The sequence below is a fragment of the Streptomyces sp. NPDC036813 genome (assembly GCF_055609245.1).
In genome coordinates, this window is sequence record NZ_JBVJPV010000017.1 from 57,672 (window position 1) to 115,342 (window position 57,671).

Consider the following 57,671-nt stretch of genomic DNA (forward strand, 5'->3'; position numbering starts at 1 on the left):
GGCCGGGGACTGCTCGGCCAGGTCCTGCTGACGGCGTCGCCGCGGACGTACTACGTCGTCCAGTACTGGGAGTCCAGGGAGAAGCTCTACGCCTACGCGCACGACCCCGGCGCCCTGCACCACCCGGCGTGGGCCACGATCAACCGGCTGGAGAAGGCCGGCAGGGTCCGCGGGCACGTGGGGCTGTGGCACGAGGCGTACATCGTGCCGGAGGGGTCGTACGAGTCGATCTACGCCGACATGCCGGCGTTCGGGCTGGCCGCCGCGCACGGGCAGGTGCCGGTCGCTGCGCGCGGGCGGTACGCGAAGGACCGGTTCGCCCACCGTTCGCGGGAGGGCGGCTAGGACCTGTCCGGAGTCGGGGCGCGGGGCCGGCTCACCGCACTGGGGATGCCGTTCCTCGTGGTCGACCCGATCCGCCGGACAGGCCCCAGGCGCCGTCGGGGGGGGCGTCGCGGTGGCCGACCCGCCGTGGCCCGTTGCGCAGTTGTCCCGCGCCCCTGGGTGGGCTCCACGGCCGTCGAAGAGGGCCCGCCGCGGCGTTGAGGCGGGCCCTGCTCGGTGCCGTGCGGGTCAGCCGGTGCGGCGCAGGGCCTCCGAGAGGCGGGCCGCGGCGTCGATGACCGCCTGGGCGTGCATACGGCCCGGGTGGCGCGTGAGGCGCTCGATGGGGCCGGAGACCGACACGGCGGCCACCACACGGTTGGAGGGGCCGCGCACGGGCGCGGAGACCGACGCGACGCCCGGCTCGCGCTCACCGATCGACTGGGCCCAGCCGCGGCGCCGTACGCCGGAGAGGGCCGTCGCCGTGAAGCGCGCGCCCTGCAGGCCCCGGTGCAGCCGCTCGGGCTCCTCCCAGGCCATCAGGACCTGCGCGGACGAGCCCGCCTTCATCGTGAGCGTGGAGCCGACCGGGACCGTGTCCCGCAGTCCGGACAGGCGCTCCGCGGCGGCGACGCAGATACGCATGTCACCCTGGCGGCGATAGAGCTGCGCGCTCTCGCCCGTGACGTCCCGCAGATGCGTGAGCACCGGGCCCGCGGTGGCGAGGAGACGGTCCTCACCCGCGGCCGCGGCCAGTTCTGCCAGCCGAGGGCCGAGAATGAAACGTCCCTGCATGTCACGCGCCACCATGCGGTGGTGTTCCAAAGCCACGGCCAGGCGGTGAGCCGTGGGTCGAGCCAGTCCGGTGGCCGCGACCAGACCCGCGAGGGTGGCCGGACCGGACTCCAGAGCGCTCAGGACGAGGGCCGCCTTGTCCAGAACGCCGACGCCGCTACTGTTGTCCATGCAACGATACTCGCGTCTCACTCTGTGAAACGCAAGTTCAATTTTCCGTGGAACCCGCCACTCTGGATGTCACGAAGGCACAGCGGCCCGCGCTTCGACGGGCCTGGTGGCGGATGTCCGGTCGCAGGGGCGCGGGCAACGCCTCCTCAAGATCTCTAGTTGGGCCGGTGGACGTTTGCCGGCCGGAGGGAAAGCGATGGGTAGGACACTCGCGGAGAAGGTCTGGGACGACCACGTCGTCCGGCGCGCCGAGGGCGAGCCCGACCTCCTCTTCATCGATCTGCACCTGCTGCACGAGGTGACCAGCCCGCAGGCCTTCGACGGCCTCCGCAAGAGCGGCCGCCAGGTGCGCAGGCTCGACCTGACCATCGCCACCGAGGACCACAACACCCCGACCCTCGACATCGACAAGCCCATCGCGGACCCCGTCTCCCGGATCCAGCTGGAGACGCTGCGCAAGAACGCCGCCGACTTCGGTGTGCGGCTGCACCCGCTGGGCGACGTCGAGCAGGGCGTCGTGCACGTCGTCGGCCCCCAGCTGGGCCTGACCCAGCCCGGCACCACCGTGGTCTGCGGTGACTCCCACACCTCCACGCACGGTGCCTTCGGCGCGCTGGCGTTCGGCATCGGCACCTCGCAGGTCGAGCACGTGCTGGCCACCCAGACGCTGCCCCTGGCCCGTCCGAAGACCATGGCGATCACGGTCGACGGCGAGCTGCCCGAGGGCGTCACCGCCAAGGACCTGATCCTGGCGATCATCGCCAGGATCGGCACCGGCGGCGGCCAGGGCTACATCCTGGAGTACCGCGGCTCCGCCATCGAGAAGCTCTCGATGGAGGCCCGGATGACCATCTGCAACATGTCGATCGAGGCCGGCGCCCGCGCGGGCATGATCGCCCCCGACGAGACGACCTTCGCGTACCTCAAGGGCCGTCCGCACGCCCCCGAGGGCGCCGACTGGGACGCCGCGGTGGCGTACTGGAAGACGCTGAAGACGGACGACGACGCCGAGTTCGACGCCGAGGTCGTCATCGACGCCTCCGAACTGTCGCCGTTCGTCACCTGGGGCACCAACCCCGGCCAGGGCGCGCCGCTTTCCGCGTCCGTCCCCGACCCGGCTTCGTACGAAGACCCTTCGGAGCGCTTCGCCGCCGAAAAGGCCCTGGAGTACATGGGGTTGGAGGCCGGCCAGCCGCTGCGGTCCATCAAGGTGGACACCGTCTTCGTAGGCTCCTGCACCAACGGCCGCATCGAGGACCTGCGGGCCGCCGCGGACCTGCTGCGGGGCCGCAAAGTCGCCGACGGAGTACGGATGCTGGTCGTCCCGGGCTCCGCGCGGGTGGGTCTGCAGGCCGTCTCCGAGGGCCTCGACGTGGTCTTCAAGGAGGCCGGCGCCGAGTGGCGGCACGCGGGCTGCTCCATGTGCCTGGGCATGAACCCCGACCAGCTGGCCCCCGGTGAGCGCTCCGCGTCCACCTCCAACCGCAACTTCGAGGGCCGGCAGGGCAAGGGTGGCCGCACCCACCTGGTGTCGCCGCAGGTCGCCGCCGCGACCGCGGTCCTGGGCCACCTGGCCTCGCCCGCCGACCTGACCGACGCCGAGACCCGTACGCCCGCTGGAGTCTGAGGATCATGGAAGCATTCACCACGCACACCGGCCGGGCCGTCCCGCTGCGCCGCAGCAACGTGGACACCGACCAGATCATCCCCGCCCACTGGCTCAAGAAGGTCACCCGCGACGGATTCGAGGACGGGCTGTTCGAGGCCTGGCGCAAGGACTCCGAGTTCGTGCTGAACCGCCCCGAGCGGCAGGGCGCCACCGTCCTGGTCGCAGGCCCGGACTTCGGCACCGGCTCCTCCCGTGAGCACGCGGTGTGGGCGCTGCAGAACTACGGCTTCAAGGCCGTGATCTCCTCCCGCTTCGCCGACATCTTCCGCGGCAACTCGCTGAAGAACGGCCTGCTCACCGTGGTCCTGGACCAGAAGATCGTGGACGCGCTGTGGGACCTGGTCGAGAAGGACCCCACCGCTGAGGTCACCGTGGACCTTGAGGCGCGTGAGGTGCGCGCCGAGGGCATCACCGCCTCGTTCGAGCTGGACGAGAACTCCCGCTGGCGGCTGCTGAACGGTCTGGACGACATCTCCATCACCCTGCAGAACGAGGCGGACATCGCCGCGTACGAGGCGAAGCGGCCGTCCTTCAAGCCGCGCACGCTCCAGGTCTGAACCTTCGGCCCGGCCGGCCCCGCCGAGGGTCGGGTTTCGGCCACCGCATCACCCCTTCTGTACCCCCGATCGGTCCGATCGGGGGTACAGCCGTTTCCGGGGCCGTACGGCCCCAGCGGCCGGTTGATCACGGTTCAACTTCCCACGTTACGGCGGTGGTTGCTGGGGTACCCGAGGTCCAGGACCGCGTCCTCCCGGTGCGCCCGGATGGCCGTCGGAGGCGGCAGTTGCCCCCTGCGCGGGCGACAACTCGCCCCAGATGGCACAATCTGTGCATGGAACACGACGGCCAACTCGAGCTCTATGCGGCGGTCGCGGACCAACTGAAACAAGCGCACACCCGGGTGCGCGCACTGCAAGTCCCGGAGGGCGTACGGATGGCGCTGACCCGGAAGCTGCTGGTCATTACGGCCGCGGCCAAACACGATCTTGCCGGTGCGACAAGGCGGCTGGAGCGGTTCATGGCGGATCTCGACGCGGGGCGCGTCCCCGAAGAGGACCACTGAACACCTCCGCGATCGCCGAGTTCGTTGCGGCACAAGGGTGATAAGCCCGTTTCGTGTTTGATTTGCGGTATATATCTGCCTAACGTGCGAAAAAGCTTGAACACTTTCGTTCTGGCGATGTCTCCGAAGGGGAAGACGTGAACAAGGCGCAGCTCGTAGAAGCGATTGCCGACAAGATGGGTGGCCGCCAGCAGGCCGCCGATGCTGTCGACGCGGTCCTGGACGCCATCGTCCGCTCGGTCGTCGGGGGCGACCGCGTCTCGGTCACCGGGTTCGGTTCCTTCGAGAAGGTCGACCGGCCGGCCCGCTACGCCCGTAACCCGCAGACGGGCGAGCGGGTTCGGGTCAAGAAGACCTCCGTTCCCCGCTTCCGCGCGGGTCAGGGCTTCAAGGACCTGGTCAGCGGGTCGAAGAAGCTCCCGAAGAACGACATCGCGGTCAAGAAGGCCCCCAAGGGCAGCCTGTCCGGCCCGTCCGCCACCATCGCCAAGCCCGCGGGCAAGAAGGCCGCGGCCAAGAAGACGACGACGGCGGCCGCGAAGAAGACCACCACCGCCAAGAAGGCGACCCCGGCGAAGAAGACCACCACGGCCGCCGCGAAGAAGACCACGGCCAAGAAGGCGCCCGCCAAGAAGACCACGGCGACGGCCGCCAAGAAGACGACCGCGGCGAAGACCACGGCCGCCAAGAAGACCACGGCGAAGAAGGCCCCGGCGAAGAAGGCGACCGCCAAGAAGGCGCCCGCCAAGAAGTCGTCGGCGCGCAAGACCGCCGCGAAGAAGACCACCGCGCGCTAGGAGGCGACGCGCAAGGGTTGCTCACGCGCCGGGCCGGACTCCCTGACGGAGTCCGGCCCGCGGTGTGTTGTGGACCTGGTGTCCTGGTGGGGGCGGAGTTTTGGGACGGGGCGGCCCGACCGGGCCTCCCGCACACGCCCGGTGGGCAAGGGCCGGCGTCAGAACGTCTGCAGGGTCACCAGCGTGACGCGGCGGGAGTCGCCCTCGCCTTCCGTTTCGATACGCACCCGTTGGCCGGGGCGCAGCAGGCGCAGACCGCCCGCGTCGAAGGCCGGGGCGTCGAAGGGCACGGGCGTGCCGTCGTCGAGGAGCACCTGGCCGGAGCGGGTCTCGGGGTCGTACGTGTATGCGGTCGCCTGCATGACGGTCAGCCTACTGCCCGGGGATCAGCAGCCGCGCGGCCGCCGCGGCCGTCCGGGGGCCGACGCCCAGAAAGAGCGCGGCGCGCAGGTCCTCGCCGGTGTCCACGTCCTGGCGTACGGAATCGACCCGGTCCAGGGGCAGCTCGACCGCGCCGGACGCGCGATGGCGGGCGCGGGAGTCCGGGCCGAATGCCGGGTGCAATTCCTGGCCCGCGGTGGCCGACAGGAGCGTGGTGCCGATTTCCGCGGCGTCCGGGAGAAATGCGCGCGGGAATGGGGCGGCCGCATCGAGGACCCGGGCCAATTCCGGCGGGCGCAGCGCCGGCAGGTCGGCGTTCAGGGCCGCCACGGGAGTTCGGGGGTGCGTCGCGCGTACGACCGCCGTCGCGTGCGCCAGGGCCGCGTTCAGGCCCGCGGACGGGGCGTCGGGGACGATTCGGGCGCCCAGGGCGGCCAGCTCCCGGCCGGCCAGGGCGTCGTTCGTGACGACCGCCACATCGCCCACCGCGTCGCAGGCCAGGGCCGCCGCGACCGTGTCCTGGGCGAAGGCGAGCGCGAGGCCCGGGCGCACCCCGTCCCCGGCCGTGTCCGCGAGCCTGCTCTTGGCCCGCGCCAGAGGCTTCAGGGGGATGACCAAGGTCCACTGCACCGGCGTACCGTCCCTCTCGTGTCCTCGTCATTGTCGCCGGGCCGTCTCCCGCGCCGGACAGCGGGGAGGATGTGCGAAGCTCCGCACAGGGGCGGTGGCCGGTGACGGGCGGGCGTACGGTGTTCTCGACAGACCGGCGGCCCGGGGCGACACTTGTGCGGCCCCACGGGCCCCCGGTGGCAAGCCCTAGAGGAAGGTGTCCGCGTGCCCCGCCGCAGAATCGGCTTCTGGTACCGCTTCGCCGCGGTGATCTGCAAACCACCGCTGGTGTTTCTGCTCAAGCGGGACTGGCGCGGAATGGAGAACATTCCGGCCGACGGCGGATTCATCACGGTGGTGAACCACAATTCGCACGTCGACCCCTTCGCATACGCCCACTACCAGTACAACACGGGCCGGGTCCCACGTTTCCTGGCCAAGAGCGGGCTTTTCAAGAAGGGCTTCGTCGGCGCCGCCATGCGCGGCACCGGCCAGATCCCCGTCTACCGCGAGTCCACCGACGCGCTCAGCGCCTTCCGGGCCGCGATCGACGCCGTGGAGCGCGGCGAGTGCGTCGCCTTCTACCCCGAGGGCACCCTCACCCGCGACCCCAACGGCTGGCCCATGACCGGCAAGACGGGCGCCGCACGCGTCGCCCTGCAGACCCGGTGCCCGGTCATCCCGGTCGCCCAGTGGGGCTGCAACGAGCTGCTGCCGCCGTACGCCAAGAAGCCGGACCTCTTCCCGCGCAAGACCCACCATGTGCTGGCCGGGCCGCCCGTGGACCTCTCCCGCTTCTACGGCAAGGAGATGTCCGCCGAGGTGCTGAAGGAGGCCACCGAGGTCATCATGGCGGCCATCACCCGCCAGCTGGAGGAGATCCGCGGCGAGAAGGCACCCGCCACGCCGTACGACCCGCGCCGCGAGCGCATCGAGCAGCGCCGCCGCACCCAGGCCCAGGCCGAGGCGCGGACGCAGGGCAAGCAGGCGGAAGGGCAGGGCACGTGAGCAAGCCGGTCACGCCGGTCAAGGCAGCCGTCTTCAGCGCCGGTTCGTGGGGCACCGCCTTCGGCATGGTGCTCGCCGACGCCGGGTGCGAGGTCGTGCTGTGGGCGCGCCGCCCCGAGGTCGCCGAGGCGATCAACTCCACCCGGACCAACCCCGACTACTTCCCCGGCGTGGAGCTGCCCGGGAACCTCCGCGCCACCACCGATCCCGCCGAGGCCGCAGCCGGCGCCGACTTCACCGTGCTGTCGGTGCCCTCCCAGACGCTGCGCGCCAACCTCGCCGAGTGGACCCCGCTGCTCGCCCCGCGCACCGTCCTGGTGTCGCTGATGAAGGGCGTCGAGCTGGGTACCACCATGCGGATGAGCGAGGTCATCGAGGACGTCGCCAAGGTGGGCCCGGAACGCGTCGCCGTGGTCACCGGGCCCAATCTGGCCCGCGAGATCGCCGCCCGCATGCCGGCCGCGGCCGTCGTCGCCTGCACCGACGAGGCGGTCGCGCAGCGCCTGCAGACCGTCTGCCACACGCCGTACTTCCGGCCGTACACCAACACCGACGTCGTCGGCTGCGAACTGGGCGGTGCCGTCAAGAACGTCATCGGCCTCGCCGTCGGCATCGCGGACGGCATGGGCCTCGGCGACAACGCCAAGGGCTCGCTCATCACCCGCGGCCTCGCCGAGACCACCCGGCTGGGCCTGGCGATGGGCGCCGACCCGATGACGTTCTCCGGACTCGCGGGTCTCGGCGACCTGGTGGCCACCTGCTCCTCGCCGCTGTCGCGCAACCACACCTTCGGCACCAACCTCGGCAAGGGCATGACCCTGCAGGAGACCATCGCGGTCACCCGGCAGACCGCCGAGGGAGTCAAGTCCTGCGAGTCGGTGCTGGATCTGGCCCGCCGGCACGGCGTCGACATGCCGATCACCGAGACCGTCGTGTCCATCGTGCACGAGGGCAAGTCCCCGGTGGTCGCCCTCAAGGAGCTGATGTCGCGCAGCGCCAAGCCCGAACGGCGCTGAACGGCGCCGCCCGCGCGACGCTGCGCGACCGAGCGGGGGACACGGAGTCACGGCGGCCCGGCGGGCGCTGACTCGGCGCATACCAACGGGTACTCTCAACGCGATATGAGCACCGAGAACCTCCCCCAGAGCCCTGAGCAGCCGTCCCGCAAGCCGCGCGTGGCCGTCGTGTTCGGCGGACGCAGCTCCGAACACGGGATCTCCATGGTCACGGCCGGCGCCGTCCTGAGTGCCATCGACCGGACGCGTTACGACGTCCTGCCGATCGGCATCACCCGGGAGGGCCGTTGGGTGCTGACGGCCGACGAGCCGGAGCGGATGGCCATCGCCGACCGCCGCACCCCCGAGGTCGACGACATGGCCGAGCCCGGCGACGGCGGCGTGGTGCTCCCCGTCGACCCCGCCAGCCGAGAGGTCGTCTACAGCGAGCCCGGCTCGGTGCCCAAGGCGCTCGGCGAGGTCGACGTGGTCTTCCCGGTGCTGCACGGCCCGTACGGCGAGGACGGCACCCTCCAGGGCCTGCTGGAGCTGTCCGGGGTGCCCTACGTGGGCTCGGGTGTGCTCGCCTCGGCCGTCGGCCAGGACAAGGAGTACATGAAGCGGGTGTTCACCTCCTTCGGGCTCAAGGTGGGCCCGTACGTGGTGATCCGGCCCCGCGAGTGGGAGCGGGACACCGCCGCCGCTCGCAAGAAGATCGTCGACTTCGCCGGCGAGCACGGCTGGCCGCTGTTCGTGAAGCCGGCGCGGGCCGGCTCGTCCATCGGCATCACCAAGGTGGACGACCTCTCCGGCCTGGACGAGGCCATCGAGGAGGCGCAGCGGCACGACCCGAAGATCCTGGTCGAGGCGGCCGTGCGCGGCCGTGAGATCGAGTGCGGCGTGCTGGAGTTCGAGGACGGCCCGCGCGCGTCGGTACCGGCGGAGATCCCGCCGCCGGACGCCCACGCGTACTACGACTTCGAGGCCAAGTACATCGACTCCACGCCCGGCATCGTCCCGGCGCCGCTCACCGACGAGCAGACCGCCGAGGTGCGGCGGCTCGCGGTGGACGCCTTCGACGCGGCGTCCTGCGAGGGCCTGGTGCGCGCGGACTTCTTCCTCACCGAGGACGGCGAGTTCGTCATCAACGAGATCAACACGATGCCCGGCTTCACGCCGATCTCGATGTACCCGCAGATGTGGCAGGCCACCGGCGTCAGCTACCCCGAGCTGGTCGACCGCCTCATCCAGGCGGCCCTGCGCAGGTCCACGGGCCTGCGCTAGCCCCTGGGGTGGTCCCTCGGTCGCTCAGTCGGCGATCCCCTCGGGGATCGCCTTCTTGATGCCCGGGGCCAGGTCCACGAGCACCGACGAGGTGTCCCGGCCCTCGGGCACGGTCACCTCGACGTAGGCACGGCGGTTGGCTGTGGTGAAGCGGTACCCGGCGTCGTCCTGCTTCTCCATGAGCCAGTCGACGCCGTCCACGCCGCCGGCGATGGCGTCGGGGTCACCGCCCTCGGAGACCTTCTGGTCGGTCATCTTCGGCGGCCGCTCGACACCGCACCGCAGTATGATCGCCGGGTCCCCCCAGCCCGCGGTCAGCGGTGACGCGGGGGCGGGGTCCCGGCGGTCCTGGCCGTCGACCCGGGACGGCAGCGCCCGGTCCAGCTCTCGGCAGAGCTCCGCGGTCTTCGCCGCCGGCGACGGAACCGCGACCGACGCGCTGTCGTCTGCGAAGGAGCAGCCCGCGACGCCGAGGAGCAGGACGAGGGCGGGCAGGCCGAAGGGCCGGTGACGGAAGAAGCTCACCGGCCAAGGGTAGACGGGGGCTACAGATGGACGACCGGGCAGGTCAGTGTGCGGGTGATGCCGTCCACCTGCTGGACCTTGGCGACCACCATGCGGCCCAGGTCGTCGACGGTGTCGGCCTGCGCGCGCACGATGACGTCGTAGGGACCCGTGACGTCCTCGGCCTGGATCACTCCAGGGATCTTGCCGATCGTCTCGGCGACGGTCGACGCCTTGCCGACCTCAGTCTGGATCAGGATGTACGCCTGTACCACGGAACCTCCAGGGCGGCCACGAGGATCATGTGGGGAAAAGGAACGCCACGGTACCGCGTCGCCGCTCCCCGCGGGGAGACCTGCGGGAACCGGGCCTTGCGTGCCGGGGTGCGGACAGGGCGGACGAGGATGACCGAAGGGACCGTTCACCGGGGGCCGGTCTCATCGACCGGGCACCTGCGGCCGGTCACTTCGACGGTATCGAGGACACTGGTCCCGCGCGACCGGGCACGGACAACGTCAGCAGGGACGGAAGGGGAGCCAGGACAATGAAGGGCACTGTTGGTGAGCTCGGGGAGTTCGGGCTCATCAGGGAGCTCACCTCCCGTCTCACCACCACCCCGGCGGTCCGGGTCGGCCCCGGCGACGACGCCGCCGTGGTGGCCGCCCCCGACCGGCGGGTCGTGGCCAGCACCGACATCCTGCTGGAGGGCCGGCACTTCCGCCGCGACTGGTCCACGGCCTACGACGTCGGCCGCAAGGCAGCCGCGCAGAACCTCGCCGACATCGCAGCCATGGGCGCCGTCCCGACCGCGCTGCTGCTCGGCCTGGTCGTGCCCGCCGAGCTGCCGGTGACCTGGCCGACGGAGATGATGGACGGCCTGCGCGACGAGTGCCAGGTCGCGGGCGCCTCCGTGGTCGGCGGCGACGTGGTGCGCGGCGACACGATCATGGTGTCCATCACCGCGCTCGGTGACCTGCGCAACCAGGAGCCCGTCACCCGGGCCGGCGCGCAGCCCGGCGACCTCGTCGCCGTGACCGGCTGGCTCGGCTGGTCCGCCGCCGGATACGCGGTGCTCTCCCGCGGCTTCCGCTCGCCGCGCGCCTTCGTCGAGGCCCACCGCCGCCCGGAGCCGCCGTACCACGCCGGGCCCGCGGCCGCAGCGCTCGGCGCGACCGCGATGTGCGACGTCAGCGACGGACTGATCGCCGACCTCGGGCACATCGCCGAGGCCAGCAAGGTGCGCATCGACATCCGTTCCGGCGCCATCGACATCCCCACCCAGATGCACGACATCGGGCAGGCCGTGGGCGTGGACCCGCTCCAGTGGGTGCTGACCGGGGGAGAGGACCACGCGATCGTCGCGACCTTCCCGTCCGACGCCAAGCTGCCCGCCCGCTGGAAGGTGATCGGCGAGGTGCTCAACCCCTCCGCGCTGCCCCAGGTGACCGTCGACGGCGCCCCCTGGACCAGCAAGGGCGGCTGGGACCACTTCGGGGACATCGAGTCATGACCGCGCCGCCCCGGGTGCTCACGGTGGCCGGCTCCGACTCCGGGGGCGGCGCCGGGATCCAGGCCGACCTGAAGACCATGCTCGCGCTCGGCACGCACGGCATGAGCGTGCTCACCGCCGTCACCGCGCAGAACTCCCTCGGCGTGCAGGACGCTTGGGAGCTGCCGGCCGAGGCGGTGCGCGCGCAGTACCGCAGCGTCGTCGACGACATCGGCGTCCAGGCCGTGAAGACCGGCATGCTCGCTTCGGCCGAACTCGTCGAGACCGTCGCGGAGTTGCTGGCCGGCACCGACGCGCCCGCCGTCGTCGACCCGGTCGGTGTCTCCAAGCACGGTGACGCGCTGCTCGCGGCCTCCGCGCTGGAGTCCGTGCGCACCAAGCTGCTCCCGGCGGCCACCGTCGCCACCCCGAACGTCGACGAGGTCGCCCAACTCACCGGCGTGCACGTCGAGTCGGAGGACGACCTGCGGCGGGCCGCGGCGGCCGTCCTGGGGTACGGGCCGCGCTGGGTGGTGATCAAGGGCGGGCATCTGGCCGGGGACGCCGTGGACCTGCTCACGGACGGCTCCGAGGAGCACTGGCTGCGCGCCCCGCGCCACGACAACCGGCACACCCACGGAACCGGTTGCACCCTCGCCTCCGCCATCGCGTGCGGCCTCGCCAAGGGGCAGTCCGTGCCGGAGGCGGTCACAGCGGCCAAGGAGTACGTCACCGGGGCCATCGCCGCCGGCTTCGCACTCGGCGACGGCATCGGGCCCGTGGACCACGGGTGGGCGCGCGGGCGGGGCACGTCCTGAGCGGCCCCTCGGGCCCGCTCACGGGGGATCCCGGTGAGTGCCCCCCCGGGGCGGGGCACTCACCGGGATCCCCCGGGGGTGCTCGGGCGGGCTGCTCCCCGAGCCCCCCGTGGGGCGTTCACGCCGGGGTGCTCCCCGAGTCCGCCGTGGGCGTTCACGCGGGATACTCCCCGAGGCCGACCGCGCGGGCTGCTCTCCGAGTCCCCCGTAGGGCTTTCACTCAGGCTGCTCTCCGAGTCCCCCGTGGGGCGTTCAGGCGGGGTGTTCCCTGAGGCCGACCGTGCGGGCTGCTCCCCGAGCTCCGCGCCGGCCGCTCACGCGGGGTACTCCCTGAGGTCGATCGCGGTCGCCGCCTTCTCCGTCAGCCGCTTGAAGAAGCCCGCCAGCATCCGGGAGCTCAGCAGCCGGTACATGCGGTCCCGGCTGCGGATGCGGCGCTCGGTGGCCGGGGCGAAGAACGGGCCGGCGTTGCCGGAGATCTTCTGGCAGCCCCGGGCGAAGTCCCGGATGCGCGCCTCGTACTCGGCCAGCGCGATGCGTACGTCGCCGCCCGCCAGCGCCAGTTCCCCGGCGAGGACGTACGCGCCGACGACGGCCACGCCCGTGCCCATGCCGCCCATCGTCGCCCCGTACCCGGCGTCCCCGAGCAGCGCCACCCGGCCCTTCGTCAGCCGGTCGACGTGGATCTGCGCGATGGCGTCGAAGTACAGGTCGTCGGTCTCCTGGAGCGCCTTCAGCACCGCCGGCGTCTCCCAGCCCATCCCCGCGAACCGTTCGGTGAGGATCCGCTTCTGCGCCTCGGCGTCCCGGCGGTCGTACGCCAGTTCCTGGGACCGGAACACCAGCAGGGCACCCGCGCGTTCCGGGTCGCCGTCGTAGTTGCCGATGACGACGCAGCGGCCCGGTTCGCTGTACAGCCGGCCCGTGCGGTCCAGGCCCAGGTGGTTGGGCACGGGGAAACCGGCCACGTAGTGGTCGAAGAAGCGCAGGTGGTGGGATTCGTCGCCGAAGACCAGGCGGCGGGTGTGCGAGTGCAGGCCGTCGGCGCCGACGACGAGGTCGAAGCGGCGGGGCGCGCCGCGTTCGAAAGCGACCTCGACGCCGTCCGGGGTGTCGGTCAGCGCCGAGACCGAGTCGCCGAAGACGTACTCGACGCGGTCCTTGGTGCGCTCGTACATGATCCGGGACAGGTCGCCGCGGAAGATCTCCACGTCCCCGCTCATCATCTCCGCGGGCAGATCCACGCGCGGGGCGCCGTCGGCGTCGACGACCGTCTGCCGGCCCATGTGGGTCTGGTGGGCGTGCACGTCGTCCCAGATGCCCATGGCGGTGAGCACCCGGCGGTGCACGTGCCCGCGGAAGTCGACCGCGAAGCCGCCGCCGCGCAGCGCGGGCGCCTTCTCCACGACGGTGACCCGCGCGCCGTTCCGGGCGAGGCCGAGGGCGAGGGCCGGGCCGGCGACGCTCGCGCCGGAGATCAGGACGGTGAGGTGGCTCAGGTTCTCGGTCATGCGAGGAGCCTCGCGGGCCGCGCTGACCACCCGCCTACCGTTCGCTGACCACCGCTGACCGCAGCCGCCGACCCCGCTCGAAAGCCTTGTCGTACGCCTCGGGCGACAGACACGCACGCGTGCGCCGTGCCGTGCGTACGACGTCGGGGTCGCCGTCCAGGCGCAGGCCCCGCAGGCCCGCGGCGGCGCCCAGGAGTTCGGCGGCCTCCTTCGGCCGGACGGCGAGGCCGGCCAGGGCGTCGGCGACGTCCGCCAGCAGCAGCACGTCGGACGACGGCAGGGCCTGGGCGCGGGCCTGGGCGAGCCAGTCGCGTGCCGCGCCGGCGTCGCCCTCGGCGGCGGCCGCGCGGCCCAGGCCGATCAGGATGCGTACCGTCTCGCCGACGCTGAACCAGGTGGCCGCGCACGCCCGCAGAGCGTCCTCGTAGTGCACACGCGCGCGTGCCGTGTCACCGGCATGGCGGGCCACGTCACCCAGGCCGCGCAGCGCGCCCGCCACCTTGTCGGCGGCACCGGCGCTGCGGGCGAGGTCGCGGCAGCGCGCGAAGTGCGCGGCGGCCTCCTCGTGGGCTCCCCGGGCCAGCAGCACGTACGCGCGCCGGTGCAGCAGGTCCGCGGTCTCCTCAGGCGCGTCCAGCTCCCGCACATGCGTCAGGCCCTCGTCGAGCAGCGCGAGCGCACGCGCGTGTGCGCCGCGCGCGTGGGCGAAGCCGCCGAGCGGGTCCAGGCAGTTGGCCATGCCCCAGCGGTCACCGGTGGCGCGAAAGCCCTCCCACGCGCGCGTGAACACCTCCTCCGCCTCGTCCGCGCGCCCCGAGAACCACGCCTGGTACGCGAGACCGAGGTCCAGCAGGGCCCGGCCCCACGGCTCGTCGCCGACCTGCACGCGCACCTGCGCGTCGACCGTGAGCTGCGGGCCGCCGGTGAGGGACCACAGGACCACCGTGAACGGCAGCCGCAGCGGTGCCCTCAGCGTCGCCATGACGCAGGCCGCCCGCGCGACGAGATCCGGGTCGGCCGGGTCGTCACCCTGCCCGGAGACCGCGTTCATCAGACACAGCGCGTACTCCTCGGCCAGGCCGGCGGGTGGCTCGTCGCCGACCGCCGAGAGCAGCGCGCGCGCCTGCGGCACTCGTTCACCGTGCAGGCCGCGCAGCCGGCGGAACCAGGTCAGGGCGGCCATCAGGCGCAGCGCCTCGCGCGGGGCGGTGTCCGTCAGACGGCGCAGGGCCGCGTCCAGGTTCTCGTGCTCGGCGGCCAGCCGGGCCAGCCACGGCAGCTGCTCACCGCCGCGCAGATACGGCTGAGCCCGCTCGGCCAGCTGAAGGAAGTACGCGGCGTGCGCGTCCTGGAGCGCTGCCACGCAGGCCGGGTGCTCGGCGCCGCCCGCCAGTTCCTCCGCCGCGAACGCGCGGATCGTCTCCAGCATGCGGTAGCGGCCGCCCGCCACCTCCACGAACGACTTCTCCACGAGGGACGCCAGGACGTCCTCCGGGTCGGGCACCGCGCACACCGCCGCCACCGCGTCGAGGGTGGCACCGCCGCGGAACACCGTGAGCCGGCTCGCCAGTTCCCGCTCCCGCCGGTCCAGCAGCTCCCAGCTCCACTCCACGACCGCGCGCAGCGTGCGGTGCCGGGGCGCCTTGGCGCGGTCGCCGCGGGCCAGCAGCCGGAACCGGTCGTGCAGCCGCTCGGCCAGCTCCTGCGGCGACAGGGTGCGCAGCCGGGCCGCGGCCAGCTCGATCGCCAGCGGCAGCCCGTCCAGCGCCCGGCAGATCTCCGGCACGCGCGCGTCGTCGCCGTCGACGTCCGCGCGCACGGCACGCGCCCGGTCCAGCAGCAGCCGTACGGCCGGCTCCTCGGGCAGCGGTCCCACCGGGACCAGCACCTCGCCGGTGATCCCCAGCGACTCCCGGCTGGTCGCCAGGATGCGCACGCCGGGGCAGGCACCGAGCACCAGCGCCGCGGTCCGCACGGCGGCGTCGATCAGGTGCTCGCAGTTGTCGAGCACCAGCAGCACCGCGCGGTCCTCCAGCGCGGCCAGCAGCCGGTCCGTGGCGTCCGTGGCCGGAGCGCGGAACCCGTCCCGCACCCCGAGCGCGGCCAGCACGGCGTACGGGATCCGCTCGCCGTCCGCCAGCGGCGCCAGCTCCACCAGGCAGACGTCCGGTGCGGGGTCGTGCTGCGCGTCGGACGCCGGCCGCCAGGGCTGTTCCGCCCGGTCGCCGAGGTGGCCGCGGGCCGCCTCCAGGGCGAGCCGGGTCTTGCCGGCACCGCCGGGACCGGTGAGCGTCACCAGCCGGGACCCGGCGAGCGCCTCCGCGATCCGGGCCAGCTCGGCCTCCCGGCCGACGAACCGGGTGAGCTGCGCCGGCAGCCGGGGCCGGGACGGGGCGTCGGGGCGCGCCCGCAGCAGGTCCAGGTGGAGGGCGGACAGCTCCGGTGACGGGTCGGCGCCCAGCTCGCCGGCGAGCGCGCGGCGCGCCTGATCGAACACCGCGAGGGCCTCGGCGGGCCGTCCGCCCGCGTGCAGGGCCCGCATCAGCTGCCCGTACAGCCGCTCGCCCAGCGGATGCTCCGCGACCAGCGCCCGCAGCTCCGGCACCAGCTCCGCGCCGCCGCCACCCCCGAGGTCGGCCTCGATCCGGTCCTGTACGACGGCCAGCCGCAGTTCCTCCAGGCGCGTCCGCTCGGCGTGCGCGTCGGGCAGGTCGGGCAGCGCAGGGCCGCGCCACAGGGCGAGGGCGTCCCGCAGCAGGGCCGCCGCCCGCGGATGATCACCGGTGGCGAGGGCGGTGCGTCCCTCGGCGGCGAGACGGGCGAAGCGGTGGGCGTCGACGGTGCCGGGGTCCACGGCGAGCCGGTAGCCGGCCCCGGCACCCTCGACGGCCGGGTGCGGGCCCAAGCGGCGGCGCAGCCGGGAGATCTGGGACTGCAGCGCGTTCATGGCGTCGCCGGGCAGCTCCGCGCCGTACAGGCCGTCCAGGAGCCGTTCCGCGGGGACGGTGCGGCCGGCGTCGAGCAGCAGCAGCGTGAGCAGGGCGCGGGGGCGGGGGCCGCCGGGGGAGAGGGGAACGCCGTCGTCGGTGAGGATCTCCAACGGGCCCAGGATGCCGAAGCGCATTCTGCGGATTCTGGCAGGCCGGCGTGTGCCGTGGGTACGGCAAAAAGCCGGCCCACCGAGGTGGACCGGCTTTGTGCAGCGAACCGACAGTGGCCGCGCGCTTTAGCTGTGCGTCAGCGCGAGACCTTGCCGGCCTTGATGCACGAGGTGCAGGCGTTCACGCGCTTCGGCGTCCCGCCGACCACGGTACGCACACGCTGGATGTTCGGGTTCCAGCGACGGGGCGTACGGCGGTGCGAGTGCGAGATGTTGTTGCCGAAGCCCGGCCCCTTGCCGCAGACGTCGCAGTTGGCAGCCACGGGTCACTCCAAAGACTTCAGATGCACTTACGGTTAATCCCGGCATGCCGGGACGGATCCTGCGATCGGTGAGTGATCTGAGATCTGAGTGGCGCTGCCAGGGGAACAGCCCGATGGGATCGGGCAACCGGAGCAGCATACAACGACTGCGTCCGGACAACGAAACTACCATGACGGGCCAGGGGTCCGGCCACGGCCCTCTTCCGGCGGGCACCGGGCCGGGGTCTACTCTGCGTCCCACGTTCAGCAGCTCAGGGAGGCGCAGGTGGCGCAGGTGCCGCAGACATTCTTCGATGCTCTCGCGGTGCGCACGTGGTGCTCCCTCGCGCTGGACGCGCTCGGTCGCGCGCGCGAGGAGATCGACGCGATCAACGTCTACCCCGTGGCCGACGGGGACACCGGCACCAACCTGTATCTGACCCTGGAGTCGGCGGCCGGCGCGGTCGAGGCCGTATTCGCCGGGTACGAGACCGGCGGCGGGCGGCCGTCGCTGGCCGACGCCGTCCACGCGATGGCGCACGGCGCGCTCATCGGGGCGCGCGGGAACTCCGGGACCATCCTCGCCCAGCTGCTGCGCGGCATGGCGCAGGTTCTCGCCGCCCAGGGTGACGGCTCTCACACCGACGGGCCGGGACTGCGGCGCGCGCTGCGCTGCGCGGCCGACTCAGCCCGGCAGGCCGTCGCCCACCCCGTCGAGGGCACGGTGCTGACCGTCGCCTCGGCGGCCGCCGACGCCGCCGAGGGCGCGGACGGTGCGGGCGGCGACTGCGGGACGATCGCGCGGGCCGCCTACGACGGGGCGCGCACGGCGCTCGCCGCGACCCCCGGCCAGCTGGCCGCCCTGGAGCACGCGGGGGTCGTGGACGCCGGCGGACGGGGGCTGGTGGCCGTGCTGGGGGCGCTGGTGGAGACGTTCACGGGGGAGACGCCGGCGGATCCCGGCGGGCACCCGCGCGTGCGGGCCGCCTCGCAGGCGCGCGTGCCCGCCCAGACGCTCATCGCCTGCCCCGACGCGGGAGCCGCTCCCGACGAGGAAAGCCCGGCCTTCGAGGTGATCTACCTCCTGGAGGCCGACGACGACGCCGTCGCCCGGCTGCGCCGACGCCTGGACGCCCTCGGCGACTCGCTGGTCGTGGTCGGCGGCGACGGGCTGTGGAACGTCCATGTGCACGTCGACGACGCCGGCGCCGCCGTGGAGGCCGGAGTGGAGGCCGGGCGGCCGTACCGGATCCGGATCACCCACTTCGGTGCCGACGACGCGCACACCGCGCGCGGCGAGCGCCCGCCCCGCGAGCGGGCCCAGCGCGCTGTCGTCGCCGTCGTCCCGGGCGAGGGCCTCGCCGGGCTGTACGCCGAGGCGGGCGCGACGACGGTGCTCGCCCGTCCCGGGGAGCCGCCCGCCAGCGGGGAGCTGGTGGAGGCCGTACGGCGTGCCCACGCGCGCGAGGTCGTGCTGCTGCCCAACGACCCCGAGCTGCGTCACACCGCCGCGGCGGCCGCCGAGCAGGCCCGCACCGAGGGCATCCGGGTGGCGCTCATCCCGACGCGGTCAGCGGTCCAGGGGATCGCCGCGCTCGCCGTGCACGAAGCCGACCGCCGCTTCGACGAGGACGTCGTCTCCATGACCTCGGCCGCGGGCGCCACCCGCTACGCCGAGGTCACCGTCGCCGAACACGAGTCATGGACCACGGCCGGCATCTGCCAGGCCGGTGACGTCCTCGGCCTCATCGACGGCGACGTCGCCGTGATCGGCGCGGACGTCACCGCCACCGCCGAGACCGTCCTGGACCGCATGCTCGCGGCCGGCGGCGAACTCGTCACCCTGGTCCTCGGCGACGAGGCCCCCGACGGAGTCACCGACCGCCTGGAGACCCGGGTGCGGGAGACGTACCTGGCCGTCGACACGGTCGTCTACCGGGGCGGCCGGCAGGGCGCGCTCCTGCTGATCGGCGTGGAGTGACCCCGCCGCACGGCGGTTCGGCGTGCGGCGGGGGTGCCGGGCGCGGTGAGACGGTGCTCATGGCCGTGCGGCGGGGGTGCCGGGCGCGGTGAGACGGTGCTCATGGCCGTGCGGCGGGGGCGGCGGGCGCGGTGAGACGGTGCTCATGGCCGTGCCGGGCGGCGGAGGGCGGTCTGAACGTGCTCATCGCGGGCGGCGGGGGTGCGGGACGCGGTGCGAACGTGCGCGGCGCCCCGCCGTACGGCGGGGCGCCGGGGCGGTGCGAACGCACTCAGCCCGTCCCCTCCCGTGCCGCCTGCGTCAGCCGGCCCGCCTCCGCCCGGCGGGACGCGGCCGTCTCGTCGTCCTCGGGGGCGGTTTCGTACGCCGTGAGGACCGCACGCGCGCGTGCCTGTGCCGCGTCGGGCCGGCCCAGTTCGGCGGCCAGCCAGCCGGCGGCGAGTTCCGCGCCGGTGCGGGCGTGGATCGCGTGGGGGCCCAGGGAGGCGAAGACGGTGATCGCCTCCTCCAGCTCGGCCAGGGCGTCCTCGAACGTGTCCGGGCCGCAACGGGCCAGCAGATCGCCGAACTGACGGTGGGTGTGGCCCAGTTCCGCCGTGACCCGGTGCCGTGTCCCCTCGTCCCCGTCCGCCGCCGTCAGCGCCGCCGCGCACTCCTCGGCGGCCGCCGACATCAGCTTCCGGGCCGCCGCCGGGCCGTCCTCGGCACGCAGCGCCAGCCACGCGCGGGCGCGCAGCGAACGGACCAGGCCGTGCACGTCGTCCACCGCGCGCCACAGCTCACCGGCCCGCGCGTAGGCCTGCCCGGCCTCCTCGGCCAGCCCCGCCGCCTCCAGGCTCGTCGCGGCGAGGTGGGCGAGCGTGGCGTGGTCCTGCTGCTCCGGCCAGTGCCGGGCGATGTCGGCCGCCTGCAGACGCCGTTCGGCCGCCGCGCGGTGCTCGCCCAGCTCGCCCAGGCAGTCGCCGAGCCACCACAGCGTCTGCACCACCGCCCCGTCGCCGTGCGTCTCGGCGCTCACGTCGGGCAGTGCCGACTCCAGCACCTCCGCCGCCTCCGCCCACCGCCCCTGCCGGACCAGGAGCCCGCCGAGCTGGTGCCGCGCCCAGGCGCCCAGCGTCGGCCCCTCGCCGGCCTCGTCCGCCCAGTGAGCGGCCTCCAGAGTGTGCTCGGCGGCCTCGGCGACCTCACCGCGTCCGCCGACGACCTCGGCGAGCTGGAGGTGCAGCTGGGCCCGCCCGACCGGCGCCAGCTGCGCCCCGCCGTGTTCCAGGGCCGCGCGCAGCGCCCGTTCGGCCTCGACCGGGTCCCCGAGATGATGGGCGAGCTGCGCCAGCCGCGCCTCGTACTCCACCGCGAACCACGGCACCCCGGCGTCGGTGAACTCCCGGGCCGCCCGCGCGAACAGCTCCGCGGCCGCCCGCGGATCCCCGCCGTGCACGGCCAGTTCGCCGAGCATCGCGAGCCCCTCGGCGTGCCGTGCCGCGAGCCGCACGTCGTCACCGGTGCGGCCCTCGACGAGCGCCAGCACCTCCCGTACGGCCCCCTCGGCCCGCTCGGCGACCCCGGCGTCCACCGCCCCCTCGGCCTCGTGCACGCGCCGCATCAGGATCCGCGCCCGGCTCATCAGCACCGACGCGGTCTGCCGCAGCCCGGTGCCGTCCCCGGCGTACAGCGCGAGCACCCGGTCGTACGGCTCCGCGACCGCCGCGAGCCCCGCGTCCACGTCACCGGCGAGTGCCCGCACGTACGCACCACGCCCGCGTGCCGCGAGCGCCTCGCCCTCGTCGCCCGCCCGCGCGTACAGCTCTGCCGCGCGCTCGAACAGCTCGGCGCCCTCCTCGCCCCGGCTCATCGCCTCGTGGTCGAGGAGTTCCGCCCGGTCGTACGGCGCCAGCTCGGCGTCCTGTGCGGCCCGCGCCACCGCCGCCCACGCCTCGAGGGCGTCCGGGCGCAGCGTGTCCGACAGCCGCCGTGCCTCGGCGAGCAGCGTGGGCAGGTCGCGTTCGACGGCGGGCTCGGCCACGGGCGGGGCCACCGGTGCCTGCGGAGCCGTCCGCACCGACCGCACGCCCAGCGGCAGCCGCTCCACCAGCGGCCGCTGCGCCATCCGCGCCCGTGCCCACTCGCTCACGTACGCCGTGCCGTTGCGCCGGTCGAAGCGCTCGGCCAGCGTCAGCGCCTCGGCACGCGCGTGGACCGCGAGCTCCCCCGCCGTCCACTCCCGGCCCGCCGGCCCCGGCACCCGCTGCCCGGCCAGACCCAGCTCCACCAGGCGGTCCATGAGCAGCGCGACCACCGCAAGGAAGTCCATGCGGCTGCGCGGATGCCCGTCGTCGGTGAAGTACGCCGGCCGCTCTGCCAGCAGCTCCAGCGCGCGTGCCTCGTTGCCGCTGAGCGCGCAGAACTCCACGTGGTCCGCGAACGCGCCCCGCATGCTCTCCATGGCCCGCACCAGCCGCAAGCCCCGCAGATGGTGAGCGCGAGCCTCGTCCAGGCGGCCCAGCCGCAGCAGCGGCACCAGCGACGAGGCGAGCGCCGTGTGCGGCTCGTGCGCGCAGCTGAACTCGCCCTCCAGGACCGGCCGCCACGCCTCGACCGCCTCCGCGTCCCGTCCCCGCTCGGTGTGCCACCAGCCCTGCTGGTGCAGTTCGCAGGCGTGACAGTCGGCCATCTCGTCCCGGTCCGCCGCCAGCCACCCGGCATAGGCACGCTCGGCCCGCGCGATGTCTCCCACATGGGCGGCGACGGACAGCTCCGCGCTGCGCACCGCCCGTTCGGAGTACCCGGCGAGCCGATAGCGGTGCTCCATCTCGCCGAGCCACTTCTCTATCGACTCCAGCGGGATGTGCGGCTGGTCGAGCATGCCGGACGACATCCACTTGAACACCCAGTGCAGCGAGTGCGCCTCGTACGCGTCGAAGTCCTCCGGCCGTTCGTCCCACATGCGCAGCAGCCGCGCGAACGGGACGAACATCTTCGCCTTCTCGGAGCTGTAGTTGTAGACCTTCAGCTGGTGCCCGAGCGCCTCGATCACGGCGAGCGGGATGTCCAGCTTCTCCGCCTCGGCGAGCAGCTGCTCCGCACGCGCGTTGCGCGCCGGGCCCTCCGGCTGCTCGGAGTTCTCCGCCATCGCCCGGCGCAACGCGTCGAAGTCCGTGATCTCGTTCACCGCTGCTCGCCCTCCCCGTGCGTCGCCCATTCCAGCAGCCCGATGAAAGCGCGGTTCAGCAGCGCCGAGTCGGCGGGCCTGAGCGGGCGCTGCGCCATCAGCAGCGCCTGTCCGTACAGCGACTCCGTCGCGGTGCCGATCAGCTCCGGATCGCCGAGCGCGCTGATCCGGCGGACCAGCGGATTGAGGTGGTTCAGCACGAGACGCGCGCGTGGAGCACTGCCGCGCAGCGAGCCGAGGATGCCGGCCCACAGGTCGTCCGCCTGCTCCTGCGCCTCGGCCCGCGCCTGCTCGTGCCGGGCCGCCCGGTCGTCCAGGTGCAGCGCGGGCACCGACAGCGGGTGGAAGGCCCGCAGCACGACATCACATCCCAGCGGGTCCAGCTTGGCCCGCGCGGCCGCCAGGAAGCCCGCCAGCGCCAGCTCCACGTCCGCGTCGACCCCGTCCAGATGCGCGGTGACGGTGTCGGCGTCCAGTTCGGCGACCACCGTGCCGGGCCGCACCGAGGGCAGCGCCTCGACCAGCTCGCTGTCGTAGGTGTAGCCGCCGTTGACGACACCGACGCCCTGCGCGGAGGCGATCGGCGCGACCTGCCGGTACTCCTCCACCGTCCGCGTGAAGTGCACCACCGGGTGCCGCTGCGCGAACTCCTCCAGCGACAGCCGCCCGTCCGTCGTCTCGAACGGCAGCCACGGCAGCATCGTGCGCAGCATCTCCGCGTCGTGCCGCGCGAGCGACTTCACCCCCAGGTAATGCACCGACAGGAAGGCCGCGAGCCGCTCCGGGTCACCGGCCGCGAGCGACGTCAGCCAGGACCGGATCCGCTCCCCGAGCGCCTCCCGCACGGCCGCCAGCGTCTCGTCCTCATACAGCGACTCGCGCGAAGCGGTGGGCCGCAGGCTGTCGGTGTCCAGCACGCAGCGCACGAAGAACGCCCAGTCGGGCAGCAGCTGTTCGGCCCGCTCGGTCAGCAGCATGCCCTTCAGGTGCACGCGATGCCCCGCCCGCTGCGCCGGGCTCACCGCCTGGGGCAGCACGTACGCCACCCCGCGGATGCCGGCCACCGGCACGTCCAGGTCGATGGAGTCCAGCGGGGTGAACCCGAACAGCCCGTGGCAGTGCCGGGCCAGAGCCACCCGGCGCGTCGCGGGACTCGGATAGGAACGGTCCCAGGGCGCGGGCAGGTCGGTGACCGCCTCCTCGCCGACCCGCACGTCGTACGGCAGCAGCGAGCCGAAGTCCCGGGCCAGCGTCAGCACCCGCTCGGGCGTGAGCCACTCGGTCGCCCCGGGGCGCGCGGTGAGGTACACGGTCGTACCCGGCTCGGGCCGGTCCGTCACCGGCAACGTCCGCACGGTGTACGAGCCGTCGTCGCGTGCCGTCCACTCCACCGGCGGCGCGTCGGGCGTACGGGCGCTGCGGCTGACCACCCGGATCCGCTCGGCCACCACGAAACAGGCCAGCAGTCCGATGCCGAACTGCCCGAGGAAGTCCGAGCGCGCCTCGCGCAACCCGTCCGACCGCTTGGAGCTGCGCCCGATGGTGGCCAGCAGGGTGTGCACGTCCGCCTCGCTGAGGCCGATCCCGGAGTCCTCCAAGCGCAGGGCGCCGCCCTCGGCGTACAGCCGCACGCGGGCGGGGGCGCCGGGTTCCTCGGCGCGGCGCGCGGTGATCGCGTCGACGGCGTTCTGCAGCAGCTCGCGCAGATAGACCTTCGGGCTGGAGTAGAGGTGATGGGAGAGCAGGTCGACCAGACCACGCAGGTCGACCTGGAACGAATGAGGTGTCTGAGGTGACTGGGATGCCTGGGATGACTGTGAGGTCTGCGAGTCCATCGTCACAGCGCCGCTGGTGGGGGAGGGCCGAGGGCGCGGGGTCGGGCGGTCCCGGTGGGGCGGGGATCCGCGGGGGATGGCCGGAGCGCGTCATCCTACGGCTCGAACGAACGTCCTGACCAGGGATTTCCGAAGACGTCCCCAAGCTGTGAACGGTCCCCGCCGCCGCACGTCGTGGCGGGGAGTCACAGCACGTCTTCGGCATTGTCAGTGCCGTGGTGTGCAATGGATCTCGTGCCCGCACTGCAAGAACCTCTGAAGAAGGTGCTCGGCCCCGCCACCGCGAAGGTGATGGCCGAGCATCTCGGCCTGCACACCGTCGGCGACCTCCTCCACCACTACCCGCGCAGATACGAGGAGCGGGGCCAGCTCACCCACCTCGCCGACCTCCCCATGGACGAGCACGTCACGGTGGTCGCCCAGGTCGCCGACGCCCGCCTGCACACGTTCGCCTCCTCCCGGGCCCCGCGCGGCAAGGGGCAGCGGCTGGAGGTGACCATCACCGACGGCAGCGGCAGGCTCCAGCTGGTCTTCTTCGGCGCCGGCGTGCACAAGCCGCACAAGGAACTGTTGCCGGGCACCCGCGCGATGTTCGCCGGCAAGGTCTCCGTATTCAACCGCCGCCTCCAACTCGCCCACCCCGCCTACGAGTTGCTGCGCGGCGACGGCGAGGAGAGCGTCGAGGCGTGGGCCGGTGCGCTCATCCCCCTCTACCCGGCCACCGCGAAACTGGAGTCCTGGAAGATCGGCAAGGCGGTCCAGACGGTCCTGCCCAGCGCCCAGGAGGCCGTCGACCCGCTCCCCGACAGCCTGCGCGAGGGCCGCGGCCTGGTCTCCCTGCCCGAGGCCCTGCTCAAGATCCACCGCCCGCACACCAAGGCCGACATCGCCGACGCCCGCGCCCGCCTGAAGTGGGACGAGGCCTTCGTCCTCCAGGTCGCCCTCGCCCGCCGCCGCCACGCCGACGCCCAGCTCCCGGCGGTGGCCCGCCGCCCCAGGCCCGACGGCATCCTCGCCGCCTTCGACGCCCGCCTGCCCTTCACTCTCACCGAGGGCCAGCAGAAGGTCTCCCAGGAGATCTTCGACGACCTGGCCACGGAACACCCGATGCACCGGCTCCTCCAGGGCGAGGTCGGATCGGGAAAGACGATGGTCGCCCTGCGCGCCATGCTCGCCGTCGTCGACGCCGGCGGGCAGGCCGCCATGCTCGCGCCCACCGAGGTGCTCGCCCAGCAGCACCACCGGTCCGTCACCGAGATGATGGGCGAGCTGGCCGAGGGCGGCATGCTGGGCGGCGCCGAGCACGCCACCAAGGTCGTCCTGCTCACCGGCTCCATGGGCGCCGCCGCCCGCCGCCAGGCGCTCCTCGACCTCGCCACCGGTGAGGCCGGCCTCGTCATCGGCACGCACGCGCTGATCGAGGACAAGGTGCAGTTCCACGACCTCGGCCTGGTCGTGGTGGACGAACAGCACCGCTTCGGCGTCGAGCAGCGCGACGCCCTGCGCGGCAAGGGCAAACAGCCCCCGCATCTCCTCGTCATGACCGCCACGCCCATCCCGCGCACGGTGGCCATGACCGTCTTCGGCGACCTGGAGACCTCCGTCCTGGACCAGCTCCCGGCCGGCCGCTCACCCATCGCCAGCCATGTCGTCCCCGCCGCCGACAAACCGCACTTCCTGGCCCGCGCCTGGGAGCGGGTGCGCGAGGAGGTCTCGGGCGGCCACCAGGCCTACGTCGTCTGCCCCCGGATCGGCGACTCCGCCGACGAGGCGGCCGAGGCGCCGGACCCCAAGAAGGCCAAGAAGTCCCCCGAGGACGACGCGGACAAGCGCCCGCCGCTCGCCGTCCTCGACGTCGCCGAACAGCTCGCCCGCGGCCCGCTGAACGGCCTGCGGGTCGAGGTGCTGCACGGCAGGATGCACCCCGACGACAAGGACGCCGTCATGCGCCGCTTCGCCGCCGGCGAGACGGACGTCCTGGTCGCCACGACCGTCATCGAGGTCGGCGTCAACGTCCCCAACGCCACCGCGATGGTGATCATGGACGCCGACCGCTTCGGCGTCTCCCAGCTGCACCAGCTGCGCGGCCGGGTCGGCCGTGGCGCGGCCCCCGGGCTGTGCCTGCTGGTCACCGAGATGCCCGAGGCGAGCCCGGCCCGCCAGCGGCTGAACGCGGTCGCCGCCACGCTCGACGGCTTCGAACTGTCCCGGATCGACCTCGAACAGCGCCGCGAGGGCGACGTCCTCGGCCAGGCCCAGTCCGGCGCCCGCTCCTCCCTGCGCGTCCTCGCGGTCATCGAGGACGAGGAGATCATCGCGGAGGCGAGAGAGGAAGCGGCGAGGATCGTCGCGGCGGACCCGGAGCTCGAGGGGCTTCCGGGCCTGCGCACGGCACTGGACGCCTTGCTGGACGACGAGAGGGAGCAGTACCTCGAGAAGGGCTGACAGACTGGGAGCAGTCACCTTCTGCGTACATCAGCGACAAGGACCCGAGATGACCCGCGTGATCGCCGGCGCAGCCGGTGGCCGTCGCCTGGCCGTCCCCCCAGGCACCGGAACCCGCCCCACCTCCGACCGCGCACGCGAGGGCCTCTTCTCCACCTGGCAGTCCCTCCTCGGCGGTCCCCTCGACGGCGAACGGGTCCTCGACCTCTACGCGGGCTCCGGCGCCGTGGGTCTGGAGGCTCTGTCCCGGGGTGCGGCCCACACCCTCCTCGTGGAAGCCGACGCCCGCGCAGCGAGGACCGTCCGCGAGAACGTGAGAAACCTCGGCCTTCCCGGCGCCGAGGTCAGACACGGCAAAGCGGAACAGATCATCCGCACCGCTCCCCCGCAGGAGCCGTACGACCTGGTCTTTCTCGATCCTCCCTACGCCGTCACCGACGACGATCTTCGGGAGATCCTGCTCACACTCCGCTCGGAAAGCTGGCTCGCTGAGCAAGCGCTCGTCACCGTGGAGCGCAGCACCAGGGGCGGGGAGTTCCGGTGGCCGGACGGTTTCGAAGCGCTCCGGGCCCGGCGCTACGGCGAGGGAACGTTTTGGTACGGTCGCGCCGCCTCTACGTGCGAAGACGCACGATGACCGGACCGGAGAGCGAGGGATCACAAGTGCGCCGCGCCGTCTGTCCCGGGTCGTTCGACCCGATCACCAACGGACATCTCGACATCATCGCCCGCGCCTCCCGTCTGTACGACGAGGTGTACGTCGCGGTGATGATCAACCAGTCCAAGAAGGGCCTGTTCGAGATCGACGAGCGGATCGAGCTGATCCGCACCGTCACCGCCGAGTACGGCAACGTCCGGGTCGAGGCCTTCCACGGCCTCCTCGTCGATTTCTGCAAGCAGCGTGACATCCCCGCCATCGTCAAGGGCCTGCGCGCGGTCAGCGACTTCGACTACGAGCTGCAGATGGCCCAGATGAACAACGGCCTGTCCGGTGTCGAGACCCTCTTCGTGCCCACCAACCCCACCTACAGCTTCCTGTCGTCCTCCTTGGTCAAGGAGGTCGCGCAGTGGGGCGGCGACGTCTCCCACCTCGTCCCGGCCCCCGTCCTCCAGGCGCTCAACACGCGGCTGCGTCAAGGCTGAACGGGCTACAGTCGTCCCGTCCGTCTCCATCACATCCGTAGAGAGTGGCGAGCACACGGTGGACGTGCAGAAAAAGCTCGACGAGATCGTCTCGGCGGTCTCCGGTGCCCGGTCGATGCCCATGTCGGCCTCGTGCGTGGTCAACCGCGCCGACCTGCTGTCGATGCTGGAGGAACTGCGCGCGGCCCTGCCCGACTCCCTCGCCCAGGCCCAGGAGCTGATCGGCGACCGGGAGCAGATGGTCGAGCAGGCCCGTCAGGAGGCCGAGCGGATCATCGCCGGTGCCCACGCCGAGCGCGGCTCGCTGATCTCCGACACCGAGGTCGCCCGCCGCTCGCAGGCCGAGGCCGACCGGATCCTCGCCGAGGCCCGCCGGGAGGCCGAGGAGATCCGCGCCGAGGCCGACGACTACGTCGACTCCAAGCTGGCCAACTTCGAGGTCGTCCTCACCAAGACCCTCGGCTCGGTCGGGCGCGGCCGCGAGAAGCTGCTCGGCACCGGCCCCGGCCTGGACGCGGACGGTTACGAGGACGAGGACGCCCCGCAGCGCAGCCACGACCCCGAGACCCTGCGCCGCGACGCCGACGCCTACGTCGACGCCAAGCTCGGCGCCTTCGAGGCGGTCCTGGCCAAGACCCTGGAGGCGGTCGGCCGCGGCCGGCAGAAGCTGCACGGCCGGATCGCCACCGACGACCTCGGGGCCCTCGCGGGGGACACCGGCACCGTGATGCACTCCAGCGACGCCGACTACCTCGCCGACCTCGCGGCCCTCGCCGAGCAGGACACCTCGGCCCGGCACAGCGCCGCCGCGCCGGCGCACCAGCCTCCCCAGCCGCAGCAGCAGCCCCAGTACGCGGCGTACGCACAGCAACCGGACCCCTACGCCGGCTACCCGCAGCAGTACGCCGAGCAGGACCAGCAGTACGCCCAGCAGGACGCCTACGGCTACCAGCAGGCCGACCCCTACGGCTACGGCGGCTACGACACCGGTCAGCAGCCCGTCTACGACCCGCAGCAGGCCCAGCAGCAGGCCGCGCACCCGCAGCAGCCCCAGCAGCTCCGGGACGGCGGCCCGCAGCAGTCGTACGCCCTCGACGAGACCAGCCTCTTCGACACCGGCATGATCAGCGCCGAGCAGCTCAGGGCCTACGAGCAGGGCCGCGGCCTCTAGGGATCCGGCCCGGATTGGGCCGAGAGCGAAAGGTCCAGTATCCTGGCTCTTCGGTCGCGAGTACGTCCGCGATCTGCGCTGCCCGGAGCTTTCCGCGGCGGCGTCCCCCCTGAGCTGGAAGACCGAAAGCAAGGAATGGCTCACAACGCCCGCCTCGACCACCGCAACCCCCTCGTGTTCGACACGCACGAGCTGGGTCGGCGGCCAGGTGCGCTGCAGCGCCTGACTCGCACGGTCCCCACTCCCCGGGACTTCGGTCTGGTGGGAGTCATCGGAGTGCCGGAAGGCGCCCCGCTGGAGCTCGAACTCCGCCTGGAGTCGGTCATGGAAGGGGTGCTTGTCACAGGCACCGCCCGTGCCACGGCGAAGGGGGAGTGCGTAAGGTGTCTGGAGCCGCTTCAGCTCGACGTCGAAGCGGAATTCCAGGAGATGTTCTCGTACCCTGACGCCGACGACCGGGGCCGCGTCCAGCACGCGGAACCGGGCGACGACGCCGAGGACGACGAGGACAGGCTCTTCCTCGAGGACGGACTCTTCGACCTCGAATCTGTGCTGCGTGATGCGGTGGTGCTCGCACTTCCGATGCAGCCGGTGTGCCAGGAAGACTGCCCGGGTCTGTGCCCCGAGTGCGGGGTGCGGCTCGCGGACGACCCGGACCACCACCACGACGCCGTCGACATCCGTTGGGCGGCTTTGCAGGGATTCGCCGGCTCACTTCGGGACGGCGACAAGGACGACACGAGCGGCGCCGAAGCGGGCGTCGACGAGAAGCAGGAGAAGTAGCCGTGGCTGTTCCGAAGCGGAAGATGTCGCGCAGCAACACGCGCCACCGCCGGTCGCAGTGGAAGGCTGCGGTCCCCACCCTGGTCGCGTGCGAGCGCTGCCACGAGCCCAAGCAGCAGCACATCGCGTGCCCGTCGTGCGGCACCTACAACAAGCGCCAGGTCCTCGAGGTCTGAGCGGCTGGTGAGAGGCACTGTGTCCACGCCCAAGAAGCAGTCGGCGGACAACCAGGCCTCGTCCCACACGCTTCTGGAAGGGCGGCTCGGCTACCAGCTCGAGTCCGCCCTTCTGGTGCGAGCGCTGACGCACCGCTCCTACGCGTACGAGAACGGCGGTCTGCCGACGAACGAGCGTCTGGAGTTCCTCGGGGACTCCGTGCTCGGTCTCGTCGTCACCGACACGCTGTACCGCACCCACCCCGACCTGCCCGAAGGCCAGTTGGCCAAGTTGCGGGCCGCGGTGGTCAACTCGCGTGCGCTGGCGGAGGTCGGACGCGGCCTCGACCTTGGCTCCTTCATCCGGCTCGGCCGTGGTGAAGAGGGCACGGGCGGCCGGGACAAGGCATCCATCCTCGCCGACACCCTGGAAGCGGTGATCGGCGCGGTCTATCTCGACCAGGGCCTCGACGCGGCCTCCGAACTGGTGCACCGCCTGTTCGACCCGCTGATCGAGAAGTCCTCCAACCTGGGCGCCGGCCTGGACTGGAAGACATCCCTGCAGGAGCTGACCGCGACCGAGGGGCTCGGTGTTCCCGAGTACCTGGTCACGGAGACCGGCCCCGATCACGAGAAGACCTTCACTGCTGCCGCCCGCGTCGGAGGCGTCTCGTACGGCACCGGCACCGGCCGCAGCAAGAAGGAGGCGGAGCAGCAGGCCGCTGAATCCGCGTGGCGCGCCATCCGCGCCGCCGCGGACGAGCGCGCCAAGGCGGCCGAGGCGGCGAAGGCCGCCGAGTCCGCCGACGAGGCGTCGGCCTCCGCCTGATCCGACGAGCGACCGAGCGCCCGCCCCGCACCGGGGCGGGCGCTCGATCCATACTGTGTGACGCCGTACCGCGTGACGGGGGAGTGCCATGCCCGAGTTGCCCGAGGTCGAGGTCGTACGGCGCGGCCTGGAGCGGTGGGTCGCCCACCGCACCGTCGCCGACGCCGAGGTGCTGCACCCACGTGCCGTGCGCCGTCACCCGGCCGGCGCCGACGACTTCGCGCACCGGCTCGAAGGGCACCGCATCGGCGTGCCCAGCCGGCGCGGCAAGTACCTGTGGCTGCCGCTCGAGGACACCGGGCAGGCGATCCTCGCGCACCTCGGGATGAGCGGCCAGCTGCTGGTCCAGCCGCACGCCGCGCCCGACGAGAAGCACCTGCGCATCCGGGTCCGCTTCACCGACGTGCAGGGCACCGAACTGCGCTTCGTCGACCAGCGCACCTTCGGCGGGCTGTCGCTGCACGACACGACCGACGACGGCCTGCCGGACGTCATCGGGCACATCGCCCGCGACCCGCTCGACCCCCTCTTCGACGACGAGGGCTTCCACCAGGCGCTGCGCCGCAAGCGGACCACGATCAAGCGGGCCCTGCTCGACCAGTCGCTGATCAGCGGGGTCGGCAACATCTACGCCGACGAGGCGCTGTGGCGCTCGCGCGTCCACTACGAGCGCCCCACGGCCGGCTTCACCCGGCCGCGCACCGCCGAACTCCTCGGCCATGTCCGTGTCGTGATGAACGAGGCCCTCGCGGTCGGCGGCACCAGCTTCGACAGCCTGTACGTCAACGTCAACGGCGAATCCGGCTACTTCGACCGGTCGCTGGACGCGTACGGCCGGGAGGGCCTGCCGTGCAAGCGGTGCGGCACGCCGATGCGGCGCCGTCCGTGGATGAACCGCTCCAGCTACTTCTGCCCGAAGTGCCAGCGGGCGCCGCGCGTCACGCCGTAGCGCGGGTCCCGTCGTACCGCTCCCGGGCGGCCAGGACGTCGTCCATGCTGCCCTCGACGAAGTGGATGAGGCTCAGCAGCCGCTCGGCGACCTGGCGGCCCAGCGGCGTCAGCTCGTAGTCCACGCGCGGCGGGTTCGTGGGCTGGGCCTCGCGGTGCACCAGTCCGTCGCGTTCCAGCGCGTGCAGCGTCTGGGACAGCATCTTCTCGCTCACCCCGTCCACGCGGCGGCGCAGCTCGTTGAAGCGCAGCGGGCCCTCGTGCAGCGCGCCGAGCGTGAGCGCGCCCCAGCGTCCGGTGACGTGCTCCAGCGTGCCCCGTGACGGGCAGGCCTTGGCGAACACGTTGTACGGCAGGTCCTGGTCGGGCGTGCGCTGGTCGGTACCGGTCATGTCTCGAGCGTACTCCAGCGCAGCGCTTTCCGCTGGGTTGCACTAACGAAAAGTTAGTGCTTTCCTTTGGTCATCGCTTCCCAGCTGCCTTTTCGAGGAGTACGCATGACCACCCCTGTTGTCGCGATCGCCTACCACTCCGGCTTCGGCCACACCGCCGTCCTCGCCGAGGCCGTGCGCGCGGGCGCCGCGGACGCCGGCGCCGAGGTTCACCTGATCAAGGTCGACGAGATCACCGACGAGCAGTGGGAGCTGCTGGACCGCGCCGACGCGATCGTCTTCGGCTCGCCGACCTACATGGGCACCGCGTCCGGCGCCTTCCACGTCTTCGCCGAGGCCACCTCCAAGCGCTGGGCCACCCGGGCGTGGGCGGACAAGCTGGCGGCGGGCTTCACCAACTCCGGTTCCAAGAGCGGCGACAAGCTGCACACCCTGCAGTTCTTCCAGATCCTCGCCGCGCAGCTCGGCATGCACTGGGTCAACCTGGGCCTGCTGCCCGGCTGGAACAGCAGCACGGCCGCCGAGACGGACCTCAACCGCCTCGGCTTCTTCTCCGGCGCGGCCGCCCAGACCAACGTCGACGAGGGCCCCGAGGGCGTCCACAAGGCCGACCTCGCCACGGCGGAACACCTGGGCCGCCGCGTGACGGACACGGCCCGCGTCTTCCTGCGGGGCCTGGCGGCGGCCTGACCGGCCCGGCGCTACCGGGGGAGCGCCATGGCCAGGGCCCAGAACGCGACCGCGGCGGCGACGCTCAGCCCCACGGGCACGACCGAGCCCGCCGCGCACCCGTAGCCGAGCGCGGTCGCCGCCCGGGCCCGGCTCACAACGCGCCGGTAACCGGCGTCGTCCTCCTGCTGCTCCCGGCTCACGCCGTCCCCGCAGAGGCCAGGTCCTCGGTCCAGGGCCCGGCCCCTTCCCCGGTCCGGGGCGGATCAGAACCCGAAGTCCTGCGTCCACCAAGGGCCGCCCGCGCCGAAGTGCACGCCGACGCCGAGGGTCTTGAAGGACGGGTTGAGGATGTTCGCGCGGTGGCCCGGGCTGTCCATCCAGGCCGCCACCACCGCCGCCGGGTCGGCCTGGCCGCGGGCTATGTTCTCGCCGCCCAGGCCCGTGATGCCGGCCTTCGCGGCACGGTCCCACGGGGTGCGCCCGTCGGGATCGGTGTGATCGAAGAAGCCCCGCGCGGCCATGTCGTCGCTGAAGCCCTCGGCCAGGCCCGTCAGCGCGCTGTTCGCCGCCAGCGGGGCGACGCCGGCCTTCGCCCGCTCCTCGTTGACCAACCGCAGGACCTCCGCCTCGGCCTGCGCCTGCGCCGACACCGAGACCGGCGGTGCGCTGGTCCGCTCCGGCGCCTTCGGGGGGGTCGCCTTGCGCGAGGGGGCGGTCGTGTGCGGAGCGGCCGACGGTTTCTTCGACGCGGTCTTCGACGGCGTGGGCGTGGGGGAGGGCGGCGCCGTGGACGCGGACGCCGACGGTGAGGGGGAGAGCGATGCCGACGCGGACGCGGACGCCGACGCCGGTGCCGACGCGGAACGGCCGGGGGTCCGGGCGGTGACCGGGCTGCTCTCGCCGCCCCTCTCCGCGCTGCCGGAGGTGCCGCCCTGCTCGCTGGGCGAGTTCGTCGGCGCCTGAGCGGCCCGCACCCCGCCGTCCCCGCCCGCGCTGCCGCCGAGCCGGTAGTTGTGCAGCCCCGGCACCACACCGGAGGCGACGGCGACCGTGCCGATGGCGACCGCGCCCGCGACACCCAGCAGACCGGTGCGCACCGGCGTCACGGCTCGCCTGCGCCGCCGTCGCCCACCCCCGCGGGGAGCGCCCGCGGCCGGATTGAATCCCGCCCCGGAGCCGCCCCCGGAGGAGGCGTCGTCGGTGGCGAACAGATACGCCTGGCTCTTCGCCACGGCCTCTGCGTACGCCTCGGGGTTCAGATAGGGCGCGATGCCCATGGGGGCGGTGTCGCCCCCGCTCGAGTCCCCCGGGCCGCGGTGCTCCGCGTAGGAGCCCTCCGGCTGCGGGGCCCCCGTGGCGCGGCCCTTGGCGGCGCGGCCGGCGGCGGAGCGTCGGTGGCGTCCCATGTCCTGGCCTTCCTGGTCCTCTCGGTCAGCCCGCCCAGCGGATCATGGGGGTCCCCTAGCCCCCGGCAGCCGACCAGACTCACCCGATCGGGTGAGTTTCATATGAGATGCATTGCGTCGGGACGGTACCCCATGGCGTGTGGGGAGGAAGTGTCCCGAGAGACATTGGCCGGTTAGGTTGCACCCATGAGCGAGGATGTACGACTGGTCGCCTGGGTGCGTGGACACGTGCAGGGCGTGGGTTTTCGCTGGTTCACGCGGGCCAAGGCGCTCGAGATCGGCGGCCTGAGTGGTTTTGCTCTCAATTTGGCCGACGGCCGCGTCCAGGTGGTCGCCGAGGGCTCCCGCCCGGGCTGCGAGGGTCTGCTCGACTGGCTCCGCGGCGGCGACACGCCCGGGCGCGTGGAGGGCGTCACCGAGATCTGGGACACACCCCGCGGCGGCTACGACGGCTTCGCCATCCGCTGACCCCCGGCCGCCGGCCCGCACCACGGCGCGTCGAGGGGCGCCGCGCGCCCCCCTCGCCCCCTGGAAACCGCAGGTCGCCACAGAGAGGGGCTTGCGATGGCGGCCTGCGCACGCAAGGATGATCGCCACGCCCCGAGGGGCCCGCAGGAGTCGCAGCGCAGGCGCTTGTCCGCCGCGTACCCCGGGTCGTCCTCCCACACGGGGCGTGATCGTGTTGACCGTCAAACTTTTTGGTGAGACGCTGAAAGCCCGCGCACCTTAGCTGTTTGGCATGGCTGAACGGCAGCACAACTCCAGGCCCGCCAAGCAGCCGCGGGTGCGAATCCCTCACGACCCACCACCGCTTCGGTCGGTCACTCAGTGTGGAGGACCATCCATCATGGCAAAGGCGCTTCTCGGTTACGTCGGCGGCTCCGACCCGCGACTCCTCGCCGAGATGCGACGGCTCCAGCAGCGCGTCCAGGACCTCGAATCCGAGCTCGTACGGATCCAGGCCGAAAAGGACGCCCTGCAGGCTGCCGCTTCTCACGACAGGATCATGGAGAGCGTTGACGCACACCAGGCGGAGCCTGCGCTCACCTGATCACTGCACGCTCCACAACAGCACAGGCAGTGGTTGGGCTGTCCGTCACAACCGCTTCAGTGTCAGAAGTGCAAGGGACGCCTCGGCGTCCCTTCTTTCTTGCCCCCGTGCATCCTTTCACTCTCTATAACGTCTGATGTGCCCTCGCCGTTCATCGGTGAAACCGCGGGTAGCACCGTGGTTCATAGAGTGAGACAACCCCGGAAGGTAGAGTCCGACGGCGTGCACCTCAAGGCCCTGACGCTCCGCGGGTTCAAGTCGTTCGCCTCGGCGACCACGCTCCGCTTCGAACCGGGTATCACCTGTGTCGTCGGCCCCAACGGCTCCGGCAAGTCCAACGTCGTGGACGCGCTCAGCTGGGTCATGGGCGAACAGGGCGCCAAGTCGCTGCGCGGCGGCAAGATGGAGGACGTCATCTTCGCCGGCACCACCGGCCGCCCGCCGCTGGGCCGGGCCGAGGTGTCGCTGACCATCGACAACTCCGACGGCGCGCTGCCCATCGAGTACGCCGAGGTCACCATCACGCGGATCATGTTCCGCAACGGCGGCAGCGAGTACCAGATCAACGGCGACACCTGCCGCCTGCTCGACATCCAGGAGCTGCTCTCCGACTCCGGCATCGGCCGCGAGATGCACGTCATCGTCGGCCAGGGCCAGCTCGACTCCGTCCTGCACGCCGACCCCATGGGCCGCCGCGCCTTCATCGAGGAGGCCGCGGGCGTCCTCAAGCACCGCAAGCGCAAGGAAAAAGCCCTGCGCAAGCTGGACGCGATGCAGGCCAACCTCGCGCGCGTGCAGGACCTCACCGACGAACTGCGCCGCCAGCTCAAACCGCTCGGCCGGCAGGCCGCCGTCGCCCGCCGGGCCGCCGTCATCCAGGCCGACCTGCGCGACGCCCGTCTGCGCCTGCTCGCCGACGACCTCGTACGCCTGCGCCAGGCGCTGCAGACCGAGATCGCCGACGAGGCCGCGCTCAAGGCCCGCAAGGAAGCCGCCGAGCAGGACCTGAGGAAGGCCCAGCAGCGCGAGGCCCTGCTCGAGGACGAGGTGCGGCAGCTCACGCCCCGCCTCCAGCGCGCCCAGCAGACCTGGTACGAACTCTCCCAGCTCGCCGAACGCGTCCGCGGCACGATCTCCCTGGCCGACGCCCGAGTCAAGAGCGCCACCTCCGCCCCGCCCGAGGAGCGGCGCGGCCGCGACCCGGAGGACATGGAGCGCGAGGCCGCGCGCATCCGCGAGCAGGAGGCCGAGCTGACGGCCGCCCTCGAGGCCGCCGAACGGGCCCTGGAGGACACCGTCGCCCACCGCGCCGAGCTGGAGCGCGAGCTGGCCCAGGAGGAGCGGCGTCTGAAGGACGTCGCCCGGGCCATCGCCGACCGTCGCGAAGGCCTCGCGCGGCTGCGCGGCCAGGTCGGCGCCGCGCGCTCGCGCGCCGCGTCCGCGCAGGCCGAGATCGACCGCCTGGCCGCCGCCCGCGACGAGGCCCAGGAACGCGCCGTCGCCGCGCAGGAGGAGTACGAGGCGCTCAAGGCCGAGGTCGACGGCCTCGACGCCGGCGACGAGGAACTGGCCGCGCGCCACGAAACGGCCAAACGGCAGCTCGCCGAGGCGGAAGCGGCCCTGAGCACCGCCCGCGAGGCCCTCACCACCGCCGAACGCACCCGCGCCGCGACCCAGGCCCGCCACGAGGCACTGGCGCTCGGCCTCCGCCGCAAGGACGGCACCGGCATACTGCTCGGCGCCCGCGACCGCCTGAAGGGAGTCCTCGGCCCGGCGGCGGAACTGCTGACGGTGGAGCCCGGCCACGAGGTGGCGCTGGCCGCCGCCTTCGGAGCGGCGGCGGACGCGATCGCCGTCGAAACCCCGGCCGCGGCGGCCGAGGCGATCCGGTTGCTGCGCAAGCAGGACGGGGGACGAGCGGCGCTGCTCCTGGCGGGGGCACCGGAAGCGCCCCGGAGGGGCGCGGGGAACGGCGCGAGCAGCCACGACGCACCCGCGGACGCACCTGCACCCCTCACCCCCCTCCCCGGAGGGCGCCCCGCCGCAGACCTCGTCCGAGGCCCCGCCGAGCTCATGCCCGCCGTCCGCCGCCTCCTGCGAGGACTCGTGGTCGTCGGCACCCTGGAGGACGCCGAGGACCTGGTCTACGCCCAACCCGAGCTGACCGCCGTCACCGTGGAGGGCGACCTGCTGGGCGCCCACTTCGCCCACGGCGGATCCGCCGGCGCCCCCAGCCTGCTGGAGGTGCAGGCCTCCGTCGACGAGGCCGCGGCCGAGCTGGCCGAGCTGGCGGTGCGGTGTGAGCGGCTGGCCGAAGAACAGCGGGCGGCCGCTGAACGGCGTACGGAGGCCGTCGGAGTCGTAGAAGAACTCGGGGAGCGGCGGCGGGCCGCGGACCGGGAGAAGTCGGCCGTGGCGCAGCAGCTGGGGCGGCTCGCCGGGCAGGCCCGCGCGGCCGCCGGCGAGGCCGAGCGGTCCACCGCGGCCGCGGCCCGCGCGCAGGAGGCGCTGGAGCAGGCCGTCCAGGACGCGGAGGAACTGGCGGAACGGCTGGAGGTCGCCGAGGAGACCCCCGTGGACGACGAGCCGGACACCTCCGTGCGCGACCGGCTGGCCGCCGACGGCGCCAACGCCCGCCAGACCGAGATGGAGGCCCGTCTCCGGGTCCGCACCCACGAGGAACGCGTGAAGGGCCTGGCCGGACGCGCCGACTCCCTCGACCGGGCCGCCCGCGCGGAACGCGAGGCACGCGCGCGTGCCGAGCAGCGCCGGGCCCGGCTGCGCCACGAGGCGGGCGTCGCCCAGGCCGTCGCCGCCGGCGCTCGTCGGCTGCTCGCGCACATCGAGATCTCCCTCGCCCGGGCCGAGCGGGAACGGTCCGCCGCCGAGGCCGCCAAGGCGGCCCGTGAGCAGGAGCTGACCGCCGCCCGCACCGCGGGACGTGAACTGAAGGCCGAACTCGACAAGTTGACGGATTCAGTCCACCGCGGCGAGGTACTCGGCGCCGAGAAGCGGCTGCGCATCGAGCAGCTGGAGACCAAGGCGCTGGAGGAACTGGGTGTCGAACCGGAGGGGCTGGTCACCGAGTACGGGCCCGACCAGCTCGTGCCGGCCTCGCCCCCCGCCGACGGCGAGGAGCTGCCGGAGGACCCCGACCACCCGCGCAACCAGCCGCGTCCCTTCGTCCGCGCCGAGCAGGAGAAACGCCTGAAGGCCGCCGAGCGCGCCTACCAGCAGCTCGGCAAGGTCAACCCGCTCGCACTGGAGGAGTTCGCCGCGCTGGAGGCCCGGCACCAGTTCCTGAGCGAGCAGCTGGAGGACCTGAAGAAGACCCGTGCCGACCTGCTCCAGGTCGTGAAGGAGGTGGACGAGCGGGTCGAGCAGGTCTTCACGGAGGCCTACCGGGACACGGCCCGCGAGTTCGAGGGCGTCTTCAGCCGCCTCTTCCCGGGCGGTGAGGGCCGCCTGGTGCTGACCGACCCCGACAACATGCTCACCACGGGCGTGGACGTCGAGGCCCGCCCGCCGGGCAAGAAGGTCAAGCGGCTGTCCCTGCTCTCGGGCGGCGAACGGTCGCTGACCGCCGTGGCCCTGCTCGTGTCGATCTTCAAGGCGCGACCGAGCCCGTTCTACGTCATGGACGAGGTCGAGGCGGCGCTGGACGACACGAACCTCCAACGGCTGATCCGGATCATGCAGGAGCTGCAGGAGGCCTCGCAGCTGATCGTGATCACGCACCAGAAGCGGACGATGGAGGTCGCGGACGCGCTGTACGGCGTCTCCATGCAGGGTGACGGTGTCTCGAAGGTCATCTCGCAGCGTCTGCGCCAGGGCGTATGAGTCCAAGATCATCTGACTTGTCGTTCATTTATTGAACACAAGGCGCCTCGGCTTATCTACAAACTCACAGCCGTTGAAGTATTGACTTCGAAACTTGAAGGCATAGTCTCTGCAACGTTGCTTTTACCTTCAGGTGTGAGCGGCGTGCCTGTATGCGCCACTGGAAGCCTGGAAGGGCAGACCCCCACCCGGCAGCGTTGCCGGTGGCCCGAGGAGTACATGTGACCAGCACAGCGCAGGCACCCCAGTCAGGAGCCCGTACGGCTCATCCCGATCATCTCGGGCATGTCATCTTCATCGCGGCAGCGGCCGCGATGGGCGGTTTCCTCTTCGGATACGACAGCTCCGTCATCAACGGCGCCGTCGAGGCCATCCGCGACCGTTACGACATCGGCTCCGCCGCGCTGGCCCAGGTCATCGCCATCGCCCTGATCGGCTGTGCCATCGGTGCCGCCACCGCCGGCCGGATAGCGGACCGCATCGGCCGAATCCGCTGCATGCAGATCTCCGCGGCCCTCTTCACGATCAGCGCCGTCGGCTCGGCCCTGCCGTTCGCCCTCTGGGACCTCGCCTTCTGGCGCATCGTCGGCGGCTTCGCCATCGGCATGGCCTCCGTCATCGGCCCGGCCTACATCGCCGAGGTCGCCCCGCCCGCCTACCGCGGCCGTCTCGGCTCCTTCCAGCAGGCCGCGATCGTCATCGGCATCGCCGTCTCCCAGCTGGTCAACTGGGGCCTGCTCAACGCCGCCGGAGGCGACCAGCGCGGCAAGCTGATGGGCCTGGAGGCCTGGCAGGTCATGCTGGGCGTCATGGTCGTCCCGGCCGTCCTGTACGGCATGCTCTCCTTCGCCATCCCCGAGTCGCCGCGCTTCCTGATCTCCGTCGGCAAGCGGGACCGCGCCAAGGAGATCCTCGCCGAGGTCGAGGGCAACGGCGTCGACCTGAACGCCCGCGTCAACGAGATCGAGCTGGCGATGAAGAGCGAGCACAAGTCGTCCTTCAAGGACCTGCTCGGCGGCGGCTTCTTCTTCAAGCCGATCGTCTGGGTCGGCATCGGCCTGTCGGTGTTCCAGCAGTTCGTCGGCATCAACGTGGCCTTCTACTACTCGTCCACCCTGTGGCAGTCGGTGGGCGTGGACCCGTCGGACTCGTTCTTCTACTCCTTCACGACGTCGATCATCAACATCGTCGGCACCGTGATCGCGATGATCTTCGTGGACCGCGTCGGCCGCAAGCCGCTCGCGCTCATCGGCTCGGTCGGCATGGTCGTCGGCCTCGCGCTGGAAGCCTGGGCGTTCAGCTACCACCTGGTCGACGGCAAGCTGCCCAGCACCCAGGGCTGGGTCGCCCTGATCGCCGCCCACGTCTTCGTGCTCTTCTTCGCCCTGTCCTGGGGTGTCGTCGTCTGGGTCTTCCTCGGCGAGATGTTCCCGAACAAGCTCCGCGCCGCCGCGCTGGGTGTGGCCGCCGCCGCGCAGTGGATCGCCAACTGGGCCATCACCGCGAGCTTCCCGTCGCTGGCCGACTGGAACCTCTCCGGCACCTACGTGATCTACACGGTCTTCGCCGCGCTCTCCATTCCGTTCGTCCTGAAGTTCGTCAAGGAGACGAAGGGCAAGGCCCTGGAGGAGATGGGCTGAGGCCCTCCCGAACTCGGGGAGAAGGGCCAAGTCCCCGCTGCCCCTCTCCTCGTACCGTCCGCCGCCCCTGCCCTGCCGGGTGGGGGCGGCGGTGTGTCTGCCGACGGCTCCGGGGGCGGGGGCGTCGTCGTGCGGGGGTGCGGTGTCGTGTGCGGGTGCGTTGTGGCTGGCCGCCTTTGCCTGCGGCGCCTGCGGAGGTGCGTTGTGGCTGGTCTGGTTTGGCTGTGGCGCCTGCGGGGGTGCGCGGTGGCTGGTCTCGTTGGCTGCGGCGCCTGCGGGGGTGCGTTGTGGCTGGTCTCGTTGGCTGCGGCGCCTGTGCGGGTTTCGTTGTGGCTGGTCGCGCCGTTCCCCGCGCCCCCTTTTTGCCTGCGGCGGCCCGTTGCGGTGCGTGGTCGGTTGCTGTCGCGCCTGCCGTGCGTTGTGGGGCGGGGCCGGGGTGGGGGGTGTCCGTCCTCGGTCCGGCCGGCCGTTTCCGACGGGCTCGCTGTGTCTCGGTGCCGGACGCTGCGGGCGGACACCCCCCACCCCGTCCCCTTCCCGCCGTCGGCGGGTGCGGGGCCGTCGTGGTCGGTGGCGGTGCGTCCGTGGCGGAAAAAAAGCCCTCTCCGGCAGTGGTTCGCCGGAGAGGGCAGGGAGAAGGAGGACGTCAGACGGTGACGCTCTCGCGCTCCTCGGTCGTCTGGGAAGCCGTCGGCCGGACAACCTCCGGCTTCGGCAGGGCGAGGTACAGCAGGCCGGAGATCACGATCGTGGCGACCCAGCCGAGGCCGTACTCGCCGATGACGTTGTTCTTCGCGAGCGGGCCGGTGAACCAGTCCGACGTGGTGAACATCAGGCCGCCGACGAGACCCACCGCCCAGGAGACGACCGCGGCGGGGGAGAAGCCGCCCCGGTACCAGTACGCGCTGCTGCGCGTGGTGTCGGCCATCGCCGCGCCGTCGTACTCCGTGCGCCGCAGCATGTCCGCGCCGAAGACGCCGACCCAGGCGGAGAAGGCGACGGCGAGCAGGGACAGGAAGGCGATGAAGGAGCCCATGAAGCTGGTCGCCACCAGCATCAGCACACCGCCGAAGATCAGGGAGATCACGGCGTTGACGGACACCGCCCAGTGGCGCGGCACCTTGAAGCCGAGGGTCTGCGCGGTGAAGCCGGCCGAGTACATCGACATGGAGTTGATCAGCAGCATGCCGATCAGCGCGATCAGCAGATACGGCACGGCGATCCAGGTGGGCAGGATCTCGCCCAGGAAGGACACCGGGTCGGACGCGGAGGCCAGGTCCGGCGTGGAGACCGCCATCACCGCGCCCATCAGCACCATCGGCAGCACGACGATGCCGGCCCCGCCGACCGACGTACCGACGATCGCCTTCGAGGACGCCGTACGCGGCAGGTAGCGGGTGAAGTCGGGGGCGGACGGGATCCAGCTCACGCCACCGGCCGCGATCATGCCGATCCCGGTGATCACCGCGGCGGTGGAGCCGGCGCTGTGGTCCATCACCTTCGACCAGTCGGTGTTGACGGCCAGATAGACGAGGACGAGCACCGAGAAGGCGCCGAACAGATACGTCGCGTACTTGTTGCACTTCTGGACGGCGTTGATGCCGAGACCGGAGATGGCGAAGGTGGCGACGACGAACAGCAGCAGCATGACCATGTCGAGCACACTGTTCGCGCCGATGCCGAGGACGATGTCCAGGATGGTGAGCATGGCGTAGGCGCCGGTCACCGCATTGATCGTCTCCCAGCCCCAGCGGGCCACCCAGATCAGCGAGCCGGGCAGCAGGTTGCCGCGCTGCCCGAACACCGCGCGCGACAGCGCCATCCCGGGCGCCCCGCCACGTTTGCCGGCGATGCCGATGAGCCCGACCAGGCCGTACGACACGACGGGGGCGACGGCCGCGACGACGAGCGCCTGCCAGATGTTCAGGTGGTACGCCACGACGAGGCTCGCGCCCATCGTGAGCAGCAGCACGCTGATGTTGGCGCCCACCCAGGTGGGGAACAGCTCGCGGGGCTTGGCGGTGCGCTCATTGTCGGGCACCTGTTCGATGCCGCGGGTTTCGAGAGCGCCTTCGGTCTCGGCGGTCTTACTCATGGAAGGAGGGAGCCTCAAGGTGGGGGACAAGGTGTCGTCGGGACTCTACGCGCGTTGATGTGGGGACCACCATCGTACTTTGGCCCGACTACTGCCCTCCGGTGGTGTTTGTCTCTCGGAGGAAGCCACAAGACGGCCCTCGCGGAGCCCCATGGCTGATACTGGACGGGTTATGGAAACCGTCATCCTTGCTGTAGTCATCGCCGTGGTCGCGATCGTCGCGCTCGGCGGGCTCGTGGTCGGCAGCCGACGGAAGAAGTCGCTGCCCCCACCGCCCCCCACCGCGCCCGACATCACCGCTCCTCCGGCCGAGCCGCATGTCGGCGACGAGGCCGAGACGCCGCGGGAGGAACCGCGGCGCACCATCGAGGAGGTGGATCTTCCAGGCGGCCAGGCACCCGTCGCCGTAGAGGAGCCGCCGGCCGCAGTCGTCGAGGCCCCGGAGATCGAGATCCCGGAGCCCACCGCAGGCCGCCTGGTGCGCCTGCGCGCCCGCCTGTCCCGCTCGCAGAACGCCCTGGGCAAGGGCCTGCTCACCCTCCTGTCCCGGGAGCACCTCGACGAGGACACCTGGGAGGAGATCGAGGACACGCTGCTCACCGCCGATGTCGGCGTGCAGCCCACGCAGGAGCTGGTCGACCGGCTGCGCGAGCGTGTGAAGGTGCTCGGCACCCGCACGCCCGAGGAGCTGCGCGGCCTGCTGCGCGAGGAGCTGCTCACGCTGGTCGGCCCGGACATGGACCGTGAGGTCAAGACCGAGCCGGCCACCAGCAAGCCGGGCATCGTGATGGTCGTCGGCGTCAACGGCACCGGCAAGACCACCACCACAGGCAAGCTGGCCCGCGTCCTCGTGGCCGACGGCCGCTCGGTCGTCCTGGGCGCCGCCGACACGTTCCGCGCGGCCGCCGCCGACCAGCTCCAGACCTGGGGCGAGCGCGTCGGCGCCTACACCGTGCGCGGGCCGGAGGGCGGCGACCCCGCCTCCGTCGCGTTCGACGCGGTGAAGGAGGGCAAGGAGATGGGGTCGGACGTCGTCCTCATCGACACCGCCGGGCGCCTGCACACCAAGACCGGCCTCATGGACGAGCTGGGCAAGGTCAAGCGGGTCGTGGAGAAGCACGCCCCGCTGGACGAGGTGCTGCTGGTCCTCGACGCCACCACCGGGCAGAACGGCCTCGTGCAGGCCCGCGTCTTCGCGGAGGTCGTCGACATCACCGGCATCGTCCTGACCAAGCTCGACGGCACGGCCAAGGGCGGCATCGTGATCGCGGTCCAGCGGGAGCTGGGCGTACCGGTCAAGCTGATCGGCCTCGGCGAGGGCGCGGACGACCTGGCCCCGTTCGAGCCGGAGGCCTTCGTGGACGCCCTCATCGGCGACTGACGACTCCGTCGGCCACACGGAAACCCACCCCCGGTACGGATCCCCGGCCGGGGGTGGGGTGTCTTCGGGTACCGGCGACGGGCTGCAGGCGCGCCACGATGGCGCCGCACCCGCGTACGGCTCAAGGGGACGGGGTGGGGGGGGGCCGCCCGCAGCGGCCGGCACCGGCACAGGGTGCCCTCGTCGGAAACGGGCGGCCGGACCGAGGACGGACACCCCCCGCCCCGGCCCCGACCCACGACGCACCGCAGGCGCGACAGCAACCGGCCACCGGACGGAAACGGGCCGCCGCAGGCACAAAAAGGGGCGCGGGGAACTGCGCGAGCAACCACCCAGCCACCCGCAGACGAACAACCGCCACACGCCGCAGGCACGCCCGCAGGCGAGCCACTACCCCCGCGACCGATGCGCCACGTACGCCAGCGTCCCCAGGACCAGCCGCGCCGCCGGCGGCCGGGTCGCCGAGTCCAGATCGGGCGGCCGCAGCCACCGCACCGGCCCCCGTCCGCCGCGGTCCGACGGCGGAGCCGTGATGTACGTGCCGGGACCGAGCCCCCGCAGATCCAAGGACGGATCGTCCCAGCCCATCCGGTAGAGCAGCCGCGGCAGCTCGGCCGCGGCCCCCGGCGCGACGAAGAACTGCGCCCGCCCCTGCGGCGTCGCGGTCACCGGCCCCAGCGGCACTCCCATCCGCTCCAGCCGCACCAGCGCCCGCCGGCCCGCCGCCTCCGCCACCTCGATCACGTCGAACGCGCGCCCCACCGGCAGCATCACCGACGCGCCCGGCACCTCGGCCCACGCCGCGGTCACCTCGTCCAGCGTCGCCCCCGCCCGCACCTCGGCCGCGAACGACAGCGGATGCGCGCCCGGGGCCGGGCAGTCGCCGAGGCCGCACGAGCACACGCCCGCCGCCGCCCGTGCGCCCGGCGCCACGTCCCAGCCCCACAGGCCGGTGAACTCGGCCACCGTGGTGCACTCCGACGAGCGGCCGCGGCGCCGCGAGACGGACCGGATGTCACGGATGCCCCGACTGCTGCCGATCGTGAAGCCCATGCCCCCTCCAACGGGTCCGACGCACCGGTGGTTACGAAGCGGTGGTCACGAAGAACACTCAACCCGCTACGGAGCGTGTCCCCGACCCTGCCGCCGACGGCGTCCGGAAGTGCCCGCGGTGGTGCATCCGGTGACACGCGCCCCCGAGTGCATCTGTGCGCTCACTCCCGGCTGTCCTATGTCAAGTGAATCGCGGGAAGGTCGCCGTGAGTTCATTCGAAGGGGTGGCGAATGGTGGCGTTTACGGTTTCACCATGGCCGGACGGGTGATCGTAGGATTACTTTGAGTGCACGGTACCGGCGGGTGCATGCACTCGTGGGTATGCCGGAGGCAACTCGACTTTCCGTTCGAAGGGTGAGAACCGCCGGACGGAAGGCCCGAGAACCGGCATTCTGATAGGGCTTGCCGCACAGGCGCGGCAAGAGGTCTTTCGGGATGGGGGCGTTCCAGTGGGCGGCAACGGCGGTAGCGGGACGAACGCTGAGAAGCGCCCCAACGAGCTGCTCGGTTCCTGGTTCGTGCGCAGCGGCTGGTCCAAGGGCGAGCTCGCCCGCCAGGTCAACCGCCGCGCCCGTCAGCTGGGCGCCAACCACATCTCCACCGACACCTCCCGGGTCCGCCGCTGGCTGGACGGCGAGAACCCCCGCGAGCCCATTCCCAGGATCCTGTCCGAGCTGTTCTCCGAGCGCTTCGGCTGCGTCGTCTCCATCGAGGACCTCGGCCTGCGCACCGTGCGCCCGTCGCCGTCCGCCACGGGTGTCGACCTGCCTTGGACGGGTCCGCAGACCGTCGCCCTGCTCGGCGAGTTCTCACGCAGCGACCTGATGCTGGCCCGGCGCGGCTTCCTCGGCAGCTCGCTGGGCCTGGCCGCGGGCCCGGCCCTCATCGAGCCGATGCAGCGCTGGCTGGTGCCCACGCCGGCGCTGCCCGGCCAGCGCCATGAGGCCGACCCGCAGCCGATCCCCACCAGCCGCGCCCGCGGCCGGCTCTCCAAGCCGGAGCTGGACCTGCTGGAGACCACCACCGTGATGTTCCGGCAGTGGGACGCCCAGTGCGGCGGCGGCCTGCGCCGCAAGGCGGTCGTCGGCCAGCTGCACGAGGTCACCGACCTCCTCCAGGAGCCCCAGCCCGAGGCGACCACCCGGCGCCTGTTCAAGGTCGCCGCCGAGCTGGCCGAGCTGGCCGGCTGGATGTCGTACGACGTGGGGCTCCAGCCGACCGCGCAGAAGTACTTCGTCCTCGCGCTGCACGCCGCCAAAGAGGCCGGCGACAAGCCGCTCGGCTCCTACATCCTGTCCAGCATGAGCCGCCAGATGATCCACCTCGGCCGGCCCGAGGACGCCCTGGAGCTCATCCACCTCGCCCAGTACGGCAGCCGCGACTGCGCCGGCCCCCGCACCCAGGCGATGCTGTATGCGATGGAGGCCCGCGCCTACGCCAACATGGGCCAGCCCGGCAAGTGCAAGCGGGCCGTCCGCATGGCCGAGGACACCTTCGCCGACGCCGACGACTGGGACGAGCCGGACCCCGACTGGATCCGCTTCTTCTCCGAGGCCGAGCTGTACGGCGAGAACAGCCACTCCTTCCGCGACCTCGCCTACGTCGCCGGCCGCAGCCCCGCCTACGCCTCCCTCGCCGAGCCGCTGATGCAGCGGGCCGTGGAGCTGTTCGCCGAGGACAGCGAGCACCAGCGGTCGTATGCGCTGAACCTCATCGGCATGGCCACCGTCCACCTGCTGCGCCGCGAGCCCGAGCAGAGCACGGTCTACGCCGGGCAGGCCATGCGGATCGCCCGCAAGGTGCGCTCCGAGCGGGTCAACACCCGCATCCGCAAGACCGTCGACACCGCCGCCCGCGACTTCGGCGACCTCGCCGAGATCGTCGACCTGACCGACAAGCTCGCCGCCGAGCTGCCGGAGGCCGCCGAGGCGGTCTGACACCACCCGTTCCACCCACTGAACCCCGGCCGCGGCCGGCCCTCCCGAACTGCCCGACTCGGCTCCCCCGCCAGGTCATCGGAAGGCCGCCCGCGGCCGGTCCCGTTCCCCCGGCAATTCATCGGGGCGTAACACGCCGGGCGCCTTCGTCACCCCGGCGAAACAACACGGGGCGCCCACCGAAACCGCGCTGCGTCAATCTCGTCGCCATAACCGGCCCACCCCTCATTCCGCTGAGGCATTCCGCTCAGGCTTCGCCCGCACGGGGCCGTACAACGACGAGGAGACGCCGATGGCACCAGCAGCCATCATGCTTGCGGCGGACGCACCCAAACTGTCGTCCGCCAACACCGGCTTCATGCTCATCTGTTCCGCCCTGGTGATGCTCATGACCCCGGGCCTGGCCTTCTTCTACGGAGGCATGGTCCGCGTCAAGAGCACCCTGAACATGCTGATGATGAGCTTCATCAGCCTCGGGATCGTCACCGTCCTGTGGGTGCTCTACGGCTTCTCCCTCGCCTTCGGCACGGACTCCGGCAGCCTCATCGGATGGAACTCCGACTGGCTGGGCCTCAGCAACATCGGGCTGACCGAGCTGTGGGACGGCTACTCCATCCCCGTCTTCGTGTTCTGCATGTTCCAGCTGATGTTCGCGATCATCACGCCCGCCCTGATCAGCGGCGCGCTCGCCGACCGTGTGAAGTTCAGCGCCTGGGCGCTGTTCATCACGCTGTGGGTGACGGTCGTGTACTTCCCCGTGGCGCACTGGGTCTGGGGCGCGGGCGGCTGGGCCTACGAGCTGGGCGTGATCGACTTCGCCGGCGGTACGGCCGTGCACATCAACGCCGGTGCCGCGGCGCTCGGCGTGATCCTCGTCATCGGCAAGCGCGTCGGCTTCAAGAAGGACCCGATGCGCCCGCACAGCCTGCCGCTGGTCATGCTCGGCGCGGGCCTGCTGTGGTTCGGCTGGTTCGGCTTCAACGCCGGCTCCTGGCTCGGCAACGACGACGGCGTGGGCGCGCTGATGTTCGTGAACACGCAGGTCGCGACCGGTGCCGCCATGCTGGCCTGGCTGATCTACGAAAAGATCCGGCACGGCGCGTTCACCACCCTGGGCGCCGCCTCCGGCGCGGTCGCCGGCCTGGTCGCCATCACCCCGTCCGGCGGCGCGGTCTCCCCGCTCGGCGCGATCGCCGTCGGCGCCATCGCCGGTGTGCTGTGCGCGATGGCCGTCGGCCTGAAGTACCGCTTCAACTACGACGACTCCCTCGACGTCGTCGGCGTCCACCTGGTCGGCGGTATCGCCGGCTCCCTGCTCATCGGCTTCTTCGCCACCGGCAAGGGCCAGTCCGCGGCGAGCGGCGTCTTCTACGGCGACCACTCCTTCACCCAGCTGTGGAAGCAGTGCGCGGGTGTCGGCGCCGTCCTCGCCTACTCCCTCGTCGTCTCCGCGATCCTCGCCTTCGTCCTCGACAAGACGATCGGCATGCGGGTCACCGAGGACGAGGAAGTCCGCGGCATCGACCAGAGCGAGCACGCCGAGACCGCGTACGACTTCAGCGGCGCCGGTGGCGGAGCAGCCCGCACCAGCGCCGTACCGGCCGCCGCGACCGAGGCCGTGACCCGAAAGGTGGACGCATGAAGCTCATCACCGCCGTCGTCAAGCCGCACCGGCTCGACGAGATCAAGGAGGCCCTGCAGGCCTTCGGGGTCCACGGGCTGACGGTCACCGAGGCCAGCGGCTACGGTCGGCAGCGGGGCCACACCGAGGTCTACCGCGGCGCCGAGTACACCGTCGACCTGGTCCCCAAGATCCGTATCGAGGTACTGGTCGAGGACGACGACGCCGAGCAGCTGATCGAGGTCGTCGTGAAGGCGGCCCGTACCGGCAAGATCGGTGACGGCAAGGTCTGGTCGATCCCGGTCGACACGGCCGTCCGGGTCCGCACCGGCGAGCGCGGCCCCGACGCGCTCTGACCGCTTGACGAACAGGAGTCGCTGGGTGACGACGGACGCGCGCAACGAAGCAGAGGACCCCGGCCCCAGCGGCTACGCGGCGGCCCGGCTGCACCTCCTCACCGAGGGGGAGCAGTCCGGGCCGCCGCGCCGTACGGCCCTGTCACAGCTCACCGACGACTGGCTCGCGGGGCTGTTCCGGGCGGGCGCCGGCGAGCTCAAGGGCCTCTCGCTGGTCGCCGTCGGCGGGTACGGGCGCGGCGAGCTGTCCCCACGCAGCGACCTCGACCTGCTTCTGCTGCACGACGGCGCCGATCCCAAGGAGGTCGCCGCGCTCGCCGACCGCCTCTGGTACCCGGTGTGGGACCTCGGCCTCGCCCTCGACCACTCCGTGCGCACCCCGGCCGAGGCCCGCAGGACGGCCGGGGAGGACCTGAAGGTGCAGCTCGGCCTGCTGGACGCCCGCCACCTCGCCGGCGACCCCGGCCTGACCGCCTCGCTGCGCACCGCCGTCCTCGCCGACTGGCGCAACCAGGCTCCCAAGCGTCTGCCCGAACTCCAGGAGCTGTGCGCGGAGCGGGCCGAGCGCCACGGCGAGCTGCAATACCTGCTGGAACCCGACCTCAAGGAGGCCCGGGGCGGGCTCAGGGACGCCACCGCCCTGCGCGCCGTCGCCGCGTCCTGGCTCGCCGACGCGCCCCGCGAGGGTCTCGCCGACGCCCGCCGCCGCCTCCTCGACGTCCGCGACGCCCTGCACCTGACCACCGGCCGAGCCACCGACCGGCTCTCCCTCCAGGAACAGGACCAGGTCGCGGCCGCCCTCGGCCTGCTCGACGCCGACGCCCTGCTGCGGCAGGTCTACGAGGCCGCCCGCGTCATCTCCTACGCCAGCGACGTCACCTGGCGCGAGGTGAGCCGTGTACTGCGCTCCCGCGCGGTGCGGCCCCGGCTGCGCGCCATGCTGGGCGGCGGCAAACCCGTCACCGAGCGGTCCCCGCTGGCCGAGGGCGTCGTGGAACAGGACGGCGAAGTGGTGCTCGCCCGCACCGCGCGCCCCGAACGCGACCCCGTCCTCCCGCTGCGCGCCGCGGCCGCCGCCGCCCAGGCCGGCCTGCCGCTCTCTCTGCACGCCGTGCGCCGGATGGCCGCCACCGCCCGCCCGCTTCCCTCGCCCTGGCCCGCCGAGGCGCGCGAACAGCTGGTCACGCTGCTCGGCTCGGGCCGCCCCACCGTGGAGGTGTGGGAGGCGCTGGAGGCCGAGAGGCTGATCACCCGGCTGCTGCCCGACTGGGAACGGGTGCGCTGCCGGCCGCAGCGCAACGCCGTCCATGTGTGGACCGTCGACCGGCACCTGATCGAGACGGCCGTGCGCGCCTCGGAGTTCACCCGCCGGGTGGGCCGGCCCGACCTGCTGCTGGTCGCGGCCCTGCTGCACGACATCGGCAAGGGCTGGCCCGGCGACCACTCGGTGGCCGGCGAGATCATCGCCCGCGACGTCGCCGCGCGCATCGGTTTCGACCGCGCCGACGTCGCCGTACTCGCCGCCCTGGTCCGTCACCATCTGCTGCTGGTCGAGACGGCCACCCGGCGCGACCTGGACGACCCGGCCACCGTGCGGCTGGTCGCCGAGGCGGTCGGCACGCCGTCCACGCTGGAGCTGCTGCACGCCCTGACCGAGGCGGACGCACTCGCCACCGGCCCGGCCGCCTGGTCCTCCTGGCGCGGCTCGCTCGTCGCCGACCTGGTGCGGCGGGTGTCGGCCGTGCTCGCCGGGGACGTACCGGACGAGCCCGAGCCGGCCGCGCCGACCGCCGAGCAGGAGCGGCTCGGACTGGAGGCGGTGGCCACCGGCGGGCCGGTGCTGGCGCTGCGCGCGCAGCCGGAGCCGCCCGGCGAGCCCTCCGGCGACGCGCCCTCGGGCGAGGGCGACCCCGAGCCGCTCGGCGTGGAGCTGCTCATCGCCGTACCCGACCAGCCGGGCGTGCTGCCCGCGGTGGCCGGTGTCCTTGCCGTGCACCGGCTCACCGTGCGCACCGCCGAGCTGCGCGCGCTGGACCTGCCCGACGGCGTGGACGGCTCGGTGCTGCTGCTGGACTGGCGGGTCGCGGCCGAGTACGGCTCCCTGCCCCAGACCACCCGGCTGCGCGCCGACCTCGTCCGCGCGCTGGACGGCTCCCTGGACATCGCCGCCCGCCTCGCCGAACGCGACGCGGCCTACCCGCGCCGGCGCGGTGTCGTCCCGCCGCCGCCCCGGGTGACCGTCCACCCGGCCGCCTCCCGCCTCGCCACGGTGATCGAGGTCCGCGCCCAGGACGCCCCCGGCCTGCTGTTCCACATCGGCCGGGCGCTGGAGGACGCGAGCGTGAGCGTCCGCAGCGCGCACGTGTCGACACTCGGCGCGAACGCCGTGGACGCGTTCTATGTCACGGACGCGGACGGCGTGCCGCTGCCCGCTGAGGAGGCCACGGCGGTGGCGCGGAAGCTGGAGGAGACCCTGCGGGGGTGAGCCCGCCCCGGTGACTTGTGTCGCCGGGATACCCTGGAGGGCGATTCGTCAGCAGCCACCGACCCCGAGGACCGCGAGCGCCGTGTTCGACACTCTCTCCGATCGCCTGTCAGCGACTTTCAAGAACCTGCGCGGCAAGGGACGGCTCTCCGAAGCGGACATCGACGCCACCGCGCGTGAGATCCGCATCGCGCTCCTCGAAGCCGACGTGGCCCTGCCCGTCGTCCGCACGTTCATCAAGAACGTCAAGGAGCGCGCCGCCGGCGCCGAGGTCTCCCGGGCCCTCAACCCGGCCCAGCAGGTTCTGAAGATCGTCAACGACGAGCTCGTCACGATCCTGGGCGGCGAGACCCGGCGCCTGCGCTTCGCCAAGCAGCCGCCGACCGTCATCATGCTGGCCGGTCTCCAGGGTGCCGGTAAGACCACCCTCGCGGGCAAGCTCGGCCGGTGGCTCAAGGAGCAGGGCCACTCCCCGCTGCTGGTCGCCTGTGACCTCCAGCGCCCCAACGCCGTCAACCAGCTGAGCGTCGTCGCCGAGCGCGCCGGCGTCGCGGTGTACGCGCCGGAGCCGGGCAACGGCGTCGGCGACCCGGTCAAGGTCGCCAAGGACTCCATCGACTTCGCCAAGGCCAAGGTCCACGACATCGTCATCGTCGACACCGCCGGCCGCCTGGGCATCGACCAGGAGATGATGCAGCAGGCCGCGGACATCCGGGACGCGGTCCGCCCCGACGAGATCCTGTTCGTCGTCGACGCGATGATCGGTCAGGACGCCGTCAACACGGCCGAGGCCTTCCGCGACGGCGTCGGCTTCGACGGCGTGGTGCTCTCCAAGCTCGACGGTGACGCCCGCGGTGGTGCCGCCCTGTCGATCCGGCAGATCACCGGCAAGCCGATCATGTTCGCCTCCAACGGCGAGAAGCTCGACGACTTCGACGCCTTCCACCCCGACCGGATGGCCTCCCGCATCCTCGACATGGGTGACCTGCTCACCCTGATCGAGCAGGCCGAGAAGACGTTCAGCCAGGAAGAGGCCGCCAAGATGGCCTCCAAGCTGGCGTCGAAGAAGGGCCAGGACTTCACCCTGGACGACTTCCTGGCCCAGATGGAGCAGGTCAGGAAGATGGGCTCCATCTCCAAGCTGCTCGGCATGCTGCCCGGCATGGGTCAGATCAAGGAGCAGATCAACAACATCGACGAGCGGGACGTCGACCGCATGGCCGCGATCATCAAGTCGATGACCCCGGCCGAGCGTCAGGACCCGACCATCATCAACGGCTCCCGGCGCGCCCGTGTCGCCAAGGGAGCGGGTGTCGAGGTCAGCGCGGTGAAGGGGCTCGTGGAGCGGTTCTTCGAGGCCCGCAAGATGATGTCCCGCATGGCACAGGGCGGCGGCATGCCGGGCATGCCGGGGATCCCGGGCATGGGCGGCGGTCCCGGCCGGCAGAAGAAGCAGCAGAAGAAGGCCAAGGGCAAGCAGCGCTCCGGCAACCCGATGAAGCGCAAGCAGCAGGAGCAGGAGGAGGCCGCCCGCCGGGCGGCCGCCGCCGAGAACGGCGGAGCCTTCGGCCTGCCGGGCCAGCAGGCCGGCCAGGACTTCGAGCTGCCCGACGAGTTCAAGAAGTTCATGGGCTGACCGGCCCGTCGTACTCCCGCCGGGGGCGCCCCTTGTCAGGGGGCGCCCCCGGCGTCGTACACCCGCATGCCTGCCGGGCTTTCCTGTCGTAACGTCCCGGTATGACCAACCCTGCGCCGCCGCGGAAGTCGCCCGACCAGCCCTGGCGTACCGAGGGCACGCCCGAGGAGCCGCCGAAGAAACCCTCCGGCGGGCGGCGGATGGGGGGCGGCTGGTGGCGGCTGATCGTCGCCGCGCTGATCGTGTACCTGATCGCCAACCTCATCCTGTCCTTCCAGGACGAGGCGACCGAGCCCACGATCTCGTACACCGAGTTCAGCAAGCAGGTCGACGCCGGCAACGTCAGCAAGATCTACGCCAAGGGCAACGCGATCCAGGGCGAGCTGAGGAAGGCACAGGACAACCCGAAGGACTCCGGCACCTACAAGAAGTTCAAGACGGAGCGGCCGACCTTCGCCGACGACAAGATCTGGGAGTCCCTGACCAAGCACAACGTCACGGTCACCGCGGAACCCGTCGTCCAGCACCGCAGTTTTCTGGCCAACCTGCTGATCTCGCTGGCGCCGATGCTGCTGCTGGTCGCGGTGTGGGTGTTCATCGCCCGGCGGATGCGCGCGGGGCTCGGCGGAGCCGGGGGAATGCTGGGCCGCAAGGCGCCGCCCAAACCGGTCGAGCTGGAGCCGGGACAGCAGCGCACCACCTTCGCGGACGTGGCCGGCATCGACGAGGTCGAGGGCGAGCTCAACGACGTCGTGGACTTCCTGAAGAACCCCGACGCCTACCGCCGCATGGGCGCCAAGATGCCCCGCGGTGTGCTGCTGGCGGGGCCGCCCGGCACCGGCAAGACGCTGCTCGCGCGGGCCGTCGCCGGGGAGGCGGGGGTGCCGTTCTTCTCGGCGTCCGCCTCCGAGTTCATCGAGATGATCGTCGGCGTCGGCGCCTCCCGGGTGCGCGAGCTGTTCGCGGAGGCGCGAAAGGTCGCCCCGTCGATCATCTTCATCGACGAGATCGACACCATCGGCCGGGCCCGTGGGGGCGGCGCCGGCGTCGGCGGGCACGACGAGCGCGAGCAGACCCTCAACCAGATCCTGACCGAAATGGACGGCTTCTCCGGCTCCGAGGGCGTCATCGTCATCGCCGCCACCAACCGCGCCGACGTCCTCGACCCGGCGCTCACCCGGCCCGGCCGCTTCGACCGCGTCGTCCAGGTCTCTCCCCCGGACCGGGGCGGCCGCGAGGCCATCCTGCGCATCCACACCCGCGAGATCCCGCTGGCCGGCGACGTCGACCTCGCCCAGGTGGCCAAGACCACCCCGGGCATGACCGGCGCGGAACTCGCCAACCTCGCCAACGAGGCCGCCCTGCTCGCCGTCAAACGCGGCCAGCAGCAGGTCACCCGCTCCGACCTGTCCGACGCCCTGGAGAAGGTGCAGCTCGGCGCGGAACGCTCACTCGTCATGCCGTACGAGGAGCGGCGGCGCACCGCCTATCACGAGAGCGGGCACGCGCTGCTCGGCATGCTGCAGCCGGGCGCCGACCCGGTCCGCAAGATCACCATCGTGCCGCGCGGCCGGGCCCTCGGCGTCACCCTGTCCACGCCGGACGCGGACAAGTACGCGTACACCGAGGAGTACCTGCGCGGCCGCATCATCGGCGCCCTCGGCGGCATGGCGGCCGAGCACGTCGTCTACGACGTGATCACCACCGGCTCCGAGAGCGACCTGGAACAGGTGACCCGGATCGCGCGCGGCATGGTCTCCCGGTGGGGCATGAGCGAGCGGGTGGGCCGGCTCTCCGCGCTGCCGAACGACGCCCAGCAGGCCTACGGCCTGGCCGCCGCCCCGCAGACCCTCGACGCGATCGACGAGGAGATGCGCCGGGTCGTCGACGAGTGCTACGAGGAGGCGTGCCGCAAGCTGCGCGACCACCGCGCGCAGCTGGACGCCCTGGCCGAGGCGCTGCTGGACCGCGAGACGCTGGAGGAGGCCGACGCCTACCGCATCGCGGGCATCACCCGGCTGACCAAGGAGGAGCCGTGAGGGCCGCTCACGGCACGCGGGCTATCAGATAGCGGAAGACGTTCGGCATCCACACGGTGCCGTCGGGCCGCCGGTGCGGGTGCAGCGCCTCGGTCAGCTCCTTGTCGACCTGCTCCTGGTCGGTGCCCGCGATCGCCGCGTCGAACAGCCCGGTCGACAGCAGGCCGCGTGCCGCGCTGTCCACGTCGGCGTATCCGAAGGGGCAGGCGACGCGTCCGGAGCCGTCCGGGCGCAGTCCGGCCCGCTGGGCGACCTCCTCGAGGTCGTCGCGCAGGGCCGGGCGCCAGCTGCCCGGGCTGCGCAGCGGATCGGCCAGCTTCCCCGCCACCCGCAGCACCGAGGAGGTGGCGCACCGCTCCGGCGGGCCCCAGCCGGCCAGCACCACGGGCGTGCCGCGCTCGGCGACCGCCACCGCCCCGGCGAGCAGTTCCGCGAGCCCCTCGGAGTCGCCGGCCGTGCAGCCGATCGGCTCGAACGCGGTCACCAGGGTGTACGACGGGGCCGCCCGCTGCGGGGTCTCCCGCACCAGCCGCGCACCGCCACGCGCGTGTGCCCCGGGTGCCTCCGGCTGCAGCCGCTCGCGGGCGAGGGCCAGCCGTTCCGGGGAGTGGCACTCGACGCCGGTGACCTCCGCGCCGCGCACCGCCGCCATCAGCAGGGCCAGGCCGGAGCCGCAGCCCAGGCCCAGCAGGCGGGTGCCGGGCCCCACTTCCAGTCGCTCGTAGACGGTCTCGTAGAGCGGAACCAGCATCCGCTCCTGGATCTCCGACCAGTCACGCGCGCGTGCACACAGGTCCACGCGGGGGGCCGAGCCCGCCTGGGGGAGGTGCTGCCGCACGAGCGTAGGTGTCATAGGTACGCGCCCCAATCCGCCGAGAGCAAAGTCGTGTGCCCGTATCGCATGGAGTTGCCGGTCTTGAGTGGCCCCCGTCCAGTGCGCTCGCACTGACCCCCGTATGCCAGGAAACTCCGGCCTCGGCGGTGCGTCCAGTGGAAAGCGACCGCGGTTTGAGAGTTGGCTGTTGGACTGGCTGGATTTCACCTGCGCGCAACGTGGCCCGGACGATGCCCGCCGCCGGCGTCCGGGGCGGTGCCCGAGGCCCGTGACCGACCCGGTAACGTCGCCGTCGTCGCGTGCGCTGAGCTAGGTGACGGGGCTCGCGGCGCGAGTGACCGAAAGAGCCCTTGCGCACCGGCGGACCCCGTGGAGCGTCCCGTGTCGACATGATCTACGCGTCGGTACGTACGTACGCCTACGTCGGGCTACGCACCACCTTGATACGAGCTGTGCGGCATTTCCGCAGATCAGCGCACCCGTCCTCGTCCGGACGCATCAGTGGCAACTGACGGGTACGTGCAAATTATTTGGGATGCCCCGGAATCGGAACACAGCGGTACCCCGGCTCGTTGTCATTACGTGAGCACGACACAGACACCACCTGTTCTCGCCGCCGAGCTGGCGCAGGCGTGGGCCGACATTCAGCGGTACCACCCCGAGCTGCCGGACCTCGCCGCGCCGGAGTCACTGATCGGGGAGTCGTCGTCCGCGTGCGGGCACGAACTCTCCTTCGAGCGACTGCTGCACGAGGCAGTCCATGGCATCGCCGCCGCGCGCGGCGTACGCGACACGTCCCGGGCCGGGCGCTACCACAACCGCAGATTCCTTGCGATCGCCGAGGAACTGGGCCTGGACCACCCCGAGGAGCCGCATCCGAGCAGCGGCTTCTCGCTGGTCACGCTCAGTCCCGAGGCGAAGCGGCGCTACCGGCCGACCATCGACCGTCTCCAGCGGGCCCTCAAGGCCCACTCGGTGGCGACCTCCTCGGACGCCACCCGCGCCTTCCGCGGCCCGGCCGCGCGGCACGGGTCCTCGGGCGGCGGGGTCCGCGTCAAGGCGGTGTGCGACTGCGGCCGCAACGTCCGCGTCGTCCCGTCCGTCCTCGCCCAGGCGCCGATCGTCTGCGGCGGCTGCGGCAAGCCCTTCCGCATCCCGGAGGTCGTGGGGGCGGCATAGCGGGGGCCGCGCACACCGGCATCTCGTGGGTGCCGGAGCGGCCGGAACCGGGGTGGGGTGCCGCCGCGTCGGCGGATGACGCGGCGGCACCCCCTCACGCCGGGTTGCGCACCCGACGGCGCTCACGACGCCGCCGGGTGTCTCTCAAGCGTGCCCACGACAAGCAACCCGCGGCCGGAAGCGCCCCGCAGCGTGTGGCACAATGGCTAGCTGTACTCGACAGTCGCACAGGACCCCTCTCTCCTCCGGCTGACGCGTCCATCGGGCACTCGGGTACCGCAACCCCACGCGGCAGTCTCGCCGTGCCCAACCACGTCAAATTCAGGAGAACCCACTCCCGTGGCAGTCAAGATCAAGCTGAAGCGTCTGGGCAAGATCCGTTCGCCTCACTACCGCATCGTCGTCGCCGACTCCCGTACCCGCCGTGACGGCCGGGCCATCGAGGAGATCGGCAAGTACCACCCGACCTACAACCCGTCGGTCATGGAGGTGGACGCCGAGCGTGTGGCGTACTGGCTCTCCGTCGGCGCTCAGCCGACCGAGCCCGTGCTCGCCATCCTGAAGAAGACCGGCGACTGGCAGAAGTTCAAGGGCGAGCCCGCCCCGGCGCCGCTCCTCGTCGCCGAGCCGAAGCCGGCGCGCCCGTCGTTCGAGGCCCTCGGTGGCGACGACGACAGCAAGGGTGAGGCGATCACCCAGAAGAAGAAGGCTGAGAAGAAGGACGAGGCTGCGGCCGAGTCCGAGTCGACCGAGGCCTGAGCATGCTCGAGGAG

At 72.3% G+C, this 57,671-nt stretch carries 50 protein-coding genes (2 of these 50 cut by a window edge); 34 read left to right on the forward strand and 16 right to left on the reverse strand.

The genetic code is table 11. From position 1 onward, the window contains the following. On the forward strand, nt 1-345 hold the 3' portion of the coding sequence (locus ACZ67Q_RS30630) for a DUF4188 domain-containing protein (RefSeq protein WP_471188759.1). Its footprint begins 165 nt before the window's first position; 345 of the gene's 510 nt are visible here — the last part of the coding sequence; the start codon falls outside the window, past its left edge; the stop codon is at nt 343-345. A gap of 228 nt (nt 346-573) precedes the next feature. Here the strand turns inward: ACZ67Q_RS30630 and ndgR are convergent, their stop codons facing one another. Then, nucleotides 574-1,290: an IclR family transcriptional regulator NdgR gene (gene ndgR, locus ACZ67Q_RS30635; RefSeq protein ID WP_361627730.1), complete on the reverse strand. Its 717-nt coding sequence runs from the start codon at nt 1,288-1,290 to the stop codon at nt 574-576. 196 nt (nt 1,291-1,486) lie between these two features. Between ndgR and leuC the strand changes: the two genes are divergently transcribed. From leuC to ACZ67Q_RS30655, 4 genes are all read left to right on the forward strand, one after another. After that, nucleotides 1,487-2,917, forward strand: coding sequence for a 3-isopropylmalate dehydratase large subunit (gene leuC, locus ACZ67Q_RS30640; RefSeq protein ID WP_471188762.1), 1,431 nt, complete (start codon nt 1,487-1,489; stop codon nt 2,915-2,917). 5 nt (nt 2,918-2,922) lie between these two features. Then, nucleotides 2,923-3,516 (forward strand): 3-isopropylmalate dehydratase small subunit, encoded by a 594-nt coding sequence (leuD, locus tag ACZ67Q_RS30645; RefSeq protein ID WP_471188764.1) that lies wholly within the window; start codon nt 2,923-2,925, stop codon nt 3,514-3,516. 275 nt (nt 3,517-3,791) lie between these two features. Further along, nucleotides 3,792-4,022, forward strand: a complete 231-nt coding sequence (locus tag ACZ67Q_RS30650) for an SCO5555 family protein (RefSeq protein ID WP_361627721.1) — start codon at nt 3,792-3,794, stop codon at nt 4,020-4,022. A gap of 137 nt (nt 4,023-4,159) precedes the next feature. Then, the gene (locus ACZ67Q_RS30655) at nt 4,160-4,819 is read left to right on the forward strand and encodes an HU family DNA-binding protein (RefSeq protein WP_471188768.1); all 660 of its coding nucleotides are present in this window, start codon (nt 4,160-4,162) and stop codon (nt 4,817-4,819) included. Between the two features lie 158 nt (nt 4,820-4,977). Here the strand turns inward: ACZ67Q_RS30655 and ACZ67Q_RS30660 are convergent, their stop codons facing one another. Both ACZ67Q_RS30660 and cofC read right to left on the reverse strand, forming a co-directional pair. Continuing rightward, on the reverse strand, nt 4,978-5,181 hold the full coding sequence (locus tag ACZ67Q_RS30660) for a hypothetical protein (RefSeq protein WP_361627715.1): 204 nt from the start codon (nt 5,179-5,181) through the stop codon (nt 4,978-4,980). 10 nt (nt 5,182-5,191) lie between these two features. Beyond that, nucleotides 5,192-5,830, reverse strand: a complete 639-nt coding sequence (gene cofC / locus ACZ67Q_RS30665) for a 2-phospho-L-lactate guanylyltransferase (protein WP_471188771.1) — start codon at nt 5,828-5,830, stop codon at nt 5,192-5,194. Between the two features lie 204 nt (nt 5,831-6,034). Here cofC and ACZ67Q_RS30670 point away from each other — a divergent pair, with 204 nt between their 5' ends. From ACZ67Q_RS30670 to ACZ67Q_RS30680, 3 genes are all read left to right on the forward strand, one after another. Then, nucleotides 6,035-6,817, forward strand: a complete 783-nt coding sequence (locus ACZ67Q_RS30670; protein ID WP_471188773.1) for a lysophospholipid acyltransferase family protein — start codon at nt 6,035-6,037, stop codon at nt 6,815-6,817. Further along, a complete protein-coding gene (locus ACZ67Q_RS30675; protein WP_471188776.1) occupies nt 6,814-7,833 on the forward strand; it encodes an NAD(P)H-dependent glycerol-3-phosphate dehydrogenase in 1,020 nt (339 codons plus the stop codon). Before ACZ67Q_RS30670 ends, ACZ67Q_RS30675 begins: the two co-directional genes overlap by 4 nt. Before the next feature lie 105 nt (nt 7,834-7,938). After that, the gene (locus ACZ67Q_RS30680) at nt 7,939-9,096 is read left to right on the forward strand and encodes a D-alanine--D-alanine ligase family protein (RefSeq protein WP_471188779.1); all 1,158 of its coding nucleotides are present in this window, start codon (nt 7,939-7,941) and stop codon (nt 9,094-9,096) included. A 24-nt stretch (nt 9,097-9,120) separates the two neighbouring features. On the opposite strand, the gene ACZ67Q_RS30685 is transcribed toward ACZ67Q_RS30680, so the two are convergent. Continuing rightward, nucleotides 9,121-9,621 (reverse strand): DUF3515 domain-containing protein, encoded by a 501-nt coding sequence (locus ACZ67Q_RS30685; protein WP_471188781.1) that lies wholly within the window; start codon nt 9,619-9,621, stop codon nt 9,121-9,123. Nucleotides 9,622-9,641: 20 nt separating this feature from the next. Continuing rightward, complete coding sequence (locus ACZ67Q_RS30690) at nt 9,642-9,875, reverse strand: Lrp/AsnC family transcriptional regulator (protein WP_029384521.1); 234 nt, start codon at nt 9,873-9,875, stop codon at nt 9,642-9,644. Between the two features lie 269 nt (nt 9,876-10,144). On the opposite strand from ACZ67Q_RS30690, the gene ACZ67Q_RS30695 reads away from it, so the two are divergent. After that, nucleotides 10,145-11,110, forward strand: coding sequence for a thiamine-phosphate kinase (locus ACZ67Q_RS30695; protein WP_471188783.1), 966 nt, complete (start codon nt 10,145-10,147; stop codon nt 11,108-11,110). Beyond that, nucleotides 11,107-11,907, forward strand: coding sequence for a bifunctional hydroxymethylpyrimidine kinase/phosphomethylpyrimidine kinase (thiD, locus tag ACZ67Q_RS30700; protein WP_471188786.1), 801 nt, complete (start codon nt 11,107-11,109; stop codon nt 11,905-11,907). Before ACZ67Q_RS30695 ends, thiD begins: the two co-directional genes overlap by 4 nt. Before the next feature lie 314 nt (nt 11,908-12,221). Here the strand turns inward: thiD and ACZ67Q_RS30705 are convergent, their stop codons facing one another. The 3 genes from ACZ67Q_RS30705 to rpmB form a co-directional block, all read right to left on the reverse strand. After that, nucleotides 12,222-13,418 (reverse strand): FAD-dependent monooxygenase, encoded by a 1,197-nt coding sequence (locus ACZ67Q_RS30705; RefSeq protein WP_471188788.1) that lies wholly within the window; start codon nt 13,416-13,418, stop codon nt 12,222-12,224. Nucleotides 13,419-13,452: 34 nt separating this feature from the next. Further along, a complete protein-coding gene (locus tag ACZ67Q_RS30710; RefSeq protein WP_471188791.1) occupies nt 13,453-16,542 on the reverse strand; it encodes an AfsR/SARP family transcriptional regulator in 3,090 nt (1,029 codons plus the stop codon). Nucleotides 16,543-16,655: 113 nt separating this feature from the next. Further along, nucleotides 16,656-16,841, reverse strand: coding sequence for a 50S ribosomal protein L28 (gene rpmB, locus ACZ67Q_RS30715; RefSeq protein ID WP_004924906.1), 186 nt, complete (start codon nt 16,839-16,841; stop codon nt 16,656-16,658). Nucleotides 16,842-17,106: 265 nt separating this feature from the next. On the opposite strand from rpmB, the gene ACZ67Q_RS30720 reads away from it, so the two are divergent. Then, a complete protein-coding gene (locus ACZ67Q_RS30720) occupies nt 17,107-18,801 on the forward strand; it encodes a DAK2 domain-containing protein (RefSeq protein ID WP_471188794.1) in 1,695 nt (564 codons plus the stop codon). A gap of 271 nt (nt 18,802-19,072) precedes the next feature. Here ACZ67Q_RS30720 and ACZ67Q_RS30725 read toward each other — a convergent pair whose 3' ends face one another. Next, nucleotides 19,073-21,970, reverse strand: a complete 2,898-nt coding sequence (locus tag ACZ67Q_RS30725) for a tetratricopeptide repeat protein (protein WP_471188797.1) — start codon at nt 21,968-21,970, stop codon at nt 19,073-19,075. After that, complete coding sequence (locus ACZ67Q_RS30730) at nt 21,967-23,805, reverse strand: HSP90 family protein (protein ID WP_471188799.1); 1,839 nt, start codon at nt 23,803-23,805, stop codon at nt 21,967-21,969. Before ACZ67Q_RS30730 ends, ACZ67Q_RS30725 begins: the two co-directional genes overlap by 4 nt. Nucleotides 23,806-24,030: 225 nt before the next feature. On the opposite strand from ACZ67Q_RS30730, the gene recG reads away from it, so the two are divergent. The 8 genes from recG to mutM all read left to right on the forward strand — a co-directional run bounded on the left by recG (nt 24,031) and on the right by mutM (nt 31,280). Then, nucleotides 24,031-26,250: an ATP-dependent DNA helicase RecG gene (gene recG / locus ACZ67Q_RS30735; protein WP_471188802.1), complete on the forward strand. Its 2,220-nt coding sequence runs from the start codon at nt 24,031-24,033 to the stop codon at nt 26,248-26,250. 49 nt (nt 26,251-26,299) lie between these two features. Continuing rightward, the gene (gene rsmD / locus ACZ67Q_RS30740) at nt 26,300-26,887 is read left to right on the forward strand and encodes a 16S rRNA (guanine(966)-N(2))-methyltransferase RsmD (protein ID WP_471188804.1); all 588 of its coding nucleotides are present in this window, start codon (nt 26,300-26,302) and stop codon (nt 26,885-26,887) included. A gap of 26 nt (nt 26,888-26,913) precedes the next feature. Beyond that, complete coding sequence (gene coaD / locus ACZ67Q_RS30745; protein ID WP_471188806.1) at nt 26,914-27,393, forward strand: pantetheine-phosphate adenylyltransferase; 480 nt, start codon at nt 26,914-26,916, stop codon at nt 27,391-27,393. 58 nt (nt 27,394-27,451) lie between these two features. Then, nucleotides 27,452-28,564, forward strand: coding sequence for an ATP synthase F0 subunit B (locus ACZ67Q_RS30750; protein WP_471188809.1), 1,113 nt, complete (start codon nt 27,452-27,454; stop codon nt 28,562-28,564). A gap of 135 nt (nt 28,565-28,699) precedes the next feature. Then, a complete protein-coding gene (locus ACZ67Q_RS30755; protein WP_471188812.1) occupies nt 28,700-29,347 on the forward strand; it encodes a YceD family protein in 648 nt (215 codons plus the stop codon). A gap of 2 nt (nt 29,348-29,349) precedes the next feature. Beyond that, a complete protein-coding gene (gene rpmF / locus ACZ67Q_RS30760) occupies nt 29,350-29,523 on the forward strand; it encodes a 50S ribosomal protein L32 (RefSeq protein ID WP_003951102.1) in 174 nt (57 codons plus the stop codon). Nucleotides 29,524-29,530: 7 nt separating this feature from the next. Then, on the forward strand, nt 29,531-30,331 hold the full coding sequence (gene rnc, locus ACZ67Q_RS30765) for a ribonuclease III (protein WP_469816336.1): 801 nt from the start codon (nt 29,531-29,533) through the stop codon (nt 30,329-30,331). A gap of 88 nt (nt 30,332-30,419) precedes the next feature. Then, nucleotides 30,420-31,280, forward strand: a complete 861-nt coding sequence (gene mutM / locus ACZ67Q_RS30770; RefSeq protein WP_471188816.1) for a bifunctional DNA-formamidopyrimidine glycosylase/DNA-(apurinic or apyrimidinic site) lyase — start codon at nt 30,420-30,422, stop codon at nt 31,278-31,280. Here mutM and ACZ67Q_RS30775 read toward each other — a convergent pair. After that, entirely contained in the window at nt 31,270-31,671 is a 402-nt protein-coding gene (locus ACZ67Q_RS30775) for a winged helix-turn-helix transcriptional regulator (RefSeq protein WP_471188818.1), read from the reverse strand. The two genes, mutM and ACZ67Q_RS30775, sit on opposite strands and share 11 nt — an antisense overlap. A gap of 105 nt (nt 31,672-31,776) precedes the next feature. Here ACZ67Q_RS30775 and ACZ67Q_RS30780 point away from each other — a divergent pair, with 105 nt between their 5' ends. Then, the gene (locus ACZ67Q_RS30780; RefSeq protein WP_471188821.1) at nt 31,777-32,361 is read left to right on the forward strand and encodes a flavodoxin family protein; all 585 of its coding nucleotides are present in this window, start codon (nt 31,777-31,779) and stop codon (nt 32,359-32,361) included. A gap of 11 nt (nt 32,362-32,372) precedes the next feature. On the opposite strand, the gene ACZ67Q_RS30785 is transcribed toward ACZ67Q_RS30780, so the two are convergent. After that, complete coding sequence (locus ACZ67Q_RS30785; protein WP_471188823.1) at nt 32,373-32,543, reverse strand: hypothetical protein; 171 nt, start codon at nt 32,541-32,543, stop codon at nt 32,373-32,375. 63 nt (nt 32,544-32,606) lie between these two features. After that, complete coding sequence (locus ACZ67Q_RS30790) at nt 32,607-33,749, reverse strand: CAP domain-containing protein (protein ID WP_471188825.1); 1,143 nt, start codon at nt 33,747-33,749, stop codon at nt 32,607-32,609. A 186-nt stretch (nt 33,750-33,935) separates the two neighbouring features. On the opposite strand from ACZ67Q_RS30790, the gene ACZ67Q_RS30795 reads away from it, so the two are divergent. The 4 genes from ACZ67Q_RS30795 (at nt 33,936) to ACZ67Q_RS30810 (ending at nt 40,280) form a co-directional block, all read left to right on the forward strand. Further along, nucleotides 33,936-34,217 carry an acylphosphatase gene (locus tag ACZ67Q_RS30795; protein ID WP_361627643.1) on the forward strand — a complete coding sequence of 94 codons (282 nt, stop codon included), beginning with the start codon at nt 33,936-33,938 and terminating at the stop codon, nt 34,215-34,217. A 379-nt stretch (nt 34,218-34,596) separates the two neighbouring features. Then, a complete protein-coding gene (locus ACZ67Q_RS30800) occupies nt 34,597-34,800 on the forward strand; it encodes a hypothetical protein (protein WP_361627640.1) in 204 nt (67 codons plus the stop codon). A gap of 222 nt (nt 34,801-35,022) precedes the next feature. After that, the gene (gene smc / locus ACZ67Q_RS30805) at nt 35,023-38,640 is read left to right on the forward strand and encodes a chromosome segregation protein SMC (protein WP_471188828.1); all 3,618 of its coding nucleotides are present in this window, start codon (nt 35,023-35,025) and stop codon (nt 38,638-38,640) included. Between the two features lie 221 nt (nt 38,641-38,861). Next, complete coding sequence (locus ACZ67Q_RS30810; RefSeq protein WP_471188831.1) at nt 38,862-40,280, forward strand: sugar porter family MFS transporter; 1,419 nt, start codon at nt 38,862-38,864, stop codon at nt 40,278-40,280. 646 nt (nt 40,281-40,926) lie between these two features. Here the strand turns inward: ACZ67Q_RS30810 and ACZ67Q_RS30815 are convergent. Next, nucleotides 40,927-42,375, reverse strand: a complete 1,449-nt coding sequence (locus ACZ67Q_RS30815; protein ID WP_471188833.1) for a cytosine permease — start codon at nt 42,373-42,375, stop codon at nt 40,927-40,929. 172 nt (nt 42,376-42,547) lie between these two features. Here ACZ67Q_RS30815 and ftsY point away from each other — a divergent pair, with 172 nt between their 5' ends. Next, nucleotides 42,548-43,756: a signal recognition particle-docking protein FtsY gene (ftsY, locus tag ACZ67Q_RS30820; protein WP_471188835.1), complete on the forward strand. Its 1,209-nt coding sequence runs from the start codon at nt 42,548-42,550 to the stop codon at nt 43,754-43,756. Between the two features lie 390 nt (nt 43,757-44,146). On the opposite strand, the gene ACZ67Q_RS30825 is transcribed toward ftsY, so the two are convergent. After that, entirely contained in the window at nt 44,147-44,809 is a 663-nt protein-coding gene (locus tag ACZ67Q_RS30825; RefSeq protein WP_471188838.1) for a bifunctional DNA primase/polymerase, read from the reverse strand. Between the two features lie 450 nt (nt 44,810-45,259). Between ACZ67Q_RS30825 and nsdA the strand changes: the two genes are divergently transcribed. The 6 genes from nsdA (at nt 45,260) to ftsH (ending at nt 54,884) form a co-directional block, all read left to right on the forward strand. Beyond that, complete coding sequence (nsdA, locus tag ACZ67Q_RS30830) at nt 45,260-46,747, forward strand: transcriptional repressor NsdA (RefSeq protein WP_471188841.1); 1,488 nt, start codon at nt 45,260-45,262, stop codon at nt 46,745-46,747. Between the two features lie 292 nt (nt 46,748-47,039). Continuing rightward, nucleotides 47,040-48,389: an ammonium transporter gene (locus ACZ67Q_RS30835; RefSeq protein ID WP_471188844.1), complete on the forward strand. Its 1,350-nt coding sequence runs from the start codon at nt 47,040-47,042 to the stop codon at nt 48,387-48,389. Further along, nucleotides 48,386-48,724, forward strand: a complete 339-nt coding sequence (locus tag ACZ67Q_RS30840; protein ID WP_102907163.1) for a P-II family nitrogen regulator — start codon at nt 48,386-48,388, stop codon at nt 48,722-48,724. Before ACZ67Q_RS30835 ends, ACZ67Q_RS30840 begins: the two co-directional genes overlap by 4 nt. A 25-nt stretch (nt 48,725-48,749) precedes the next feature. Further along, nucleotides 48,750-51,209: a [protein-PII] uridylyltransferase gene (locus ACZ67Q_RS30845; protein ID WP_471188848.1), complete on the forward strand. Its 2,460-nt coding sequence runs from the start codon at nt 48,750-48,752 to the stop codon at nt 51,207-51,209. 82 nt (nt 51,210-51,291) lie between these two features. Then, nucleotides 51,292-52,845: a signal recognition particle protein gene (ffh, locus tag ACZ67Q_RS30850; protein WP_471188850.1), complete on the forward strand. Its 1,554-nt coding sequence runs from the start codon at nt 51,292-51,294 to the stop codon at nt 52,843-52,845. Between the two features lie 101 nt (nt 52,846-52,946). Continuing rightward, a complete protein-coding gene (ftsH, locus tag ACZ67Q_RS30855) occupies nt 52,947-54,884 on the forward strand; it encodes an ATP-dependent zinc metalloprotease FtsH (RefSeq protein ID WP_471188853.1) in 1,938 nt (645 codons plus the stop codon). Between the two features lie 7 nt (nt 54,885-54,891). Here the strand turns inward: ftsH and ACZ67Q_RS30860 are convergent, their stop codons facing one another. After that, complete coding sequence (locus ACZ67Q_RS30860; protein WP_471188856.1) at nt 54,892-55,737, reverse strand: SAM-dependent methyltransferase; 846 nt, start codon at nt 55,735-55,737, stop codon at nt 54,892-54,894. A gap of 564 nt (nt 55,738-56,301) precedes the next feature. Here ACZ67Q_RS30860 and ACZ67Q_RS30865 point away from each other — a divergent pair. The 3 genes from ACZ67Q_RS30865 to ACZ67Q_RS30875 all read left to right on the forward strand — a co-directional run. Next, nucleotides 56,302-56,898, forward strand: a complete 597-nt coding sequence (locus ACZ67Q_RS30865) for a hypothetical protein (protein WP_471188859.1) — start codon at nt 56,302-56,304, stop codon at nt 56,896-56,898. A 339-nt stretch (nt 56,899-57,237) separates the two neighbouring features. Next, nucleotides 57,238-57,657 carry a 30S ribosomal protein S16 gene (rpsP, locus tag ACZ67Q_RS30870; protein ID WP_361627601.1) on the forward strand — a complete coding sequence of 140 codons (420 nt, stop codon included), beginning with the start codon at nt 57,238-57,240 and terminating at the stop codon, nt 57,655-57,657. 2 nt (nt 57,658-57,659) lie between these two features. Then, nucleotides 57,660-57,671: the 5' portion of an RNA-binding protein gene (locus ACZ67Q_RS30875; protein ID WP_005479813.1), read on the forward strand. Its footprint extends 228 nt past the window's final position; only the first 12 of its 240 coding nucleotides appear in the window; it begins with the start codon at nt 57,660-57,662; its stop codon lies beyond the right edge, outside the window.

Bases quoted from the DNA above. Each gene is read 5' to 3' on its own strand.
- ftsH (WP_471188853.1), top strand. From the start codon at position 52,947: ATGACCAACCCTGCGCCGCCGCGGAAGTCGCCCGACCAGCCCTGGCGT.
- ACZ67Q_RS30730 (WP_471188799.1), bottom strand. From the start codon at position 23,805: ATGGACTCGCAGACCTCACAGTCATCCCAGGCATCCCAGTCACCTCAG.
- recG (WP_471188802.1), top strand. From the start codon at position 24,031: ATGGATCTCGTGCCCGCACTGCAAGAACCTCTGAAGAAGGTGCTCGGC.
- ACZ67Q_RS30680 (WP_471188779.1), top strand. From the start codon at position 7,939: ATGAGCACCGAGAACCTCCCCCAGAGCCCTGAGCAGCCGTCCCGCAAG.
- ACZ67Q_RS30825 (WP_471188838.1), bottom strand. From the start codon at position 44,809: ATGGGCTTCACGATCGGCAGCAGTCGGGGCATCCGTGACATCCGGTCC.
- ACZ67Q_RS30695 (WP_471188783.1), top strand. From the start codon at position 10,145: ATGAAGGGCACTGTTGGTGAGCTCGGGGAGTTCGGGCTCATCAGGGAG.
- ACZ67Q_RS30710 (WP_471188791.1), bottom strand. From the start codon at position 16,542: ATGCGCTTCGGCATCCTGGGCCCGTTGGAGATCCTCACCGACGACGGC.
- ftsY (WP_471188835.1), top strand. From the start codon at position 42,548: ATGGAAACCGTCATCCTTGCTGTAGTCATCGCCGTGGTCGCGATCGTC.
- ACZ67Q_RS30660 (WP_361627715.1), bottom strand. From the start codon at position 5,181: ATGCAGGCGACCGCATACACGTACGACCCCGAGACCCGCTCCGGCCAG.
- ACZ67Q_RS30815 (WP_471188833.1), bottom strand. From the start codon at position 42,375: ATGAGTAAGACCGCCGAGACCGAAGGCGCTCTCGAAACCCGCGGCATC.
- leuC (WP_471188762.1), top strand. From the start codon at position 1,487: ATGGGTAGGACACTCGCGGAGAAGGTCTGGGACGACCACGTCGTCCGG.
- ACZ67Q_RS30800 (WP_361627640.1), top strand. From the start codon at position 34,597: ATGGCAAAGGCGCTTCTCGGTTACGTCGGCGGCTCCGACCCGCGACTC.
- ACZ67Q_RS30780 (WP_471188821.1), top strand. From the start codon at position 31,777: ATGACCACCCCTGTTGTCGCGATCGCCTACCACTCCGGCTTCGGCCAC.
- ACZ67Q_RS30775 (WP_471188818.1), bottom strand. From the start codon at position 31,671: ATGACCGGTACCGACCAGCGCACGCCCGACCAGGACCTGCCGTACAAC.
- rsmD (WP_471188804.1), top strand. From the start codon at position 26,300: ATGACCCGCGTGATCGCCGGCGCAGCCGGTGGCCGTCGCCTGGCCGTC.
- ACZ67Q_RS30840 (WP_102907163.1), top strand. From the start codon at position 48,386: ATGAAGCTCATCACCGCCGTCGTCAAGCCGCACCGGCTCGACGAGATC.
- ACZ67Q_RS30795 (WP_361627643.1), top strand. From the start codon at position 33,936: ATGAGCGAGGATGTACGACTGGTCGCCTGGGTGCGTGGACACGTGCAG.
- ACZ67Q_RS30860 (WP_471188856.1), bottom strand. From the start codon at position 55,737: ATGACACCTACGCTCGTGCGGCAGCACCTCCCCCAGGCGGGCTCGGCC.
- ACZ67Q_RS30835 (WP_471188844.1), top strand. From the start codon at position 47,040: ATGGCACCAGCAGCCATCATGCTTGCGGCGGACGCACCCAAACTGTCG.
- thiD (WP_471188786.1), top strand. From the start codon at position 11,107: ATGACCGCGCCGCCCCGGGTGCTCACGGTGGCCGGCTCCGACTCCGGG.
- mutM (WP_471188816.1), top strand. From the start codon at position 30,420: ATGCCCGAGTTGCCCGAGGTCGAGGTCGTACGGCGCGGCCTGGAGCGG.
- ACZ67Q_RS30650 (WP_361627721.1), top strand. From the start codon at position 3,792: ATGGAACACGACGGCCAACTCGAGCTCTATGCGGCGGTCGCGGACCAA.
- ACZ67Q_RS30790 (WP_471188825.1), bottom strand. From the start codon at position 33,749: ATGGGACGCCACCGACGCTCCGCCGCCGGCCGCGCCGCCAAGGGCCGC.
- leuD (WP_471188764.1), top strand. From the start codon at position 2,923: ATGGAAGCATTCACCACGCACACCGGCCGGGCCGTCCCGCTGCGCCGC.
- ndgR (WP_361627730.1), bottom strand. From the start codon at position 1,290: ATGGACAACAGTAGCGGCGTCGGCGTTCTGGACAAGGCGGCCCTCGTC.
- ACZ67Q_RS30705 (WP_471188788.1), bottom strand. From the start codon at position 13,418: ATGACCGAGAACCTGAGCCACCTCACCGTCCTGATCTCCGGCGCGAGC.
- ACZ67Q_RS30755 (WP_471188812.1), top strand. From the start codon at position 28,700: ATGGCTCACAACGCCCGCCTCGACCACCGCAACCCCCTCGTGTTCGAC.